General features: G+C 38.7%; 30 protein-coding genes and 2 pseudogenes. 13 read left to right on the forward strand and 19 right to left on the reverse strand.

Annotated elements, in window-relative coordinates; genetic code table 11:
* From ACFIJL_RS03175 to ACFIJL_RS03220, 10 genes are all read right to left on the reverse strand, one after another.
* Nucleotides 1-419, reverse strand: a 419-nt coding sequence (locus ACFIJL_RS03175; protein ID WP_375622479.1) for a type IV secretion system protein, incomplete at its 3' end; no start/stop codon positions are given.
* Between the two features lie 191 nt (nucleotides 420-610).
* On the reverse strand, nucleotides 611-1,378 hold the full coding sequence (locus ACFIJL_RS03180; protein ID WP_375622481.1) for a type IV secretion system protein: 768 nt from the start codon (nucleotides 1,376-1,378) through the stop codon (nucleotides 611-613).
* Nucleotides 1,375-3,846 (reverse strand): VirB4 family type IV secretion/conjugal transfer ATPase, encoded by a 2,472-nt coding sequence (locus ACFIJL_RS03185; RefSeq protein ID WP_375622483.1) that lies wholly within the window; start codon nucleotides 3,844-3,846, stop codon nucleotides 1,375-1,377. Before ACFIJL_RS03185 ends, ACFIJL_RS03180 begins: the two co-directional genes overlap by 4 nt.
* Nucleotides 3,847-3,848: 2 nt before the next feature.
* Nucleotides 3,849-4,157, reverse strand: a complete 309-nt coding sequence (locus ACFIJL_RS03190) for a type IV secretion system protein VirB3 (protein ID WP_175869113.1) — start codon at nucleotides 4,155-4,157, stop codon at nucleotides 3,849-3,851.
* Between the two features lie 12 nt (nucleotides 4,158-4,169).
* Complete coding sequence (locus tag ACFIJL_RS03195) at nucleotides 4,170-4,478, reverse strand: conjugal transfer protein (protein ID WP_375622485.1); 309 nt, start codon at nucleotides 4,476-4,478, stop codon at nucleotides 4,170-4,172.
* Nucleotides 4,479-4,714: 236 nt separating this feature from the next.
* Nucleotides 4,715-5,032 (reverse strand): VirB2 family type IV secretion system major pilin TrwL, encoded by a 318-nt coding sequence (trwL, locus tag ACFIJL_RS03200; protein WP_375622487.1) that lies wholly within the window; start codon nucleotides 5,030-5,032, stop codon nucleotides 4,715-4,717.
* A gap of 78 nt (nucleotides 5,033-5,110) precedes the next feature.
* Nucleotides 5,111-5,431 carry a VirB2 family type IV secretion system major pilin TrwL gene (gene trwL / locus ACFIJL_RS03205; RefSeq protein ID WP_375622489.1) on the reverse strand — a complete coding sequence of 107 codons (321 nt, stop codon included), beginning with the start codon at nucleotides 5,429-5,431 and terminating at the stop codon, nucleotides 5,111-5,113.
* Nucleotides 5,394-5,693 (reverse strand): KorA family transcriptional regulator, encoded by a 300-nt coding sequence (gene korA / locus ACFIJL_RS03210; RefSeq protein ID WP_015857010.1) that lies wholly within the window; start codon nucleotides 5,691-5,693, stop codon nucleotides 5,394-5,396. Before korA ends, trwL (ACFIJL_RS03205) begins: the two co-directional genes overlap by 38 nt.
* 124 nt (nucleotides 5,694-5,817) lie before the next feature.
* Nucleotides 5,818-6,441 (reverse strand): TrwN protein, encoded by a 624-nt coding sequence (locus tag ACFIJL_RS03215; protein WP_375622492.1) that lies wholly within the window; start codon nucleotides 6,439-6,441, stop codon nucleotides 5,818-5,820.
* Nucleotides 6,441-7,055 (reverse strand): hypothetical protein, encoded by a 615-nt coding sequence (locus tag ACFIJL_RS03220; RefSeq protein ID WP_375622494.1) that lies wholly within the window; start codon nucleotides 7,053-7,055, stop codon nucleotides 6,441-6,443. The genes ACFIJL_RS03215 and ACFIJL_RS03220 overlap by 1 nt, the downstream gene beginning before the upstream one ends.
* A gap of 128 nt (nucleotides 7,056-7,183) precedes the next feature.
* On the opposite strand from ACFIJL_RS03220, the gene ACFIJL_RS03225 reads away from it, so the two are divergent.
* The gene (locus tag ACFIJL_RS03225) at nucleotides 7,184-7,471 is read left to right on the forward strand and encodes an H-NS family nucleoid-associated regulatory protein (protein ID WP_015857007.1); all 288 of its coding nucleotides are present in this window, start codon (nucleotides 7,184-7,186) and stop codon (nucleotides 7,469-7,471) included.
* A gap of 1,565 nt (nucleotides 7,472-9,036) precedes the next feature.
* Here ACFIJL_RS03225 and ACFIJL_RS03230 read toward each other — a convergent pair.
* Nucleotides 9,037-10,314, reverse strand: coding sequence for a ubiquinone biosynthesis hydroxylase (locus ACFIJL_RS03230; protein ID WP_375622496.1), 1,278 nt, complete (start codon nucleotides 10,312-10,314; stop codon nucleotides 9,037-9,039).
* Between the two features lie 749 nt (nucleotides 10,315-11,063).
* On the opposite strand from ACFIJL_RS03230, the gene ACFIJL_RS03235 reads away from it, so the two are divergent.
* The 7 genes and pseudogenes from ACFIJL_RS03235 (at nucleotide 11,064) to ACFIJL_RS03265 (ending at nucleotide 20,819) form a co-directional block, all read left to right on the forward strand.
* Nucleotides 11,064-13,511: a DNA translocase FtsK 4TM domain-containing protein gene (locus ACFIJL_RS03235; RefSeq protein ID WP_375622498.1), complete on the forward strand. Its 2,448-nt coding sequence runs from the start codon at nucleotides 11,064-11,066 to the stop codon at nucleotides 13,509-13,511.
* A gap of 707 nt (nucleotides 13,512-14,218) precedes the next feature.
* Nucleotides 14,219-14,446, forward strand: a pseudogene (locus tag ACFIJL_RS03240) (DNA translocase FtsK); the annotation flags it as partial.
* Nucleotides 14,447-14,603: 157 nt separating this feature from the next.
* Entirely contained in the window at nucleotides 14,604-15,212 is a 609-nt protein-coding gene (locus tag ACFIJL_RS03245) for an outer membrane lipoprotein carrier protein LolA (RefSeq protein ID WP_375622500.1), read from the forward strand.
* A gap of 33 nt (nucleotides 15,213-15,245) precedes the next feature.
* On the forward strand, nucleotides 15,246-16,061 hold the full coding sequence (locus tag ACFIJL_RS03250; RefSeq protein WP_375622502.1) for an exodeoxyribonuclease III: 816 nt from the start codon (nucleotides 15,246-15,248) through the stop codon (nucleotides 16,059-16,061).
* A gap of 61 nt (nucleotides 16,062-16,122) precedes the next feature.
* Complete coding sequence (locus ACFIJL_RS03255) at nucleotides 16,123-17,604, forward strand: efflux transporter outer membrane subunit (protein WP_375622504.1); 1,482 nt, start codon at nucleotides 16,123-16,125, stop codon at nucleotides 17,602-17,604.
* Nucleotides 17,601-18,827 (forward strand): efflux RND transporter periplasmic adaptor subunit, encoded by a 1,227-nt coding sequence (locus ACFIJL_RS03260; RefSeq protein WP_375622506.1) that lies wholly within the window; start codon nucleotides 17,601-17,603, stop codon nucleotides 18,825-18,827. The genes ACFIJL_RS03255 and ACFIJL_RS03260 overlap by 4 nt, the downstream gene beginning before the upstream one ends.
* Before the next feature lie 3 nt (nucleotides 18,828-18,830).
* Nucleotides 18,831-20,819 carry a MacB family efflux pump subunit gene (locus ACFIJL_RS03265; protein WP_375622508.1) on the forward strand — a complete coding sequence of 663 codons (1,989 nt, stop codon included), beginning with the start codon at nucleotides 18,831-18,833 and terminating at the stop codon, nucleotides 20,817-20,819.
* Nucleotides 20,820-21,970: 1,151 nt separating this feature from the next.
* Here the strand turns inward: ACFIJL_RS03265 and ACFIJL_RS03270 are convergent.
* Nucleotides 21,971-22,181 (reverse strand): annotated as a pseudogene (locus tag ACFIJL_RS03270) (integrase); the annotation flags it as partial.
* Between the two features lie 732 nt (nucleotides 22,182-22,913).
* Between ACFIJL_RS03270 and ACFIJL_RS03275 the strand changes: the two are divergent.
* Entirely contained in the window at nucleotides 22,914-27,872 is a 4,959-nt protein-coding gene (locus ACFIJL_RS03275) for a DEAD/DEAH box helicase (RefSeq protein ID WP_375622510.1), read from the forward strand.
* A 1,197-nt stretch (nucleotides 27,873-29,069) separates the two neighbouring features.
* Nucleotides 29,070-29,195 (forward strand): hypothetical protein, encoded by a 126-nt coding sequence (locus ACFIJL_RS03280; RefSeq protein ID WP_375622512.1) that lies wholly within the window; start codon nucleotides 29,070-29,072, stop codon nucleotides 29,193-29,195.
* 19 nt (nucleotides 29,196-29,214) lie between these two features.
* On the opposite strand, the gene ACFIJL_RS03285 is transcribed toward ACFIJL_RS03280, so the two are convergent.
* The 6 genes from ACFIJL_RS03285 to ACFIJL_RS03310 form a co-directional block, all read right to left on the reverse strand.
* Nucleotides 29,215-29,880 (reverse strand): YdcF family protein, encoded by a 666-nt coding sequence (locus ACFIJL_RS03285; RefSeq protein WP_375622514.1) that lies wholly within the window; start codon nucleotides 29,878-29,880, stop codon nucleotides 29,215-29,217.
* Between the two features lie 4 nt (nucleotides 29,881-29,884).
* On the reverse strand, nucleotides 29,885-30,838 hold the full coding sequence (locus ACFIJL_RS03290; protein ID WP_375622516.1) for a cell division protein FtsX: 954 nt from the start codon (nucleotides 30,836-30,838) through the stop codon (nucleotides 29,885-29,887).
* Nucleotides 30,831-31,490, reverse strand: coding sequence for a cell division ATP-binding protein FtsE (gene ftsE / locus ACFIJL_RS03295; RefSeq protein WP_273723097.1), 660 nt, complete (start codon nucleotides 31,488-31,490; stop codon nucleotides 30,831-30,833). The genes ACFIJL_RS03290 and ftsE overlap by 8 nt, the downstream gene beginning before the upstream one ends.
* Nucleotides 31,491-32,024: 534 nt before the next feature.
* Nucleotides 32,025-33,968, reverse strand: a complete 1,944-nt coding sequence (gene acs / locus ACFIJL_RS03300) for an acetate--CoA ligase (protein ID WP_375622519.1) — start codon at nucleotides 33,966-33,968, stop codon at nucleotides 32,025-32,027.
* A 643-nt stretch (nucleotides 33,969-34,611) separates the two neighbouring features.
* Nucleotides 34,612-34,788, reverse strand: a complete 177-nt coding sequence (locus ACFIJL_RS03305) for a hypothetical protein (protein ID WP_375622521.1) — start codon at nucleotides 34,786-34,788, stop codon at nucleotides 34,612-34,614.
* A 1,171-nt stretch (nucleotides 34,789-35,959) separates the two neighbouring features.
* The gene (locus ACFIJL_RS03310) at nucleotides 35,960-36,649 is read right to left on the reverse strand and encodes a YggS family pyridoxal phosphate-dependent enzyme (RefSeq protein WP_375622523.1); all 690 of its coding nucleotides are present in this window, start codon (nucleotides 36,647-36,649) and stop codon (nucleotides 35,960-35,962) included.
* Nucleotides 36,650-36,815: 166 nt separating this feature from the next.
* Here ACFIJL_RS03310 and leuS point away from each other — a divergent pair, with 166 nt between their 5' ends.
* Both leuS and lptE read left to right on the forward strand, forming a co-directional pair.
* Nucleotides 36,816-39,458, forward strand: a complete 2,643-nt coding sequence (gene leuS, locus ACFIJL_RS03315; protein ID WP_375622680.1) for a leucine--tRNA ligase — start codon at nucleotides 36,816-36,818, stop codon at nucleotides 39,456-39,458.
* Nucleotides 39,445-40,053 carry an LPS assembly lipoprotein LptE gene (lptE, locus tag ACFIJL_RS03320; protein ID WP_375622525.1) on the forward strand — a complete coding sequence of 203 codons (609 nt, stop codon included), beginning with the start codon at nucleotides 39,445-39,447 and terminating at the stop codon, nucleotides 40,051-40,053. Before leuS ends, lptE begins: the two co-directional genes overlap by 14 nt.
* Here lptE and fsa read toward each other — a convergent pair.
* Nucleotides 40,050-40,703 carry a fructose-6-phosphate aldolase gene (fsa, locus tag ACFIJL_RS03325; protein ID WP_375622527.1) on the reverse strand — a complete coding sequence of 218 codons (654 nt, stop codon included), beginning with the start codon at nucleotides 40,701-40,703 and terminating at the stop codon, nucleotides 40,050-40,052. The two genes, lptE and fsa, sit on opposite strands and share 4 nt — an antisense overlap.
* A gap of 886 nt (nucleotides 40,704-41,589) precedes the next feature.
* Between fsa and ACFIJL_RS03330 the strand changes: the two genes are divergently transcribed.
* Nucleotides 41,590-43,797: a primosomal protein N' gene (locus tag ACFIJL_RS03330; protein ID WP_375622529.1), complete on the forward strand. Its 2,208-nt coding sequence runs from the start codon at nucleotides 41,590-41,592 to the stop codon at nucleotides 43,795-43,797.
* Nucleotides 43,798-44,825: the final 1,028 nt, after the last annotated feature.

Genomic DNA, 44,825 nt, shown 5'->3' on the forward strand with positions numbered 1-44,825 from the left:
TTGGCTTCGAAGAAGACGGTTTCTTCGAAAAGACGGCCTGCATATTGAAATCCTTTGGTTGCTGTTGTGTCCAGTAAGTCCATTAATTGTTTATCATCGAGTGGATTTGTTATGAGTGCTTTTGATAACTCATAGGGCATTTGTGTTATCAAAGTTGCAATGTCATTTTGATAAAGTCCTGTGGTAAGAGCTATTGAAGTAATAATACTTATCCTTAGGAAACGATTTACAAATCCGGAGAGAGGCATATCTATAGCGCCCCGAATGATGAGCCAACCATAGATGATGAAAGCGATTGTGAGACCGATTGAAACAAAGGGTGTAATTGTAGCTATTGTTTTTGAGGAAAGATCCGTGACATATGTTTTTGTTATCTGATCAATTTTAGTGAAAAGTTGCGTGAACACTGTAAAGTCCATGGCAATTCCTCTTTAACGAATTTTCAACTTTTTATATGATTTTTAAGCATTTTTCGTTGATTTTTTTAGGATGGAATTAAATTTCGTAGACCTTTTCAGTTTATGAGAGATAACTGAATATTATGCATTAACTTTTGCTTTTTACGAGCATACAAGAAAAATAATACAACGAAATATTGTTACAAAAAGCTTTATCTAATAAATCTTATGGTAGGCATTTTCGTGTTTTTACTATTTAAAATTTTTATGTTATGTTTGTCCTTCTGCTGTTTGATAAGTGCATGTTCAGCGTTGCGTAAATGTGCGACCATTTGTAGTTTTGCTGTTTCATTTTGTAGCTTAGCGAGCATTCCAATTATATATGCTTGTAACTCAGCAATACTTTTTAGATCTTTTGTTGTCTTGATTTCGTTTAATAGTTCTTCAATTTGCTGAAAACGATTGTTTGCTTCTTCGAAAGTCTTTAAACTTACGGCTTTATCAGTGACGGCTGCATATTGGCTACGCTTGTTGATAAAACTGCTAGATTCATGGACAGAGATAGGAATTTCTTCTTCTTTTAAAATATTTTCAAGTGATGTAGATAGAGCAGAAGTTTTATTTCTATTGTAGAGATTCTCTGGATTTTTGAGAAAAAAACTGCTGTGATCTGTTTGTGTACTTTTAAGGTTTTTAGTATCGAATTTTTGGCTTCCCGTTATAGATTCGCGTATCTTTTTTGTTTCCTCAAGTTGTTTTTTTAGTGTATCGAGAAATTGGGCATCAGATAGAGCTTTCTTTTGTTGTGGAGTTTTTTTAGTCTTTGATGTATTTGAAGATGAACCTCCAAAAAAATTGGGCCATGTCGTTGGAATTGATGCTCCCAAATCTGCCGCTCCAGCGCCCCAAACCCAAGCCATTGCTGGGTTTGGAATCCCTAAAGTTATTACAACTACTATTGAAATGACCTTTTTTTTCATGTTTCCCTCCTGTCATTTTTTGCGTGCTGTAAGAAAATTGGTAACCATATTGCTGGATCATCACCAACTTCCGCGATAATGCTTTCGGCTAACTCTGCATTATCAGGTGTACCTGATAACACCAAGAGCTCATCACTAAAGTCGTGTTCGATGGTCTTTCCATTACGTGTTAGATGAAATTTACCAAGATTTAGTTCTGCTAACGCAGATTGATCACCCTGCTTAATGAGGAATTGGCGACTAAACTCACCAAGTCCTTTAACGAGTTCAAATTCGGTATCTGTTAGTTTAAAGCCTTTTGTATAATCTTCATAGTTTGCTTTGGGGTTGGCTAGAAAAATGTAAGTCGCACACTGTTGAATGAGTGTTTTGGCAATATTACTTTCCAAGGCATCACTAGGCTCTTGTGTTGCATAAACAAAAATACCATTTTGTTTACGGATCGTCTTTTGTTTATTTTTCGCTAAATCTTCAAAGTACGGATCTTGCAAAGGTTTCCAAAACTCATCAAAGATATACATAAATCGCTGTCCGCTAATCATGCCTTCTGTGCGGTAAAGCAAATACATCATCACTGGAGTGCGAGTTTCAACATTATCTAAAAATTCCGTGATATCAAAGCCGTAAATTTGATGTGTTGAGAGATCAAGAGCATCATGGGGATTATCAAATAACCATCCATAATCACCACCTTCACACCATTTTAGTAAGCGAGCATGAACAGATGGATGAGCATTATAGTCACTTAAACGTGGATTTGGTAAAAATTGTATCAGAAAGGACAAACGACGAAGTGATTGGTCAATGTTACTGCTCATAACAGACATAACAGCTTTATTAATTTCTTCCTCGTCGTGATGCGTAACCTCACCACCAGCTTCTGCCAATTTTTTAACAAATTGTTTCAGAAAAATCAGATTTTCTTGTGTAGGTGGGAGTTGGAAAGGATTGAAACCACTTTTCCTGCCTGGCTTGAATGTTAAATATTTTCCACCCATCGCTCGAATGGCAATTTCCATGCCACGATCTTTATCAAAAACAACAGTTGTCGGCTTAAATTTTTGTGCTTGTGCTAACAAAAATCCGAGTAACACGGTTTTACCGGAACCAGATTGTCCGATAAGTGCGGTATTACCAAGTAAACGTTTATCTGTCGAGTCCTCTTCAAGTTTGGAGGCATGAAAATTGAAATAAAGTGGTGTTTTACTGGTTGTTTTAAGAATTGTGACAGCTGGTCCCCATGGGTTGCCAGTGGGTTTTCCTGACATGAAATTATGAAAAGATGAAAATGATAAAAAGTTCAATGATGTAATTGGAGCAGGACGTGGTCTCCATTTCCAATTGCCAGGAAGTTGTGCCCAATAGCCAGCCTCTATCGCCAAGTCTACAGGTTTGGGTAGTAACGCAACGTCTAATAATGCTGCACTCGCTTTGGCCATATGGTCGCGAACTTGTTGAATTGTATCACCATAGATAGTCAATGTGCAGTGATGTTCTCCCATGACAAAATGCCCACTGATAAGCTGGTTTAGTGCTTCGTCAATTTGTTCAATTTGGCTCGTTGCCACATCTCTTGCATCAATAAGATTACGCTGATGCCGTTGTAAATAGTCTTTAGCAGCATGTCGGGAGAGCACCGAAAAGCTCTGCGTCAATACGAACTCGAAGTCACTTTCCAACAAAACATTTAATTGTCCTGGTTTGGTTGTTGCATCATATTCTTTAACTTCCAGCATTCCAAATCGACGCATTCCACTGGTTGTTCGCAGTTCACCAAGAGCACCCCATTTTGAGAAAAAAGGTCGATTGATAGACATGTAGTCAGCAAAACGGTCATGGCAAATTGGCATGGGGTGATATTCACCATTGACAAGCATTCCAAGGAACTCAAGTGCAGAAGAATAAACATGCCCATTTTTTTCATAAGCACCAAGAAGTTCTGCACCGTAACGGTTTAAAGACTGGCCTAAAGTACGATTGATGTCATTGAGTTCTTTTATACATGTGTCTTGTCGCATCTTTTTTTGATCAAGCGTTTCACGTTCATGTTTAGAAAAGAACGACATAATTTTATCCGCTATCGGTTGAAAAATGACAGTCAGATATAAATCATTGACCATCAAATTATAACCAGTAAAACTTTGCCGATATTTTTCATCAAGTTGATAGCAAAACATTTGATCAAATGTTGAATCAGGATATTCATAAACACGGCGGCGCACAATATGCGTCCAAAATGATAAATTGGCCGACGCAAGACCCCGTAGAGTATTGTTAAGCTCTTTTATCCATTGAAAAATATCTTCTTCTGAAGCGCTTTGATGCGAACGCCCGTCAATTTTCCAAATTGACAAATATTCCGCATTTTTAGTAGAAATAATCGTATCTGTAATATGATGTGAATAAGGCAGAAACAGGCTTACAGGTGTCTCTGATGCAAGGCGTTTGCTGCTTTCAACAGCTGTCATGTTTATCTCCTTTTACTATAATCAGAGGGACTATAACTTGATGCGCCCCAAAAACCTTTGTTGCGATTGCGAAACTTAGTATCGATCCATAACCACCAGATACGAAACGCCTTGTCATCGTTTTTAGTAATTTGCACCATAATGAACCATAATGGAGGTGCCATAATCCACAAAAAGATACTTACTGTCATAGCAATAACAGCGACCCCCATAACCATAACGATAAATGGCATCATGGGGACACCCCATATCGTTGGAACACGTGTTGCTCCCTTGAATAGGGGGAATTCTTTTTTTTCTTGCGATTTCATGGAATGTTCTCATCACTGGAGGTGAAATAATATGTGGCTAATATAGAAAGCTGCACCAGCAATAATGATACTGAATGCCCATCGCATAAATGTAGCTCTTGCGATGATGCGAAATATATAAATAAGCAAAAGTAATAAAAGAAGGATAACAGCAACGATAGGAATAATTATACTTAATCCATATTGCATCCCTATGAAAACATCTAAACTCTTTGTTTCCGTCTGAGCGTATGCAGATTGAGTTATTAATAACATAACTGAAGTGATAACAATAGCACTAATTTTACATATTTTTACCTGAAGTGTGTTTAATTGCTTCATATCTTTTATCCCCTTTTAATTAAAATTGCTCTAAATAATATTCCTTTTTTCAGTATGACTACATTATTACTGGCACACACCTATAATCGATGGATGTTAAAAACATTACGTATTATACTGATTCATGAATTACCTTTCAATAGTATTGTAGTAAGTTTTGTTGTAGAGGGCACAACAATAATACTGACTATCTATCGTATAAACGTATTGTGTCGTATTATTTACAATTAATGCTATTATGGTTTAAATAACATTGAAACAAGTTGGGCTGCAGAACCTGCGATGACAACGCCGATTGCCCACCGTACAAATGTGTCTTTTCCGATATAGCGTCCTGCATAACCAATTGCTAAGCACAACAGTATAATAGCAGCAGCAATAGGTATAATTTTTTGAATATCGCTTTGTAAATCTCCTAAAGCGCTCTCTGCATTTGTTAAAATGCTCGCGCTGGCGGCATAAGCAGAACTATCCATGAATAACGCAGTTATAGCAGCAGAAATTGCGATGATTTTGTTGTTACTTTTCGATTTGAGATTAATTAATTTTTGCATATTTCACTCTTATTGAAATCTAGATAATATTTTCATATAAATAAACATATTGTATTTTATAATTTATAATTAACGCCATTATGCTTTAAATAACATTGAAACAAGTTGGGTTGCAGAACCTGCGATGACAACACCGATTGCCCACCTCACAAATGTATCTTTTCCGATGTAGCGTCCTGCATAACCAATTGCTAAGCACAACAGTATAACAGCAGCAGCGATAGGGATAATCACGTTTAAGTCTTTCTGTAAAGCTGTTAGAGCGTCTGATGCTTTTGTTAAAGTTGTTGCTTGGGCTTGTGCATGAGCAGAACTGGATATAAAAAATACGGTTAAAGCTGCAGAAAATGCAGCAGTTTTATTACGAGCTGTTGTGTGAAGAATATTTAATTGTTTCATGTTCTTTATCCTGATTAAGATTAAAACTCCCACAAATGACCCCTCGTTCATGAAGAAACTTAAAAAGATATTTTGGATCAGCCCAAGTTCTTAGTTTTCCTCTTTGTGTAAGTAACGTATATTTATTTGGCTTTCCGGTGATTGGATCGTCGGAAATAAACGTGAAATACCATTCCCTTTCTGAAAGCATCACGACTGTAATTTCACGTGCTGCTTTTTGACTAAATGCTATATCAACGCTGTTTTGTTCTATCATTTTCATTATCTTTGCCCTCAATTAGAAGAGATTTTGTTCAATCTTACTAATTAGAGCTTTAACATTTTCTTATCTACCTTTCATTATAATATCCTATCAAAATTCTGGGGTTTCGTGAAAATATCAGTCGTCACTCTAGCGATCTTCTCGATGAAGAAAAATCTTCAGCTGAAAAAGCATCGCGGGCGCTACTTTCTTTATGTGCAAATGCATCTTCCTCTCCTTTTGAAGAGAGAGGGAGAGAATCTACTTTAGTTGTCTGTTCTGGTTCTTCTTTTTTAAGCTTTACAGGCTCCTGCAAGTCTTCATTTCCTCGTACAGCAGCATTTACTCCAATATATGAAGTAACTTTTTGCATACGGGTGTGGTTTGAGTTTTCTGTATTGTAAAAATTCAGCACAGACTGCAAAGTCGCTTTTTCAAAGATGCACTTTGATGTTGTTTGTTCATAGCAGTAAGTTAAAGCACTTTGTACAGCTGTAAGATTTCTGCAAAAATCAAATGCATCAAAAAGAGAAAACAATTTCACATTTCCAACATCGATTTGCCCTAAAATTATGTTAAAATTATGTTCACTCTGTTCAGCTGTTGCAATTGTTTCCTTAAGCTGAGATGATTGATAGAAGAAGTTATCTTTATCATCTGTTACATAAACATTGTCCCGCGCTTCTTGTTCGGCAGTAACTGAAAATGTTATGGGGGGCGTATTGGATATGTATGCAGCAGCAAAAAATGTAAAATCTGGAACAATCATTAGCAATACACCTTATTATGAAGAATTTTATTGATACAAATGCTAATGCTTTGTGGTGCTTTTTCTCGTTGTCTTTTGATTTTATAAATTTGCAGAATGAGATTGTTTAGCTTAGAATATTCCTTGTGATTATTGCTTTGTTCTCTTTTAAGAATATTTCTAATATATGCGAATATCCAACCAACACGATAAAAGTGTGGAATAAAATAGAGCACATTACGCCAACCAATATTATTGGAATCACGAAAAAAGACGCTGCTTTTTAAAAATAATAATCTTTGATACTGTGTTGAAGCTGCTTGTTTTATATAATTCTCTCGTTGCAAAAATCTTTTCAAAAAAAATTTATACGAAGTAAAAAGCCGTTGTGTATGAGGGGAGATTTTATTGTCATAATGAACTACACTATCATTATACAGAGAGGGCTTGTTCTTTGTTGCGTATTGCCATAACTTATAGAGTGACGATTTATATTTACTTTTGACTACTGATTCATGAGAGTCAGAGAGGTGTGATGGTGTTTGAGCACTGCATTTAGTAGTTCCTGCAATTGAACTGAAAAAAGATGCAGTGGTGGTAATTGATATACCAATAAACAGTTCTTTGTGGCTCAAAGCACATCTCCGTCAAAGTGATATATGTATCGTAATTTTAATTTCGATAATAAATGGGCAAAAATTGTCTATAATTGTGTTTAAAATATGGCAAAAAGAAATTCTTTTTTGCAAGGGGAGTAATTAAGGTGAATGATCTCAAAAATATGAATTTTGATGAGCTACAAGAGATGCGTACACAAATCGATGTGGAATTAAAAAAACGGCAAGCAAAGGAAAAGCAAAATGCGCGACGAAAAATTCTTGAAATTGCTAATGCCCATGGAATTGATATCGCTGATCTTGTGAGCAAAGAGCGCCATTATAGAAATCCCAATAACCAATGGGAATTATGGAATGGGCGTGGACGTAGACCTAAGTGGATTAAAGAGTGGTTGGAGAATGGGTATACACTTGATGAACTCGAAGTAACGTAACACGTGTGCGATATTTACAAGATAAGGGAATACTAAGGAATGTAAATGCAAGAAGTATGCTCTTTTGGGTAATTTGATTGTATAAACATACTGAACAAATATATTAAAGTATTGAGTTACCAAATACAACAATAGGGAGCGTGAACAAATTTATTTAAATGCAAAAGGTCTTATTATTATAATCTGTAAGCATAATGATGATGCCAGATTGGAATATTGTAATTGCTTTTGGCATGTGAGAGAGGGGGGTATTTTACTTCTTTTTATCGTTTCATTAACGTTGCTCTTTTTAGTCTATGTAAATAAAGAGTTTTATTGATTATTTACAAAAATGGTCGAAATGAGAATAATTTATTGCATAGGGATTTTAACTCAATATGTAAAATGATAATTTTATCAATTAATATGTTAATAAATTAGCATACTTATATTTTTGAAATACTGTTCTGTAGAACAAGCCTGATGTTATAGATTTTATTTGGTCTTTTTTCTGTAAGATTATATATGAGGCATTTGCTTTATTTATCGTTCATTGGGATGAGTGAGTGTGTAGAAAAATGGAAAATTTCTATGGCTGTCATGGGTTTTAAATTTATGACATATTTCTGAGCGTTTGTGATTAAAATTCATTATATGAGCGTTTATGAATAATGAATAAAGAGTGTATTTGAAAATAAAAGGATTGGATCATTTCTATTGCGGTTTATCTTCTTTTATGGTGTGAAATAGGGGGGGTATGCAGGTTTACAATTGTGTGTGATGGTATAGAGTGCGGAACACTTTGTTATATATCGGAATATTTTTTCTAAAATTGTGTGGTATTCCACAATAAATTAAAGGGTTTGTCTGAGAAACAGAATGCCCCAAACGGAATGCATTTGTGTTTCCAATTTACGCGCTTTTTTAAAAGAAAAATTTTTCAATGCAACTAAGCTTATTTTATGGCGCTTCTCGTGAATAGTATAACGTAAAAGTCTCTATGAGCATATAAAGTCCATTGTACACCACCATTTTTGCTTCAATAAAAAGTGAGCCTGTGCCATTACACACTTTACTCGCCTCCAATATTGCTAAAGTCCTTAGTTCTCGAGAGGGGGAGACTTTTTATTGCTTTGTTTAATTGTTTTTATTTATACGACACTCTCACTTGTGATGTGCAAGCGAACGATTTTGATTACTTCAATATGAGAGAGATTTGAAATAAGGGTATTTTATGATCTTTGGATTTCTCACTCAGTATGAGAACAAGGAATTTATTATTTATAAAGAAAAGTGTTGTGTGCTAAAATGTCTTGTTTATTTTATTATGCTGTGAAATGGCTCCTTTAAAGGTGTGGTGATATAAGGCAACCTCTTTGAGACATTAAATGTTTTTTTCAGTGTATGGTGAGTATTCTTAAAATGTAGCTTGCTTGTCGAGTCTTATGTGGAGTGAAATGTGAGGGGAGGAAGGCAAGAGAAAATTACTCGACAGGAATCCGGTTTGCAAACAGATTAGATGAGATAGGAATTTTTTGTTCTTTGAAGGAGGGAGGCAAAGGTTATAAAATAGTATGAATTTTTGTTTAAAGTGGGAAGCCGTGTAGAAGACGTGGGGCATTTGGAGTGAGTCCGGCAGCTTCTTGAATGAAGTATTTTTTTATTTTTGGTGCTTGATTAATGATTCCAAGGCCGGTATCGCGGAGCATCCTTAAAAGAAGGTTATCATTAGAAAAGAGTTTATTAAGCCAATCATTGCTTAAAGCCATACGGACAATTTCAAAACGTCTCCAGCTTTGATAGCGCTCTAAAGCTATGAGGGAGCCAATATCAAGACCTAGTCGTGCTGTTTCAATAATCACTTCAGCCAGCGCAGCGCTATCGCGTAATCCTAAATTGAGTCCTTGTCCTGCAATGGGGTGGATGGTATGGGCGGCATCGCCAACAAGAGCAAAACGTGGTTTAATGCATTGACGTGTTAAAGAAAGGCTCAAAGGAAAAGCTTGACGTTCGCCATCCCAAGAGAGTTTACCTAATCGATGGCCAATGCGTCTTTCGAGTTCTGTTTCAAAAATAAGTGCATCAGCTTTGAGATAATATTGCGCAGTTCTATGATCTTCATTCCACACAATAGCGGATCGGTTGCCTTTGAGAGGGAGAAGAGCAAAAGGACCAGCAGGTAAAAAATGTTGAATTGCTTGACCATTATGGGGTTTTTCATGTTCAACTGTGCAGATGATTGCTGTTTGTTTATAGGGATGAGAAAAGTTTTTAAGACCTGCTTTTTGGCGTAATTTCGAATGGGCTCCGTCAGCTGCAATCAGCAATTTTGTTTGCCAAACCTCTTCATTATTTAAAGTGACGGTTGTATGTTGGTCTTCTTGATGAAAATCAATGACACGCGTGTTTGCAATAACAGGGATATTGAGATCTTTGACACGTTTTTTTAAAGTGTTGATGAGTTCTCTATGCTCTACCATAGCAGCAAAGGGTTCACCCGGGTTAATGTCGCCTTCAAAGGTTAAAAGAGTGGGTTTGACAGGATCACTTGTGTTTGTATCTGTGATGATCATTGAATGAATGGGTTGCGCATAGGGTTTTATAGGTTCCCAACATTGTAATTGTTTTAACATACGAATAGAAGCAGCAGCAAGGGCAATGGTTCGTATGTTAGAAGCAGGGGGATCTCCTTGTGGAGCAGCATCAACGATTTTTATTTTCAGATTAGGGGCTGTTTGCTTGAGTGCTATCGCTAAGGTTAAACCGACAGCTGCCCCTCCGGCAATGAGCAGATCACATTGTTTAGTTTTATGAGATTTAATTTTTTTATTGGGTTGTACGTCTTTATTGCGATTAGAACACACAATACTTCTTCCATTGTTTACAGTTTGCTTTCTTTTAAAAAGAATATCTTTTTACATTGCCTAAAATAACTTAACTTTTACTTTTCTCTCTCTCTTTTTATAAAAATGAGGTTCCTTTTTAGTGCCAATCTTATGGTAGATTAATTTTTCAGAGTTTTTCTGCTTAATCATTTATGTGATTCATTTTACAGATTTATCGGATAAGCTTTTTTTTGAATATCATCTTCAATTCTTTTTACACTTGGTTGATAAAAAAGAAAACTAAAAATAAACAAAGATGTCGTGTATTTTTTAAGTTGTGTGAGTTACTTCAGTATACCTGTCCTGAAGGGGGACATTTCGTTAGTATGGTAGATAAAAATAGATAAAAAATTGTGGTCATTCGTGATGGTTAAAACAGTATTCATATTTTGCTGTTATCATGATGTAGCATAAAAAAACATCATCTGTTTAGGAAGGTGCCTATAGGACCCATGTGACATTTTAATACATGAGGTATTTTTTGGTTGATCGTGTGATAAATATTCAGGGAGAGCTTTTTGTGCGCCTTATGAAGGATTTTTTCTTAGGGTGATGGTATATGAATGATATGAAGTGGTTAGAAGGTAGAACGCGCTAGATAAGAAGTCGGATTGTTTACAGGCTATTTGTTTACAAATCGGCACAGAGTTTAAGCCTTATCCTTTTTTAAGAGAGAGAGGGAGTTATAACTCTTTAAAATATGAAAGTTTTGTATTTGGAATTGATAGATGCACCGAAGTTCTTCTCCTTATGATTCATTAGAAGTGCGAAATTCTCAAGGTTCGCGTCTTATTGAGATGTTTTTACGTCAGATAGGGGTATTTATTGGGCTCGGGCTTTTGGGCTTTATTATTTTTTGTGTGTTTGCTTTGGCGACGTGGAATGTTGCGGACCCATCTTTAACCCATGCAAGTACAAATGAGGTTACAAACCTTATGGGGTGGATGGGGGCAGTTTTTTCAGATTTTATTATGCAGTTTTTTGGCTTGGCAAGTCTTTCTGTTTTGTTGCCACCGTTATTTTGGTCTTTTCTCTTGTTGGCGCAAAAGAATATCTACAATTTGACTTTGCGCTTTTTTTTATGGGTGCTATCAACGATTTGGTTTTTAATTGCTTTTGCCCTTATGTCTCCTGTTGCTTCTTTTACTTATTGGCCATTGCCAATGGGATTGGGAGGGGTTTTAGGAGATAAAGTTTTAAGTGTTGTTTCTTCAGTCTTTCCTCTTTTTCTTTCTCCTCCTTACACGGTGTTTTTCAGTGTTGTTTTTATTCTTTTAGGTTTTTTCACCGCTGCTTTTGCTGGCAATGTGATATGGCGGCGTCGAACAAAGAAAAGAAAAGAAAAAAGCATTCCAAAAGACGAAATCATTAATCCAGTCTTTGAGTTGGAAGAAGATACGGAATATGCCGCAGAGGAGGATCGTAAAAATCATGGTTTTTTTGCGACAACTTGTGGCGCTCTTTTGCATCTTTTTTATTTTTTACAAGCGCGTTTTTTTCGTTTATTCAGTTTCAAAAGGCGTTTTCAGAGTAAAGGGCAAGGAAAGCCATTTGATCGGATTGAGCCAACTTTTTTGGGTGAAAAAGTAAAGTATAAGGAAAATCAAAATCAAAATAAAACCTATGTTTCTCCTAGTAAAAATCGAAAGTCTTTAACAGCTTCTTCAAAGGGTGGTTTTGTTCTTCCTCTTGTAGATTATCTTTCGGTTCCACCACCGTCTGTTAGGGATGCAAAACTTTCTCCTGCTGTTTTAAGAGCAAATTCTCAGGAACTTGAAGGGGTTTTGTTAGATTTTGGGGTCAAAGGAAAAATTATAGATGCTTGTCCTGGACCGGTAGTAACTTTGTATGAATTTGAACCGGCTGCAGGCATTAAGTCTTCCCGTATCATTGGTTTGGCAGATGATATTGCACGCTCGATGCGTGCTATTTCAGCGCGTGTTGCGGTGGTTCCAGGACGTAATGTTATTGGAATAGAATTGCCTAATGCAAATCGTGAGATGGTTTATTTACGAGAAATGTTGCAGGCGCAAGAATTTATTGACAGCAAAGCCAAGCTAGGACTTGCTTTGGGTAAGACAATCGGGGGGGAAGCTGTTGTTGCAGATTTAGCAAAAATGCCCCATCTTTTGGTTGCTGGTACAACAGGATCGGGAAAGTCTGTTGCTATCAATACAATGATTTTATCATTGCTTTATCGTATGACACCTGAACAATGTCGTCTCATTATGGTGGACCCGAAAATGCTTGAGCTTTCGGTTTATGATGGCATTCCCCATTTACTAACACCCGTGGTGACAGATCCTAAAAAAGCCGTGATTGCTTTAAAGTGGGCTGTTCGTGAAATGGAAGAGCGCTATAGTAAAATGTCAAAACTAGGCGTTCGTAATATTGATGGGTTTAATGCACGTCTTAGGGAAGCTGCAAGTCAGGGAGAGACAATGGTGCGGACAATTCAAGTTGGATTTGATCATGAGACTGGTGAGCCTCTTTATGAAACGGAAACACTTGATTTTAGTCCTATGCCATATATTGTTGTTATTATTGATGAAATGGCTGATTTGATGATGGTTGCTGGTAAAGATATTGAAGGTGCGGTTCAACGTTTAGCACAAATGGCACGTGCTGCCGGTATCCATGTAATTATGGCGACACAGCGTCCTTCCGTCGATGTTATTACTGGGACGATTAAAGCCAATTTTCCTACACGTATTTCTTTTTCTGTGAGTTCAAAAATCGATAGTCGAACAATTTTAGGCGAACAGGGGGCCGAGCAATTATTGGGACAAGGAGATATGCTCTTTATGATGGGAGGAGGACGTATTCAGCGTGTGCATGGGCCTTTTGTTGCGGATGATGAAGTGGAGCAGGTTGTTGCGCATCTCAAAGCGCAAGCACGACCTGATTATTTAGAAACAATTACGCAAGAAGTTGAAGAGGATGGTGCTGATGTTTCTTTATCTTCTCCTTCAGAAGATGATCCCTATAGTCAAGCTGTTGCTATTGTGCTTCGTGATCGTAAGGCCTCGACCTCTTATATTCAACGCCGTTTAGGCATTGGTTATAACCGTGCTGCGACATTGATTGAGAGGATGGAAGAAGAAGGTATCATTAGTCCAGCAAATCACGCAGGGAAACGAGAAATTTTAGTGCCGGCTGAAGAAGAACGCTTTTGAAAATCTTGATAGTTGTTTTTTATAATACCTTGTAAAACAAGTGTTTATCCTATTGTATCGTAGAAAGTCTGCATTTTCATATACCAGCTCTCAATTTGCGATAGCTCTTTGGTACTTGAGACTTCTTGTAAGGGATTCTTTATCTTATATAACTTTTATCCATACACCAACCTTGCTTCTAACGTGCAAGCAAATGATTTGAATTGATTCAATATGAGAGAGTATGTGATGAGAGAATCTTATTGTATTTGGCGTTATGATTTAAGTTAAAAAGATAAATTATTATAAATCAATATCTTGGTATAAAATAATGTCATTGCGAGTGTAGAGGGGGGTAAAAGCATGTAAGGTTTTGTATTTAAGTGTCTTTTTAAGTGCGCTCTCAATATTTAGGGCAAGGCTGATCTGTCGATTCTTAATATAAATGAATTATATTGGGTGGGAAGTTAAGTGAAATTTGCTAAACTCCAAACTGTTTACAGAGCGGTTCTGGTGAAAATTTTTATTCTTTTGGGTGAGAAGGAAGTCAAAAAAGTATTTTTGATACTTAAAAGAGCTTTCAGGTTTGCGAGTAATATGTTTAGTCCTTAATCCATTATGTCTTGACTATAATTTATGTTGCTTCATAGATTAGGGGTGGAAAAGAATATATTATGCGTTTAGAAAAGCAGGAAATTTGGATGCTTTCGGAAACTTAAACGCAGACTGATTATTTGGAAACGATACCGCAAGAAATAAAGAGGGATGTTTCTTTAGCTTTTTCTTTAGCAGATGATCTCTATTGTCAAGCTGTTGCTATTGTGCTTCGTGATCGTAAGGCTTCAACTTCTTATATTCAATGTCGTTTAGGCATTGGTTATAACCGTGCCGCAACATTGATTGAAAGGATGGAAGAAGAAGGCATCATTAGTCCAGCAAATGATATGGGTAAGTGAAAAGTTTTGGAGACTGTCGAAGAAGAATACTCTTAAAAATCTTTTGATAGTTTTTTCAAACAATATCTTTATCTTATAAAGAAAGGTATTTATTCATCGTTGATTACTTAAGTTATGAATTATAAAGTCAATTAAGTATTGCTTGGGAGCATTTTTTATGAAAACGTCTTTTTTACTGCAAAGAAGAGTCTTTGGGTTGGTGGGAATTATTATCTTTTGGTGTTTTACTTTTCCTGTTTTTTCGCAAGCATCTAATAAAGTGATAAAGGCGCAAAATGTTGTGAATCACTTTGCGGCAATCAAAACAATGACAGGTGATTTTATTCAGTTTAGTCCAAAGGGAAAAATGTCTCAGGGGACATTTTATTTAGAGCGCCCAGGGAAAATTCGTTTCATTTACAAAAAAATACCTTTACAAATTATTGCAGATGGCCAATTTGTGGGTATTAACAATCGGGCTTTGAATACTTGGAACTTTTCACAACTTTCGCAAACGCCAATGAAGTTTTTGTTGGATGATAAAATTGATGTATCTTCTGGGCGCTTGTTGGCATTTCGTGAAGATCCAGGGGCTGTAACGATTGTTCTGCGTGATAAAACGATTGGGGCAGGGCAAATAAGGATGGTTTTTGATTCTAAAGGCTCTGCTTTGCGGCAGTGGACAATTGTTGACCAACAAAATTTGGAAACTACTGTGCAGGTTATGAATGTTCGGACAGACGTCCGGTTCGCTAATGGGATGTTCACGCTTCCTTCGAAAAAATGAAGAAAGAGTGTTACGTTATTTGGATTAAAACAAATGTTCTTTCGTATTGCGACTTGGAATATTAATTCTATTCGTTTGCGTCTTGCACAAGTTTTTCAGTATTTGGAACTCTTTTCCGCAGATATTTTGTGTCTACAGGAAACAAAATGTCCAGATGCTTTATTTCCAGTGGAGGCTTTTGAAGCAGCGGGTTATAAGCATATCGCATTGAGTGGACAAAAATCTTATAACGGGGTGGCTATTGTTTCTCGTTTGCCTTTTAAAAAGGTAGAAAAACGTTTTTTTTGTCAAAACCAAGATTGCCGTTATATCTCAGTTATTGTGGAAGCCCATGGGAGAAGTTTGCGGATTCATAATTTTTATGTTCCTGCTGGGGGAGATATCCCTGATGCTGATGTGAATGAAAAATTTCGTCATAAGCTTGATTTTTTAGAAGAAATGTCCTCCATTCGTGCGGATCAAGGCGATGGTCTTTCTTCTCTTTTGGTGGGAGATTTAAATATTGCTCCTTTGGCAGAGGATGTTTGGTCTCATCAGCAATTGTTGAAGGTTGTAAGCCATACTCCCATTGAAACCGAGCGTTTACAGGATTTGTGTTGTCAAGGTGGATGGGTTGATCTGATGCGGTTGCATATTCCTGTTCCTACCAAGCTTTACACATGGTGGAGTTATCGTGCTCGCGATTGGGCATTTACCGATTATGGGCGGCGGCTTGATCATGTTTGGTCTTCTCAAGATTTAGCCCCTTTTGTTGTAGATCTTTCTATTTTTCGTGATGCGCGCGGATGGGACCGTCCTTCAGATCATATTCCTGTGCAAACTGTATTTGATTTTTCACGTCAAGTTTGAAATAAGAGGTAAATAAAGTATTAATATTAAATAATGATTCTGAAAGAATGCGGAAGACTGGATGTATATCAGAAATCTTAAATGGGGCGCTTCTCGTGGATTATTTTCTAGTGTCTTGTTGTGTTTGCTTTTGTCAGGATGTATGGTTGGTCCTAATTACCAGAAAACATCTTTTCGTGTTCCAGCAGTTTGGGGAGAAAAATCTGCACAGACTGCAGGGCAGCCGGTTGCGCTTGCCGGTTGGTGGCGGCGTTTGAATGATCCTGTTCTAGATGCATTAATGGATTACGCGATTTCTGGAAATAATAATGTCGCTGTTGCCAAAGCTCGGGTACGTGAGGCGCGTGCGGGGTTAGGGCAGGTTGTGGGAACTCTTTTACCAAATGTATCCAATTCAATTTCAGGAACCCGTAGTCGTTCTGGACAGTCTGATGCATTGTTAAACCAGTATAGTAGTGGTTTTGATGCAAGCTGGGAGCTGGATTTTTTTGGTGGGCATAAACGTGCGGTTGAAGCAGCGCGTTATGGCCTTGATGCGGCTGTGGAAGATATGCGCGCTACCATGGTGACATTACTTGGAGATGTGGCAACAAATTATGTGCAAATGCGTGGTTGGCAACAAAAGTTGTTGATTGTGCGGCAAATTGCTGTATCACAACGTAAAACTTATGAACTGATGCGCACTAGATTAAAAGCTGGTGATGTTTCAGAGCTTGATGTTTCAAATGCGCAAGCACAAATGGCAAATACAGAAGCAGATATATCACAGATGGAAGCAAATTTAGCAATGAGCGTTCATCGCCTTTCTGTCTTAACTGGTCGTGTGCCTACGGCATTGAAAGATCTTTTACAAAAAAATGCTAAGCATGCAAAGATTCCACAACCACACTGGCCGATACCAGCAGGAATTCCAGCCGATATTTTGTTAACACGTCCGGATTTACGACGGGCAGAGCGTCAATATGCGCAAGCGACAGCACGGATTGGTCAACGTGAAGCAGATCGTTATCCATCACTTACTTTAACAGGTAATATTTCGACAGCAGCAACGGCAATTGATCAATTATGGAAAAATTCAACGATTGGCTGGTCTTTTGGACCTGGTCTTCGTTTTCCTCTTTTTAATGGAGGTCAGGTCGAGGCTTCTATTGCGGTAGCGCGCGCGCAGCGTGATCAAGCTTTTATTACTTATCGAGCTGCTGTGTTGGAGGCTTTAGAAGATGTAGAAAATGCGCTTGTAAGATTAACGAAGGAACATCAACGCTTAGAAAAGCTAATCGTTGCGAATAAAGCTTCTCTTCATTCCTTAAAACTTTCACGGAGTCTTTTTGAGAATGGAAATACTAGTTTTCTTGAATTGTTAAATGCTGATCGCTCTTATTATTCTGCACAAATGGCGCTTAAAGATAGCCGTGTTTCTTTGGTTACGCAATATATCACGTTGATGAAAGCATTGGGGGGAGGCTGGGATGGCGTTGTTGATGTATCGCGTCCAGAAGTTGTTGATAATGCACCTCGTTCGCGTGCAAAGGTAGGGAAATGAAAAAAAACTTACTCAAAAATTTCATTACAAAACACAAAAAACTTTCCTTCTTTTTAACTGTTATATTTCTCATTTTCTCGTTGTTATGGTTACGTTCTGTTTTTTTTGGAACATCTACTCCAACTTATATAACAGCGGTGGTGAAGCGTGGGGATATTGAGGAAAGTGTTTTAGCTTCAGGTCTTGTACGTCCTTACCGGTTGGTGGCTGTTGGTGCGCGTGCAACAGGGCGTGTGGTGTCAATGCGTGTTTCCCCTGGGAGTGTGGTGAAAGAAGGCGATCTCTTGGCAGAAATTGATCCTACAGATCAGGAAAATGATTTAAAAAGAAAAAAAGCAGCATTATCACATTATTATGCGAGTTTGGTAGAACAAGAAGCCTATTTTTCTCTTGCTCAGAAAAATTTAGAACGTCAGAAAAAAATGATCGAAACACGTGCGGTTTCACGGGCGAATTTCGATGAAGTTGCGACACAGGTGAAAATACGTGAGGCGCAAATTGAACAACTTCGTCAGCAGATTGTGCAAGCACAAATTGATGTGGAGAGTGCAGAGGTTAATTTAGGTTATACACGCATCACTGCCCCTTTAGCGGGAACAGTTTTGGCAACAGTTGTGGAAGAAGGGCAGAATGTGAATGCGGTTCAGTCGGCGCCAACAATTGTTATTTTGGGTGATTTATCAAAGATGACGATCAAGGCGCAAATCTCAGAAGCTGATGTTCTTAAAGTCCGAGCTGGACAACCACTTTATTTTACAGTTTTAGGTAATTCACAGCGTCGTTATGAAGGCGTTTTAGAAAAAGTAGAGCCGGCTCCTGAAGAAATTCGTGCTGATGTGAGTATTAATCCTGGTATGGTGGGTGGTTCTAGTGCTTTAATATCATCGGCTATCTATTACAATGGAATTTTACATGTTGATAATGCGGACAATTTTTTGCGAACCTATATGACTGCTCAAGTTCATATTATCTTAGGGCGCGCGCAGAATGTCTTGTTGGTTCCAAGTGATGCTTTACGCGATGAGACAAGAGAGCGTAAAGCATGGGTTTCTGTTTTGGTGGGGGAAAATAAAGTGGTTACTAAACAGGTGAGCGTTGGGTTGAATAATAAGGTTATGGCAGAGATTATTTCAGGACTTAACGAGGGTGATGTCGTCATCACCAATTCATCTGATGGAGTGATGCCAGAGTCTTCTAACATGCATAGCGAAGACGAGAGTTAAAGTATGAACACAAATCAAGAAGATGCTGTCTTCGTCTTGGAAAATATTGTGCGAAAATTTCCTGCGGGAGAAACGTTTGTTACCGTTTTGCACAACATTAATCTTACCATTAAACGTGGTGAAATGGTGGCAATTGTAGGTTCTTCCGGTTCAGGTAAATCTACTTTGATGAATATTTTAGGCTGTCTTGATCGTCCAACTTCTGGCCGTTATTGGATCTCTGGTAAAGAAACAGCTTCTCTTTCTGCGGATGAGTTGTCCGCTTTGCGACGTAATCATTTTGGCTTTATTTTTCAGCGCTACCATTTGTTGAATGAATTAACAGCTCTTGGTAATGTTGAAATTCCGGCTATTTATGCGGGATGTGCCGTGGAAGCAAGAAAAAAGCGTGCACAGGATCTTTTAACGCGTTTGGGCATGGGTGATCGGATAAATCATCGTCCAAATCAGCTTTCCGGTGGTCAGCAACAACGTGTTTCTATTGCTCGGGCGCTCATGAATAATGCGGAGGTCATTCTTGCAGATGAACCAACTGGTGCATTGGACAAAAAGAGTGGGCAAGAAGTATTGCATATTTTGGATGAACTTCATCAAGAAGGGCGTACTATTATCATTGTAACCCATGATATGCAGGTGGCTGAAAGAGCAGAGCGTATTATCGAAATCAGTGATGGGGAAATTATTGCCGATAAGCGGTCAAGGGTTGCAAAAACAAAAGTTGGTAAAAAATCTCTTCAGGAACAACAAAATCTAAAAGGCCAACAAAAACTGGGCTTTTTTCGTTCTTTTGTTGAGCGATTCCGTGAGGCGTTTGTGATGGCTCTGTTGGCAATGAATGCACATCGCATGCGGACTTTTCTAACAATGCTTGGAGTGATTATCGGTATTGGGGCGATTATTGCTATGGTAGCTTTAGGGAATGGTACACGAGAGAAAATTCTGGAAAATTTTAAAAGTTTGGGCTCTAATACCTTGACAATCTTTCCTGGGAAAAGTTTTTCTGATCCACAAGCAGAAAAAATAACCAGTTTGGTTGAAGCTGATGCAGAAGCCTTGTCTGGATTACCTTATGTTTCTGGTGTAACACCACAGATTTCAGCAAGCTCGAAAGTGCGTTTTGGTGCAGTTGAAGTCAATGCCGTCATTGCGGGGGTGGGAGAACAATTTTTTCAGACACAGGGGCTCAAAGTTTTCAAAGGACAGTTTTTTGATCAAAAAAGTGTACGTGATCGGGCGGTTGATCTCGTGATCGAGAAAGAAGCATTGTCTGTTCTTTTCCCCCATAGCCATGAAAGCCCCCTTGGAAAGGTGGTACATGTGGGGAATGTTCCTGCGCGTATTATTGGTGTTGTTGATTCGCAAAATAATGCAAGTGGAGATATATCAAATACCTTACAGCTTTATTTGCCCTATACAACAGTGCAGACACGTTTTCTTGGCACAACAGAAGTTCGTGCAATTATTGTTAGGATTGCTGATGATATTGATTCACATTTAGCGGAGACCATGGTAAAACGTTTCCTCATTATGCGGCATGGCGGGGAGGATTTTTTTATTAGAAATTCTGAATTTTTCCGTGAACGTGTTATGGAGAGTACAAATATTTTAACACTTTTAATTTCTTCAATTGCAGCTATTTCCCTGATTGTGGGGGGGATTGGGGTGATGAATATTATGTTGGTCACTGTTTCTGAGCGGATCAATGAAATCGGCGTGCGTATGGCAGTGGGTGCACGGCAAAGTGATATTTTACAGCAATTTCTTATTGAAGCGATTTTGGTTTGTGTGATTGGTGGTGGTTTGGGGATCTTGCTTGGGCTTTCTATCGGTGGCTTATTTCTTCTGTTTAAGGCACCTATCCATTTGGTTTATACACTTGAATCGATCATTATGTCTCTTACTTTTTCAACCCTCATTGGGATATGTTTTGGCTTTTCTCCAGCTCGGCAAGCTTCACGGCTTGACCCTGTTGTCGCTCTTTCACGCGATTAGACGTTATCAATTGGGTCATGTTTGTTCGTGATGCTTTCCACTTGGATGAAGCGTTTATAAGCGAAACATGGATGAGAAAAGTTTAGCATTATTGGCTGCTCTATTTTAGAAAACGTTTTGTTTGTTAAGTGGAGCGTACCACTAGAGGTGAGCGTTTTATAGCGCACCACATCATGTGAGATATGGTAGGCATATAAGCCTTCTTGAGGCATTAAATGTTTTGAGAATGCATGATGAATATTTTAAATCTTTCTGTTCGAGTCTTGTGGAAGTAAATCCTATTAAGGAGAAATTAAATAGAACCTGTTAAAATGAGATTGCTTGCAGACTGAATTTTGTTAAAAATTCTCGTCTTTTGAGATGTGAAGAGGAGGACAAATGAAATATACTGCGCGACGATTTTTAAGATTTAACCTAAAAGAGGCGGGGGAAGTGAATAGTATATCTGCTAATAAACAAAAGAACAAAAAAGAAGGTTGATGCCAAAAACAGCTTAAACCTCCATTCTTCCAAAAAAAATGAACTGGTATCGAGATAGCTGAGCAGTTTAAGAGGTTTCGTTTAGTCTTTTTAAGATTTTTGGAAAAGAGGTTATGAGGATTTCTCACTTTTAGTTTTGCAGAGGGTGGTGCAAATTATAGGTGTTTAGGTTTATGCAAATAAATAATGATCATGCTCAGGTTTTAAAATGTGACCTAAGATACAGCCGTTTTCTGTTCCTTTATGCGAGTAACTTAGCTTTCTTTAGAATATTTTGTTTAAGGCATTGCTTTTTTCTGCCTTATTTCATGATTTTGGAGCTGAAGGATAAACAAGCCATTTGAGTTTCTAGGGTAAGGATGCCGTCAGATACTCGGTAGGGGGGGCGCGATCTTAAGAATTAATTCCGTGAGATGCGGGTTTGATTTCATGAGTTTGGTGAGGACAACAAAAAGTTTGAGAGGCGGATAGCTTCTTATTTTGAATGATGTATGAATGAAGAGGGCTTTCATTTATTGAAAAAGAATAAGCTCATATTCAGCAGGTGTGAGATGAAGTAAGAGCATCGTAATACCAAGCTGCAGTTATGCTGCTAAAGAACATAATGGCGCTAGTGATGAGCAATGGTATGTCTAGTTGGTATGGTGTTCTCCCTTCTGCTACAAGTTCGATACAGAGCGCCATTGTGTTGCACATTGACACTCTTGTTTTAAAGAAACCTTTCTCAAGGTATCCAAGCCTATTTTGCGACGCTGTTCATGGTAAATCTATTGAGCACCTCCATCTTTACGCTTATGAAGTAATAAGCCGGCACCATCATTATATTTGCTAGCTCGTGGGTGTTGCGATAGACCTTGCATTAAGACGGTCCATAAGAGCCATTTTTAGTCATTTCTTGTACAGTTTTTCTCCACACACTCATCCCGCTTGTGATGTGCAAGCGGGTGGTTTTGATTGATTCAAGATAAACAGATTTGAAATGAGAGAATCTTACGTTATTCAGAGTTCTAATTCAATATGAATAACGCTATATTATCATTATAAATCAATATATTGTACATATAAAAAAGAATTCTAAAACCACCCGCTATAAAGTATAAGAAGCGAATAATTAGTCTACGGAAGAACAAAAGACAAAGAAATATTTCAAAAATCAAAAATTTGAATATCACGACTAATATTTTGCGTATTATAGTAAAATTATATGCATTATCGCTTGTAAAATGCGCTGTTTTGTGTGTGAAGTTTCTTCCTTGGTGTCTTGTGTGTTCGCAGGTGTCGTATCCATTTTCCCCCTCTCATTCTTAAGCTAAATCTTAAAATTATTGCGCACTTTATTTTGTATTCTTAACAAAAGGCAAAAAATATTTTCAAAATCATCTCGCCTTACCGTTTATTTCCATAGGGATATAGACATCAATAAATGCATCATATGATTTGGGGGATACTCAAAAGGATCAACAGATTCTCTCTTGTTGATTTAATTAAGCATAGAAGAAATGTCTTAAAATCAAGCAATTTTAAGCTTTTTTTAAGTTTTTTGGGTAGAACAAGAGGCATTAATGAATAGGTCTAGATTCGATAATTGAAGATGTTTTTAATAGGGAGAAAAGCATGACGACGCTACAATCGCTTTTACAGACCTATCGTGATAAAGCGCGTACTGAACGAGACAAAGGTACGTATTTTGAGCGTTTTGCTCTTGCTTATCTGACACATGATCCTCTTCAGTTTGATCAGTATGAAAGGGTTCAAACCTTTAAAGATTGGGCTCGTGAAAATGCTTGGGATGGTCGGGATACTGGTATTGATCTTGTGGCAAAGCTTCGTGATGAAGAGGGATTTGCAGCAATCCAATGTAAATTTTATGATGCAGCCTATCGGATTAGAAAAGCAGATATTGATAGTTTTATTTCGGCATCAGGGAAAGCTCCGTTCAAGCGGCGTGTGATTATAGATAGTACTGAAAGTGCTTGGAGTGATAACGCTGAAACAATGATACGGGGGCAGGATATTCCTGTTATACGGATTAATCTTTCCGATATACAACAAAGTCCGATCCGTTGGGAAACTTTTGCAGCTAAAGGCAAAGTTGTTTTGGAGGATAAAAAGAAGCTGCGTCCACATCAATTGGAAGCATTGCGTGATGTGCGTGCTGGGCTTGCTCAAGCAGATCGGGGGAAGCTTATTATGGCTTGTGGTACTGGTAAGACATTTACCAGTCTTAAAATTGCTGAGGATTTGGCGGGTGAAGGCAAGTTTGTTTTGTTTCTTGTTCCTTCCTTGGCACTGATGTCACAGACGGTTCGTGAATGGACAACGGATGCAGGAATCGGATTGAGATCTTTTGCTGTTTGTTCCGATACACAAGTGGGAAAGCGTCGTAAAAATAGTGATGATGTTGCTGAAATTGATGTGTTTGATCTTGCTTTTCCGGCGACAACTAATGCTGCTAAACTTGCAGAACAGGTGGCGAAGAGTGTTGCAGATAAGATGACCGTAGTGTTTGCAACCTATCAATCCATTCAGGTGGTTGCGGAAGCTCAGAAAAACTATGGTTTGCCAACATTTGATCTTATTATTTGTGATGAAGCGCACCGTACAACAGGAGCAACGCTAGTTGGAGAGGATGAATCCAATTTTGTTAAGGTGCATTCTAATGATGTTATTCGTGCCAAGAAGCGCCTTTATATGACAGCGACACCACGTATTTTTGGTGATAACGCAAAAAGTCGCGCGAATGAAGCCAATGCCGTTCTTGCTTCGATGGATGATGAAAAGCTTTTTGGTAAAACACTTTTTTATCGGGGGTTTTCATGGGCAGTACAAAATGATCTTTTAACAGATTATAAGGTTATTGTCTTAGCAATGGACGAAAAATTGGTCAGTTCCGCTGTTCAGAAGCGCCTTAGTGATAGCGATTCTGAGCTTGTTCTTGATGATGCAACGAAGATTATTGGCTGTTATAAGGCGTTGACAAAACAAAATATGAAGGCTGATGTTGGTACGGATTTATATCCTATGCATCGTGCTTTAGCGTTTTGTAAAACTATTCAAAGTTCTAAATTGGTGTGTAATGAATTTTCTGCGGTTGTTAGAGAATATCTTGATTATACGAAAGAGGATACAGAAAATGAGCATTTTCTGAAGTGTGAAATTGAGCATGTTGATGGCACTTTCAATGCGAAGGATCGTGGTGCATTACTTGACTGGCTGAAAGCTGATAGTGGTGAGGATGTTTGTCGTATTTTGACCAATGCTCGGTGTTTGTCTGAGGGGGTGGATGTTCCGGCTCTTGATGCGATCATGTTTTTAAATCCACGCAAAAGCCAGATTGATGTTGTGCAAGCGGTTGGGCGGGTGATGCGTCGCTCTGAGGGCAAAAAGATGGGATATGTCATTTTGCCAATTGGTATTCCCTCTGGGATTCCAGTGGAACAGGCTTTGAACAATAATGATAAATATCGGGTTATCTGGCAAATTTTAAATGCTTTGCGTGCGCATGATGATCGTTTCGATGCGACGATTAATAAGGCATCTCTCGGGCAAGATATTAGCAATGTGATTGAGATTATTGGTGTCACACAGAGCACTGAGTTAAAGGCTGTTACTGCTGTTGTAGACAATTTTCCGGTTCGCTCACAACCCGCACGATTGGGCATTGGAAGTCTGGAGCATGATTGCTTTCTTACAGAGCAGGTAAACGAGGAGCTTTCTTTCCCAGTGGATGAACTTTCTCGTGCGATTTTGGCAAAGATCGTCAAGAAATGTGGGACACGTGATTATTGGGAAGATTGGGCGCGCAATATTGCTGAGATTGCTAAGAATCATATCATGCGCTTAACAGGTATTCTGGCAGAGCCAGATACTGAGGCACGTCAAGCCTTTGACAGGTTTGTGGCAGAACTGCGTGATGATTTAAATGATGCGATTACAGAGGCTGATGCGATTGAGATGTTGGCACAGCATATTATCACGCGTCCTGTCTTTCAGGTGTTGTTTGAAGGCTATCAGTTCACACGTGAGAACCCTGTCTCGCGTGCTATGCAGCGTATGCTTGATGTACTTGATGAGGCAAATCTTGATAAGGAATCCAAAGATCTCGAGAAATTTTATGCAAGTGTAAAATTACGAGCCAGTGGCATTACGGATCCAAAAGCAAAACAGAGGTTGATTGTAGAGCTTTATGATAAGTTTTTTCGTTATGCTTTTCCACGCACTGTAGAAAAACTAGGCATTGTTTATACCCCCGTCGAGGTTGTGGATTTTATTTTGCACTCTGTCAATGATGTCTTAGAGCAAGAATTTGGGCAAACGCTTGGTTCATCTGGTGTGCACATCATGGATCCCTTTACAGGAACGGGGACTTTTATCACACGGCTTTTACAATCGGGTTTGATAAAGCCAGAAGAAGTGAAGCACAAATTTTCTCGTGAAATTCATGCCAATGAAATTATGCTTTTAGCCTATTATATTGCAGCCATTAATATTGAGATGACCTATCATGGTCTGATGGGGGGCGATTATGTTCCGTTCGAGGGAATTTGTTTAACCGATACATTTCAGCTTTATGAGCAAGAAAAAGACCTGATCAGTGATTTGCTGGTGGATAACAGCACTCGTCGTTCACGCCAAAAGGAATTGGATATTCGTGTTATTGTTGGTAATCCCCCTTATTCTTCTGGGCAAAAAAGTGAAAACGACAATGCACAAAATATTGCCTATCCTAAATTGGATTGTCGCATTCGTGAAACCTATGCCGCTCAATCTAAAGCAAGCAATGTTAATGGACTTTATGACAGTTATATTCGTGCCATTCGCTGGGCAAGTGATCGCATCAAAGACTGTGGTGTTATTGGCTTTGTAACAAATGCAGGTTTTATCAATGGATGTTCTATGAGTGGTTTACGAAAAGAGTTGTGTGAGGAATTTTCCAGCATTTATATTTTCAATTTACGGGGAGATATTCGCAAAAATATGATGAGCAGAGGAGCTGCTCAAGAAGGACAAAATGTTTTCGGCAGTGGAAGCATGACAGGAATCGCTGTGACACTATTTGTTAAAAATCCAAATGTTACGGAACATTGTAAAATTCACTATTACGATATTGGTGATAATCTCACGACAAAAGAGAAACTATGTGCACTTCAGCGGTTGGGTAGTGTTGGCGGCATTAAGCGTGAACATGGCTGGCAGATAATTACACCAGATGAGCATGGTGATTGGCTGGATCAGCGCAACAATGATTTTGAAAAATTTCTAGCCTTAGGTGATAAGAAGGGCAGTGATAAAAGGCTTTTTGAAAATTTTTCTCGTGGTATACAAACTGGTCGTGATGCTTGGACATATAATTTCAGTTGTGAAGCTCTAGCCAATAATATGAATAATATGATTACTTTTTATAACAGTGAAGTAGAGCGTTTTAATAATGCCTACACTCACGCTGATCGCAAGGCGCGTGCGAATGCTGTGAACGGTTTTGTTAACACGGATGCCAAAAAGATTAGTTGGAGCCGTGCACTTAAACAACAATTAGCTAAAGGAAAGGTTTTTGAACTTAAAGAGACGTGCCTTATTCAGAGTTCATACCGTCCTTTTGCACGACAGTGGCTCTATTATAATCGTGCTTTTAATGAAATGATTTACCAAATGTCGCGTATCTTTCCTTTAGAAAAAACATTTGAAAACAAGGTGATGCAAATTACAGGGATAGGAGTAAGTGATTTTTCTATCCTAATGACTAAAGACATACCTGATCTTAATGTAATGACTGCTAGTCAATGTTTTCCAAGGTATGTTTATGAAGATATTGTATCCTTGAAAAATAAGGAGGGGGATCAGGTTCATTTGTTTGCAAATTTTGCAGAGGAAAGCAAAGAAACTGGTTTAGAGCGGCGTGATGCACTCACGGATGAAGGGTTGGCTTATTTTAAGGCAGCTTATCCTGGCGAAATGATAACAAAGGATGATTTGTTTTATTATGTTTATGGGATTTTGCATTCTGAAGATTATCGTGCGCGTTATGCGCATAATCTGTCTAAAGAATTGCCACGTATCCCAACAGTTAAAAAGGTAGAGGATTTTTGGGCTTTTGTTACAGCGGGGCGAAAGCTTGGTGATTTGCATATGAATTATGAAGAGGTTGAACCCTATCCCGTTACCTATAAACAGGGTGATCCAAGAACTTGGGTGATTTCTGATGAGAAGAGTTTTTATCGTGTTGAAGCAATGAAATTTGCTGGTAAGCGTGGTGCTATTGACAAAAGCACCGTGGTTTATAATGCGCATATCACGATGCAGAATATTCCTCTTGAGGCTTATGAGTATGTGGTGAGTGGCAGGTCTGCTCTTGAATGGGTTATGGAACGGCAGGTTGTCAAAACGGATAAAGCGAGCGGACTTGTTAATGATGCCAATCGCTATGCTGTTGAAACGGTGGGTAATCCAGCTTATCCATTGGAATTGTTTCAGCGGGTTATTACTGTAAGCTTGGAAACAATGAAAATTGTGCGCAACCTGCCAAAATTGGAAGTGAGAGAAACTGAAAAGGTTAAGTTATCCATTGTGCGGTAAAAAAGTGTTGAGTCGTCACAAATTGGCACTATCACACACCTTGCCAGCTCGTGGGTATTGTGACAGCCCTTGGCACTTGAAACGGTTCATAAGAGGCATGTCTTTCTTGTACAGTTTTACGCTGCGCAGGCTCTCTTCCTTTGTGATGTGCAAGTCCTATGTGATGTGCAAGAAAATGGTTTTGATTGATTCAATAGAGAACAGATTTAAAATGAGAGAATCTGATGATATTGAGAGCTCTCATTCAAGTTGTAGCGTAATAAAATTTCATTATAAATCAATATGTTGTATGTGATAAAGCACCTTAGGCAGTGAGGTCGCTAAAATTATGACGCATGAGCTTTAGCGGCAGTGATGAATATTCTCAGGCAGGGGTTTTCTTGTCGAGCTTTATGTGAGTAAACCATATAAATGGGGAAGCTGAGAGGAACCTGTCCAGAGAAAGTGAACTGTTTACAAATCGTTGCTGATAGGAATCATCGTCCTTTGAGATGTTGAGAGGAAATGACAATTCTCATGAAATCTGTCTTTTGAGGTGTTCTGATATTGAAGTGAGCAGGGAGAACGCGTTAGACAAGAAGCTGAGTTATTATTGTTTACAGATCAATAGAGTTTAAAAATTTTCGTTCTTTTTTGGGGAGGAAACCAGACAAAAAGTGATCTTAGAGAGCAAAATGATTTCAAAAAAGATTGCGATAAAAAACGTGGGGTATTTGTAGCGGTGTGCGTTTTGAGCTTATTCCTGTCTGTGATCTAAAATGCTCTTATGAAGATGCTTTTTAGAATAAGAGATTGTTACTAATATATTGACTTATAATGATAGTTTAATCTTCTCTCTGTTGAATGAGAAATCTAAGTATTATAAATTTTCTTATTTTAAATCTATTAAAATTATTTTTTTGCATGTCATACGAGGTTGGTATGTTCGTGTTTAAGAAAGGCGTAATGCATGCCTCTTACCAATCATCCCAAGAGGTTTAAGAGCTATCGTAATACTTGGGGGGTGGCAAAATATAGGGTGAGGCGGTTTGCATTTTTTATGAAGGGTAAAGAGGGTGGTATCAATAAATTTTTATGACAAGTCTGGAGATCTTATGGCTGTCTGGGCACTCTATTTACAAGAGCTTATATATTGGGATGGTATGTACAGATCCGCGCTGTGAGATATGTTTGGGATGTAAGAGATGTCTTGGGTGAATGTGCAATACAGTGACACGTGCATTGGGATGTTCTGCGTTGTATGAGGGTAAGCTCTGTCGAGATTTTATAGAGGCAACTCGTGTGGAAGGGTATGAAGCGGTTCGTGGGTGGCAAGGTTTTTAAAAAGTCAGAAGGATAAAGATTAGAATGCGGTTCTGATATAGACTTGGAGCGTTTTAATATATTGGAATATAAGAATGCGGATTTGATTGATCTGTTGTATTGCGCTTTCAGCATTGTTCTTTTTAACAGGATAGGCAATGAAATGGATATCAGGCATTAAATATTTAAGTTCTCGCATCGAGCGCCACACATGGTAATCATGGGTGACGATATAAAGGGTTTTATAATGGTGTTTTTTGATCCAATCGGCGCTTTCTTTAGCATTTCCTCTGGTGTTAGTCGCTTGATGCCCGATGTCAATACAACAGGAGATAAGCCGTGGGGTAATATGCATGTTATGCATAAAGCCCTTCAGATTGGTTGTGGTGTTTACACCACTGATGAGGAGACGTGAACCAAGCCCCTTTTGTAAGAGATAAAGTCCTGCCTCTATTCGGTTTTCTCCGCCTGTAAGCACAATGATTGCATCGGCTTTGGGAAGAGGGGTTGGGGGATAGAGACGTTCGGTTTTTTCAGAAAAAACAATGAAACCACCCCAGAAAATGAAAACAGTGATTGCAAGAGTAAGGGTTGTCGGTGGAAAATAACGAAATAAGAAGTGCATAGACCAACGATAGTGTGCCCGTTTTGGAAGAGGGCGTTCTAAATTGTTTTGCGTCAATGAGTTGAAAGTGTTGTGAGTCATAAAATTAAAATAAACCGTTTTCACATTGATCAATTTTTTTCAGTTGCGCTAAAATAGTCATGCGGTTGGTAAGGGTGGTGAGAAAAGAAACGAAAATAATAAGGAGAATGATTTTTCCATAAGGGATAGAACTGATGGAAAGATGTCCAAACAAAGCTGTTACTTGGCTAGCTTCCACTCTTCCCAAGTTATAATTCGTCCAGAAGCAAAAGGCTGAAAACAGAAATATGCTTGTAAGACCACCATATAAAGCACCACGCAGCGCAGTTTTAAAAAAATGCCAGTCAAATTGGCGCGCAATGAAAAGAGTTTCAGTACCAAGGAAATATAAGACATTGATAATATGTGCATTTTCTGCCAATGCATTGCGGGTGGCAAAAATGATGGTAAGAATAAGAGAGCCTAGAACCAATGCTAAAATTGAAAAACCAATGAAAACAGTGGTGTGTGCCATGGTTGCAAAACGATGAACCCAAACACGATGATCATCAAATTGACCTCCTGGAATTTGGGTTTTAATGGCGTGATTAATAGCTGCAAAATTGATTTCTGTATCCTCTTTTAGAGTGACAATGATAAGGCGGGGAAGAGGTAGTTCATTGATATTAAAACCTGTTCCAAGCCATGGTTCCAGTAACTTTTCTGTGGCTTTTTGGTCAACAATTTTTGCATCTTGTACACCAGAAAATGTTTTAACCAATTGTACGGCATCACGGAGTGCTTTGTTGATATCAACATTGTCAATGGGGCGTATTTGTATTGTTGCTTCATAGCTAATTTGACTGCTCCAATTTTTGGCCGCACGGTGGACTAAATCAACACCGATTAAGGTGAGACTTGAGAGAAATGTCATAATAGCAATCACGGCAACGAGTGCTTTTCCAGAAATATTACCACTGGGAATAATCGCTGTTGTGTTTTTTTTATTGCTTATAAAAATGGGGAAAGATTTATTCATGAATCGTCATCCGTCCGTTATGGAGAAGCATACGCCGTGCTGCAACTTGTTCCATTAAGGCTATATCATGGGTGGCAATGATAACAGCTGTTCCAAAACGATTTAATTCAATAAACAAACGGAGGAGGCGTTTTGCCAAGGGCGGATCGACATTCCCTGTTGGTTCATCCGCAAGGAGGATTTCGGGTTGATCAATGAGTGCGCGTGCTATGGCTACCCTTTGTTTTTCTCCACCGGAAAGAACCGGTGGTAAAACATGAATATGATCTCCAAGACCTACCCAACAGAGAAGATCTTCCACTTCACTGCGATAGGTTGCTTCTTCTTGTCCTTTAATGCGTAAAGGTAAGGAGACATTTTCATAAGTGGTCATGTGGTCGAGTAAACGAAAATCTTGAAAAACCACACCGATACGTTGTCGCAGCGCAGGGAGCTCTTGTCGTTTGAGCAATGCTGTGTCTGTTCCAAAGAGATCAATATGACCGCGGGTGGGTTTGAGTGCCAAAAACATAAGACGCATCAGCGACGTTTTCCCTGCTCCAGAGGCACCTGTGAGAAATTGAAATGATCCAGGAGGAATATGAAAGCTAATATCACGAAGGACTTCAGGGCCCATTCCATAGCGTAGGCCGACATTTTCAAAATGAATCACTTTTTATTATTACTCCTGATTTTATATGGCATCATTTATTCTAAAAACTCTTACTTTCATTGCTTTAGATTTTTGTTGTAAGCTTGTTTATTTTAGATTTCATGGTTTTCAATATTTTTTATACACCCTCGTTATAGATAAATATTTTTGCTCAAGAATATTATCACTTATACTTTCTTTTTTTAGCCTTATTTATGATTTTAGCAGGAATTTCAAAGGGATTCTAGCATAAACATCAGAACTATTTTTCCTTATTACTCAGAGGCTTTTTTTGCATTGAGTGGACATTGGGTGATTTTAAAAAGCTATGTTGCTCTTTTTATCTTACTTTCTTATTCTTGTTCGCATCCCAATCCTGAGGTTTTTGCTTAAATTATTTCTTACCTGTCATGAAGAAAAGCGTTTGTTGTTAGAATGATTGAGCTTTTCATGAATTGTTTTGTTTTTTATTCTCCTCGGTGGTTTTCGTAATAATGCTGAGATAATTTTAGCAGAAAAACAAAAACCACCGTATGTTGTATTTCGTCCTGTTTTTTAGTTTTGTCGGTTGGCAATCAGATCTTCAACAACTTGTGGTTCAGCAAGGGTTGAAATATCTCCGAGAGTATCAAAATCGTTTTCAGCGATTTTTCGTAAAATACGTCTCATAATTTTCCCTGATCGCGTTTTGGGAAGCTGCGGAGCAAACTGAATTTTATCCAATATGGCAATAGAGCCTATTTCTTGTCTCACATGTTTGATAAGGTCTTTTTTTAATTCTTCACTTGGCTCTGTTCCTTCCATAAGGGTGACAAAACTATAAATTCCTTGTCCTTTAATGGGATGCGGGTAACCCACAATAGCTGCTTCTGATACAGCGGGATGAGAAACAAGAGCTGATTCAATTTCAGCGGTTCCTAACCTGTGTCCCGAGACATTGAGAATGTCATCAACTCGTCCTGTGATCCAATAATAACCGTCACTATCGCGCCTACAGCTATCGCCTGAAAAATATTTTCCTTTATAGGAGGAAAAATAAGTTTGAATAAAGCGTTCATGATCCTTATAAAGTGTGCGCATTTGTCCGGGCCATGAATCACTGATACAAAGATTGCCTTCTGCTTCACCTTCTAAAACATTGCCTTGGGCATCAACAATTTGGGGTTGAACACCAAAAAAAGGACGTGTGGCCGATCCTGCTTTGAGGGGTGTTGCACCGGGCAAGGGCGTGATCATATGCCCTCCTGTTTCCGTTTGCCACCATGTATCGAGAATCGGACAACGGCCATTTCCAACTGTATGATAAAACCATTCCCATGCTTCTGGATTAATCGGTTCTCCTACCGTGCCTAAGAGACGCAACGATGTTCTGTTTGAGTGTTCAACAAACGCATTTCCTGCTCCCATTAAGGCGCGGATAGCTGTTGGTGCTGTATAGAGCGTATTGACTTGGTGTTTGTCGACAATTTCCCAAAATCTGCCTTTGTCAGGAAAGGTTGGTGTGCCTTCAAACATTAAAGTGGTCGCACCATTGCATAAAGGTCCATAAACCAAGTAAGAATGACCGGTAATCCACCCAATATCAGCTGTGCACCAGTAAACTTCATCGGGGTGGTAATCAAAAACATATTGGTGAGTCATCGAGGCAAAAACAAGATAGCCTGCTGTGGTATGCAAAACACCTTTAGGTTTGCCGGTGGAGCCTGAAGTATAAAGAATAAAAAGTGGATCTTCAGCATTCATTGGTTCTGGTGGACAAGCTGTTTTGGCATGAGCTATCTCTTCGTGGTACCAAAAATCACGCCCTTCTACCCATTGAATGGGTCCACAAGTTCGCTGTATAACCATGACTTGGTCCACATGCACGTTTTGGCGCGCGGCTATCTCAATGGCATGATCAACATTGTCTTTTAAGTTAATCCGTTTGCCGCCACGCAAGCCGTGATCAGCAGTAATCATAAAGGTTGATTCACAGTCAACAAGGCGTCCTGCTATTGCTTCAGGAGAAAAGCCTGCAAAAATAACCGAATGAATGGCTCCAATGCGAGCACAAGCAAGCATGGCATAGGCTGCTTCGGGAATCATGGGGAGATAAATGGTTACTTTATCGCCTTTCTTAATGCCGTGGCTTTTTAAAAGATTGGCAAAACGACAAACATGTTCATAAAGCTCGTTATAGGTTATTTTTTTATCATGATAAGGATTATCTCCTTCCCAAATGAGCGCGATTTTGTCTCCATGGGTTTTCAGATGGCGATCAATGCAATTATAGGTAACATTTGTTATCCCATCTTCGTACCATTGAATCGATACATCTCCGTTAAAAGAAGTGTTTTTTACTTTTGTAAAAGGTTTAAACCATTCAATGCGTTGACCGTGTTTTGCCCAGAAGCTTTCTGGATCATCGATGCTTTCTCGATACCATTGTTGATAAGTTTCCTCATCGAGTAAAGTATTTTTTTTGATCTCTTCTGATATTGGATAAATTTTTTCAGTCATGTTTCCCTCTTTTTATTGTTTGAAAAAATCTGCCTCTGTATTTTTGTATGGTTATATTTGTGGCAGAGTTTTCCCAAAAGCTTTTCATTGTGAGGTTAGACTAAATGACAAAGATTAGAATAGTCAATTTTTAAATCTGATACGTTTGTATTCAAAGAGAGTATTTTATGCTTTTAGGATATTTAAATGTGGCAAAGTCTATTGCGGTATAGAGCCTTTTATAAACGCACAAAGGCATTAAAAAATACCATATAAAAAAGGGAGAGGGAATGAGAATGCTTTTTAAAAGAATAAATTTACTAAAATTAATATAAACCAAAATATCTACACAAACTATCAAAAATAATGAACAGAATTACTGTATATAATGTTGATTTTATAGCTACTTTCCAACTGTAATCACCAATTTTTTTAAAACCAATAGCATATATAGGGATGAATACAAAGAGAATGCAAAACAGCCTTATTATTTCATAACGAATATTCATTATAAAAAATCCTAAATTATAATATGTTATAAATAATAGATATCCCTGAAAAATATTTTATCCAAAGATGTAGATATTTAACTTTGGTATATTCTTTCAAATATATTTACAAAACTACTAATTTCAGAGATATCTTTGTAGCTATTCTCTATAAATTAGAACCAACAATTCCAAGCTGATTGTCCAAAGCCATAAAGAGCACCTCCAATGAGTCCCCCTCCAAAACCTACAGCTCCACCTGTAAGAGCACCTTGTAGTCCTCCAAACAGATACCCTCCTGCTGCACCTGTTAGTCCTCTCTCAGTTGCTAGTTGAGTGGAGTGTGAAAACATGTTATTAGCAAAACCACTAACGCTACATGCATTTCATGAGTAGGTCTTGAATTGTGCGAATGACCAAAAGAAGGACTTGTCGCTATATGACCTATTAATTCTCCTTAATTATCTATATTAAAAGTAGTATCATAATGATACATTTCAAATGACTATCATGTATTTTAGATCAGCGTAAAAGATAAATTTCAAAAAATAATAATAAAAATACTGTATAAATCATATATATGATATGTATGTATGAAATTTTATTCTTAAAAAGATAATAATATTATTTGCAATATTTTAAAATATAAGAAATATCTCCTGTTTTTTCTTAATTAAAGTTTAAATTTAGAAAAATTGCGTATATGAAAAGTTGAAGTTTTTCTCTTTGTTTAAGAGAACGACAAAGGAATATCGTTATTGAAATCTGCTTTGTTGCTATTGTTTTGTGTGTATGTGTTATGCCTACATGCACGGGGTTCGTTCTTTTATTTTTCAAGCAGATATTGACCGTATTTTACGCTTTGTAGAGCATAGAAAGCCTCTATGCTATCGTTGACCTTATAGATTGCTATCATGTTGTTTAGCGCGGTTCTTGGTGCTCTATTGGGTATTTGAGATGTTTATTTTGCTCAAGTGACTTACATGAAAGAGTTTTGTTACTGTATTATGCAACCATAAGCCTCTTTTTGTCTGCTTTATGCCATTGGCATGTGGGGAAATTGTTTACGCGTGTTGGAGAAGTTAAGAGAATTCATGATTTTCAATGGAAATCATTGCGATGATCTTATTCAATATTCTTTTGTAATTATTTATTTCGCGACAGTTTTTTCATTCATGCGTAACGCTCCTCTTATCATTTTGCCTTTATATAAGGATTTATTTTTTATGTTGCTTTTGCTGGAGAGGCGGTCAGAGGGGAGTAAAGTAGAGCCAATGTGCGAGAATATGAGAGCCAAATTGCAATGCTAATTTGAAGTTATTGTATGTGTTGTGGATGTGCCGGTGAGAAATTTGAGAAACCAGCTTTTTTGCTAATTTTGCTAACAGGATGAAAGAGGGGCTAGAATCTTTTTTGCTAGAATTGCTCTTTTATTGATATTGAAGGAAATATTTTTTCTCATTTCTGCTGTTTTGGGCTTGTTCGTAGAATCTTCAATGGGAATTTATATGAGGGGAAATTGCTTTACACAGGGCGTTTTCCAAATAAAGCAGAGCCAATGCGAAGGACGTTAGAGCCAAACTGTAGAGCGGTTTTGAAGTCATTGGACATGCCCATGGAAAGCTTTGGAAGACCGGCTTGTTTTGCCAGCTTTTCTAACAGTGCGAAATAGGGACCGGGGTTTTCGTCGACAGGGGGGATGCCCATAAGACCGATAATATCAAGTCCATAATTGTTTTTGCATAGAGAAACAAAAGGGATCACTTCTTGGGGTGCAACACCACTTTTTTGCGGTTCTAACCCAATGTTGACTTGAACATAGCAGGGAAGATGCCTTTTTTGCTTTTGCATTTCTTCCATCAAAACTTTGGCTATTTTTTCACGATCAACCGTTTGAATGACATCAAAAATCTTTACAGCTTCAGCGGCTTTATTTGATTGTAGGGGACCGATGAGATGGAGTTTAATATTTTCAAATTGTTGACGTAAAGCAGGCCATTTTTGTGCTGCTTCTTGTACGCGGTTTTCTGCAAAAAGACGTTGTCCTGCTTGTAAAATGGGGCGTATATCAACAGCAGAAACAGTTTTTGAAACAGCGATAAGTTCAATTTCTTCTATAGGGCGTTGTAGCTCTTGACATGTTTCAGCAATGTCTTGTTGAAGGTTTTGCCATGCTTCAATGGAAGGGGTATCAAAGGGTGTTTGTGTATTCATGTTTTTGTGCTTTACCGTTTTTGTTCAAGAGTTGGTCGTTTTTTTAAAAGTTTTATAAAATACTTAGGGAAATATTTCACGAAAATGTTGACGATGAGGTTAATCCATGGTCAAGCATAATAAAACAAGTTTTTTGGTTCAGTTTTATTAAAAGAGTATAATGGGAATGACGATTGAGCATTATAAGATAGGCGAACGCTATAATCCACGGGCGAGAGAAAAAAAATGGCAAGAAATTTGGGATGAAAAGAAAATTTTTCAGACTGTCCAAGAAGATGCTCGTGAAAAATATTATGTTTTAGAGATGTTTCCTTATCCTTCTGGGCGCATTCACATGGGGCATGTGCGCAATTATGCCATGGGGGATGTGGTTGCACGCTATAAACGCGCCAAGGGGTTTAATGTGCTTCATCCCATGGGGTGGGACGCTTTTGGGATGCCGGCTGAAAATGCTGCTATGCAAAATAAAGTGCACCCTAAAACTTGGACTTATCAAAATATTGCAGTGATGCGGGGGCAATTAAAACAATTAGGGCTCTCGATAGATTGGACTCGGGAATTTGCGACTTGTGATGTGGAATATTACCACCGCCAGCAAATGCTGTTTCTTGATTTTTATCAAAAGGGGTTGGTTGCGCGTAAAGTGGCTAAGGTGAATTGGGACCCCGTTGATCATACTGTTTTGGCCAATGAACAGGTGGTTGATGGACGGGGATGGCGTTCTGGTGCGTTGGTTGAACAGCGGGAATTAACCCAGTGGTTTTTCAAAATTAGCGACTTTAGTGAAGATCTCTTGACTGGGCTTGAAGAGCTTGAACAGTGGCCTGAAAAAGTTCGCACCATGCAAAAAAATTGGATTGGAAAATCACAAGGTTTGCTGATTCGTTGGGCTTTAAAGTCGACAGGTGATACTGATGATGTTTGTGAGAAATTTGATGAGGTTGTTTGTTATTCAACGCGCCCTGATACACTTTTTGGTGCCTCCTTTTTGGCTCTGTCTGTTGATCATCCTATTGCACAAGCTTTGGCAAAAAAAGACAAAGCGTTGAGTGCTTTTATCGAAAATTGTCGGTGTGGTGGAACGACAACAGCAGCACTTGAAACGGCTGAAAAACAAGGGTTTCTCACTCCTCTTTTAGCGGTGCATCCTTTTGATTCAACGATGCATATTCCCGTTTATATCGCTAATTTTGTGCTTATGGACTATGGAACAGGGGTTGTGTTTGGTTGTCCGGCCCATGATCAGAGAGATTTTGATTTTGCACGTAAATATGACCTTCCAATAAAACCAGTGGTTTTGCCTTTAGGAGTTGAGAAAGAAGATTTTGTCACACCTGAAACCCCTTATGTTGGTGATGGGGTGATGATTAATTCTAGATTTTTGGATGGTTTAACACCCCAACAAGCCTTTGAAGAGGCAGCGAAAAGGCTTGAAAAACAAATGCTCAATGGGCAACCGCAAGGGAAAAAAACAGTGCAATTTCGTTTGCGTGATTGGGGGATTTCGCGGCAACGTTATTGGGGGTGCCCCATTCCCATGATCCATTGTACAACTTGTGGGGTTGTCCCTGTTCCACGTGCTGATTTGCCGGTTGTATTACCTGAGGATATTACTTTTGATCAACCGGGCAACCCTCTTGCACGGCATGAAACATGGCAGAATGTTGCTTGCCCGATCTGTGGTCAACCTGCCAAACGTGAAACCGATACCATGGATACATTTGTTGACTCTTCTTGGTATTATGCACGCTTTACGGCTCCTTTTGCGCAGGAACCGGTTGACAAACAAGCAACAGCTGAATGGTTGCCGGTGCAACAATATATTGGTGGAATTGAGCATGCCATTTTGCATCTTCTTTATGCGCGCTTTTTTATGCGTGCCATGAAATTGCTAGGTTATGTGACGGTCGATGAGCCTTTTAAGGGGCTTTTTACCCAAGGGATGGTGGTGCATGAAACCTATCGGGATGAACAGGGTTGGGTTTCTCCAGCAGAAATTTCGATTGTTGAAAAAGATGGAAAGCGTCAAGCTTATAAATTAACCGATCAAAGTGAAGTGACGATTGGTTTGATTGAAAAAATGTCTAAATCAAAAAAGAATGTCGTTGATCCTGATGATATTATTGCATCTTATGGTGCTGATACTGTGCGCTGGTTTGTGTTGTCAGATTCTCCTCCTGAGAGGGATGTTATCTGGACAGAATCTGGTGTTGAAGGGGCTCATCGCTTTGTCCAGCGTGTTTGGCGCCATGTGGCTTTGAGTGCTTCTGTTTTAAAGGATATATCCCCTTGTGCAGGGCATCAGGGAGCGGCTTTGGAACTCTCAAAAGCAGCTCATCGTACGCTCCACGCTGTAGAAGATGATTTGGAAAAATTTGCTTTTAATCGGGCTATTGCACGGCTTTATGAATTCTTGAATATTATGGCACCGTTGTTAAACAGGATAGCAAGTGTTGACGATGAAATGAAAGCTTCTTTACGTCAAGCCATGGATTTTTTTCTTGCCATGATTGCACCAATGATGCCTCATTTAGCAGAAGAATGTCATGCTGTTTTAGGGGAAGAAACTTTAATGTCTACGCTTGCTTGGCCTGTTTATGATCCCGCATTAATTGTTGAAGAATGTTACACTTTGCCGGTGCAAATTAATGGTAAAAAACGTGGTGAAGTGACTGTTGCAGCAACAGCGAGTGAGACGATGATTAAAGAAGCGGTTTTGGCTTTAGACTTTGTAAAGGCGCAGCTGATTGAAAAGCCTATGAAAAAAATCATTGTTGTTCCAAAAAGGATTGTGAATGTCGTTCTTTAAAAGTTTTATTCTTTTCGTTTTAGCTGGTGTATTCACACTGTTGTGTGGATGCAAAGTTGAGCCGCTTTACCGTCAAGAATTGCAGAGTTCAATGGCGATGGATGCTGCTTCTTATGGGAATTCTTCTTCTGCATATCCTTCTGGACAAGCTTCTTTGGGGCTTGCGCAAAAGCTTGCCTCTATTGTTGTGGAAGAACCTTCGGATCGTTTTGGTCAAATGGTGCGCAATCATTTACTGTTTCTTTTGTATGGGAATGGGGGTAAATCTTCTCTACCGGCTTATCGATTGGCATTGCAGACGTCCGTATTTACAAGAGAATCGATGCAGATAGAGGTTGATTATGATAAAAAGAGAGAGGGACGATCTTCTGTTGGAACTATTATGAGCAGAGCTTCTTATACTTTGCAGGATATGAAAAATACTCTTATTGTAAAAGGAACTGCAACACTGAACGCCTCTTTTGAACGCCTTCGTCAAGAATATGCAACGATGCAAGCAGAAGAAGATGCAAAAAAACGTGTTGCGGAAGAGTTGGCGGAACAGATTTTTTTGTTACTTTCAAAAGATCTTTCCAATACAACGTCTAGATATTAAACAATATTTTGTCCTGTTTTTTTCCAGTCGTCGAGAAATATTTGCAACCCTTTATCAGTAAGAGGATGTTTGACTAGGGCTTTTAAGACTGTTGGTGGAACTGTTGCAACGTCAGCACCGCTTAGTGCTGCTTCTTTGACATGATTAACGGTACGGATTGAAGCAGCTAAGATTTGTGTTTCAAAGTTATAGTTATCATAAATTGTGCGTATTTCATGAAGCAGTTCACTGCCATTATTTCCGCAATCATCAAGTCTTCCGATAAAAGGTGAAACGAATGTCGCACCTGCTTTAGCTGCTAATAAGGCTTGATTGGCAGAAAAACAAAGGGTGAGATTTGTTTTTAATCCTTCTTTTGTGAGGGCTTTACAGGCTTTTAATCCATCAAGTGTTAAAGGAAGCTTGATGCAAATATTGTCGGCAACCTTTGCTAAAACAGCCGCTTCTTTCATCATGTCTTCAAATTGAGTTGCGGCAACTTCAGCAGAAACAGGTCCGCGAACAAGGGCGCAAATTTCTTTTGTAACATCAAGAATATTGCGTCCTGATTTTAGGATAAGAGAGGGATTGGTGGTAACACCATCAACAAGACTTAAATTCTGTAACTCTTGGATTTCTTCAATATTGGCGCTATCCACAAAAAACTTCATCTCTAACCTCTTCTTTTTAGCTTTTACCCTATTTTTTGTTATGCGCTATTGTTGACGGCAAAAGCAAGAGCAAGAATTAATATAAAGAACAAAAATGCCAGGGTATTAATTATGTATCTACTTTTTGTAAAGAAAGCTCTCTTATTGTTTTCACGTCCATTTCATGGTGTTGCTCGTAATAAGGCGTAGGATTCATTTCGCACTACCATCTTTGTATCTTAGCATCTTTGCTTGATGATATCTTTATGCTTATGGCAATAAGCCAGTATTATCATACACTGTGCTCATTTCCCATTGGTGATTGCTCTTGATATTTGAGAATTTTTATAAGACGTTTCCTTTTTTCACGAGGTTTACATTTAGTTTTTCTTGTTGCGTGTCAGTGAATGGATTTTTGTGTCGCAAAACACCGTTGATGAAAATATGCGTTTTATGCATGAAGTTTTTCTGTGCTCAAAGAATTTGTTTATAACGAAAAAAATTCTCGTATTGAAGGTTTTTGTTACAATATGTAAAATGATGATTATATCTTTATAAATCAGTTTGTTGAAGATAAATTGAGATATGAGGCAGTAAAAAAAATAAAAGTGTGCATTGGGAAGAAGTCACACTATGGGATCGCTTTGTTGAAGGACGCACTTACGATATCATGTTGAATGCGTGATGAGCTTTATTTGCACAGAAGGATGGCGCTGTTTTTTTGCTATAGAAGAAGAGATTGATTCTTTATATTGGCACTTTGGTGATGGAATGCGTGTTAAAAAGAATTTTTGTTAGAAAAGTGTTGTGATCGGGGGGATTGAATCCTGCAATGAATTTTATAAGAGTGTTTAAAGATAAGCTGTAGATCTGTTGGTGCTCAATAGGTCGTAGATTGGTTAAAAAGATGAATTCAAACATGATAGAGGAAAAGATTGTATCCGTATTGGTTCCTCTTCCTGTTGCTCACCCTTATAGTTATAAAGTTCCGTCTTCTATGGAAGTGAATATTGGTTCTTTTGTTCGAGTTCCGGTGATGGGGCGTGAACTTTGCGGTTTTGTTGTGGATGTTGGAGAAAAAATAGCGGATGGGAAAGGGGCTGCTCCTGTGGCACGTGAAAAATTACGCTTTCTTCTTCATGTTTTTGATTGTCCCCCATTAAAGTCAGAAATGATCACATTTTTGCGTTTTGTTAGTCGCTATACAATGGCACCTTTTGGTCTTGTTGCACGATTGGTTTTGTCTGTACCGGCTGCTTTAGAGCCGGAAGCGCAGATGCTGGGTTTGCGATATTGTGGTGGCAATGTAGAACGTCTCACACCAGCACGATCACGGATTTTGGAATTGGTACGTGATGAGAAAATATGGACACGTTCTGGTCTGGCACATGCGGCTGGAACTTCGGTTTCTGTTGTTGAAGGTTTAAAAGCTCTAGGGGTTTTCGAAGATGTTATGGTTCCTGCTCCTGATCTTGTGGAAATGCCTGATCCTGATTTTTGTCCTCCTCAGTTGCAGGGAGCACAAAATGAAGCAGCAACAGTATTGCGGGAAGGTGTTTTATCTTCTCAGTTTCAAGTTTTTTTGCTTGATGGTGTGACTGGGTCTGGAAAGACAGAAGTTTATTTTGAAGCGGTTGCTCAAGCCTTCAAAGGGGACAAGCAGGTTTTAATTTTGTTGCCGGAAATTGCTTTAACTCAGCAGTTTTTAGATCGTTTTTATGCACGCTTTGGCGCTGCGGCAGCAGAATGGCATTCCGATTTAACACCGCGTCGTAGAGAACGCGTCTGGCGGCAAGTCGCAGAAGGGCGGGTGCGTGTCGTTGCGGGGGCTCGTTCGGCACTTTTTCTTCCCTTTCCTAAGCTTGGCTTGATTGTTGTCGATGAAGAACATGATAGCGCTTATAAACAAGAAGAGCGCATTTTTTATCATGCTCGTGATATGGCTGTTGCACGGGGCTCTTTTGAGCATTTTCCTGTTATTTTATCTTCAGCAACACCGTCGATTGAAAGCCAAGCCAATGTTTTAAAAGGGCGTTATCAAAAGGTGCATTTACCTTCCCGTTTTAAAGAAGTTGCACTTCCACAGTTGCGGGTGGTTGATATGCGCCAAGGAGGAGTGCAAAAGGGGCGCTTTATTTCCTTTTCTCTTGAAAGGGCTTTAAAACAAACGCTTGATAAGGGCGAACAAGCTCTTCTTTTTCTTAATCGTCGTGGTTATGCACCTTTGACTTTATGCCGAATTTGCGGACATCGTTTTCATTGTACCGATTGTTCAAGTTGGCTGGTAGAACATCGTGCGCAAGGGCAACTGAAATGTCATCATTGTGGATATCATGAACCACTTCCTCAAGCCTGTCCTGAATGCGGGACATTAGATCATCTTGTGGCTTGCGGACCGGGTGTGGAAAGAATTGCCGAAGAAACACAAATGCTTTTTCCTCAGGCGCGATCATTGATCCTTTCAACAGATCTCAAAGGAGGGATTGGACAGTTGCGCAGCGAATTGCAAGCCATTGCCAATGGCGATGTGGACATTATTATTGGAACACAGTTGGTCGCTAAAGGACATCATTTTCCCAAGCTCTCTCTGGTTGGCGTTATTGATGCTGATCTTGGTCTTGCCAATGGCGATTTACGCGCAAGTGAACGTACCTTCCAGCTGCTTTCTCAAGTTACCGGAAGAGCAGGGCGTGTGGGATTGAAGAGTTTAGGATTATTGCAAACCTATCAACCAGATCATCCGGTCATCAAAGCCTTACTTTCATGTCAACCAGAAGATTTTTACACACGTGAGATTGCGGCACGGCAGCATTATCATTTGCCTCCCTATGGGCGGCTTGCCTCTTTGATCGTATCTGCACAACAGCGTCAAGAAGCAGAATATTATGCGCGCGCATTGCGTCAAGCAGCGCCACGGGAAAAAAATATCTCGGTTATGGGACCAGCAGAAGCACCTTTGGCTTTAGTTCGGGGGCGTTATCGTTTTCGGCTTTTGCTGCAAGGACAGCGCTCTTTTGATATACAAGGGTTTATACGTGCCATGCTTAGCGGGACACCCAAAATGCCCAGTTCCGTTCGGGTTCAAATTGATATTGATCCGCAAAGCTTTTTCTAAAACCCGTGCAATATTACAATGAAGGGGTGTGGGTTTAATGAAGGTCGTGGTTTTGATGTTGTTTGACGTTCAAACCTCATACAGCAGCATGTAATAGAAAATAAAATGTTTTTGTGCTGTATGAGTCGTTTTGATGTTATGCCAAATTAGAGTGAACATATTATATCTGTTTTGTTTATCTTTGATGAGAACATAGATTCATTTTGGAGCGTAAAGGTAAAAACAAGTGTTTACCGTTATCATCTTTTTTATTTGATTTTTTTGTTTTTAAAAGCGTTCATAGCAATATTTTTTAATTATGGAGCTGCCCTAGCTCTTCAAGCTTTTGTTACTCTTGTTCTTTAATGGGGCTGCGTTTTTCATGCAAAGCAGAGCAGCCAAAACAGAATATCATTGTATTGTTACATTATATATGCTTGTTTAAGTGAATATTTCTCAGCACGCTCGAATTCATTTTATGATGTTACCCGTGTGAATAATATCATTGAGTAATATAATGTACAAGGTTTTATGAATACAGAAGCCGTTAGGGAGTACCATCTTTATTTTATAAAGATACCGGTTGGCACCATTATATTATTTTCGCTCTGAGTGTTACGAAAGCTCTTGGTCCTTGAGAGCGTTTATAAGAGATGTTTTGTCTTTAATCATTTTATCCCTCTTCCTTACTTGTAATGGAGCAAAGGAATGATTTTGATCAAAGAACTTGAAATGAGAGAATGATGTTGGGAGGACTTCAGTATGAAGAAAGATATGTTATCATTATAAATCAATGTGTTGTATATTTAAGTTGTATATTTTAAAAGTGTTTTTAAAAGGAAAAATATTTGGTGAAATGTTTTCAAAAGCGTGGGTATTTGAAGAAAAAAGATCAAATTTTTCTTAATATTAAGGGGGATATCCGTTATTTTTTCTTGCTTATGAGTTTGAAATAATACATTTTTTCAGTCGCAGTCGCAGTCGCAGTCGCAGTCGCAGTCGCAGTCGCAGTCGCAGTCGCAGTCGCAGTCGCAGTCGCAGTCGCAGTC

Origin of the sequence: Bartonella sp. TT119HLJHH (assembly GCF_042193385.1) — a bacterium.
Classification (GTDB): domain Bacteria; phylum Pseudomonadota; class Alphaproteobacteria; order Rhizobiales; family Rhizobiaceae; genus Bartonella.

Excerpts from the sequence above, each read along its gene's own strand:
- ACFIJL_RS03190 (WP_175869113.1), bottom strand. The coding sequence starts at position 4,157 with ATGAAATCGCAAGAAAAAAAAGAATTCCCCCTATTCAAGGGAGCAACA.
- ACFIJL_RS03235 (WP_375622498.1), top strand. The coding sequence starts at position 11,064 with ATGCACCGAAGTTCTTCTCCTTATGATTCATTAGAAGTGCGAAATTCT.
- acs (WP_375622519.1), bottom strand. The coding sequence starts at position 33,968 with ATGACTGAAAAAATTTATCCAATATCAGAAGAGATCAAAAAAAATACT.
- leuS (WP_375622680.1), top strand. The coding sequence starts at position 36,816 with ATGACGATTGAGCATTATAAGATAGGCGAACGCTATAATCCACGGGCG.
- ACFIJL_RS03250 (WP_375622502.1), top strand. The coding sequence starts at position 15,246 with ATGTTCTTTCGTATTGCGACTTGGAATATTAATTCTATTCGTTTGCGT.
- ACFIJL_RS03265 (WP_375622508.1), top strand. The coding sequence starts at position 18,831 with ATGAACACAAATCAAGAAGATGCTGTCTTCGTCTTGGAAAATATTGTG.
- ACFIJL_RS03285 (WP_375622514.1), bottom strand. The coding sequence starts at position 29,880 with ATGACTCACAACACTTTCAACTCATTGACGCAAAACAATTTAGAACGC.
- ACFIJL_RS03310 (WP_375622523.1), bottom strand. The coding sequence starts at position 36,649 with ATGAATACACAAACACCCTTTGATACCCCTTCCATTGAAGCATGGCAA.
- ACFIJL_RS03280 (WP_375622512.1), top strand. The coding sequence starts at position 29,070 with ATGTGCAATACAGTGACACGTGCATTGGGATGTTCTGCGTTGTATGAG.
- ACFIJL_RS03245 (WP_375622500.1), top strand. The coding sequence starts at position 14,604 with ATGAAAACGTCTTTTTTACTGCAAAGAAGAGTCTTTGGGTTGGTGGGA.
- ACFIJL_RS03275 (WP_375622510.1), top strand. The coding sequence starts at position 22,914 with ATGACGACGCTACAATCGCTTTTACAGACCTATCGTGATAAAGCGCGT.
- ACFIJL_RS03215 (WP_375622492.1), bottom strand. The coding sequence starts at position 6,441 with ATGATTGTTCCAGATTTTACATTTTTTGCTGCTGCATACATATCCAAT.
- ACFIJL_RS03185 (WP_375622483.1), bottom strand. The coding sequence starts at position 3,846 with ATGACAGCTGTTGAAAGCAGCAAACGCCTTGCATCAGAGACACCTGTA.
- ACFIJL_RS03330 (WP_375622529.1), top strand. The coding sequence starts at position 41,590 with ATGAATTCAAACATGATAGAGGAAAAGATTGTATCCGTATTGGTTCCT.
- ACFIJL_RS03195 (WP_375622485.1), bottom strand. The coding sequence starts at position 4,478 with ATGAAGCAATTAAACACACTTCAGGTAAAAATATGTAAAATTAGTGCT.
- trwL (WP_375622487.1), bottom strand. The coding sequence starts at position 5,032 with ATGCAAAAATTAATTAATCTCAAATCGAAAAGTAACAACAAAATCATC.
- ACFIJL_RS03305 (WP_375622521.1), bottom strand. The coding sequence starts at position 34,788 with ATGTTTTCACACTCCACTCAACTAGCAACTGAGAGAGGACTAACAGGT.
- ACFIJL_RS03255 (WP_375622504.1), top strand. The coding sequence starts at position 16,123 with ATGTATATCAGAAATCTTAAATGGGGCGCTTCTCGTGGATTATTTTCT.
- korA (WP_015857010.1), bottom strand. The coding sequence starts at position 5,693 with ATGAAAATGATAGAACAAAACAGCGTTGATATAGCATTTAGTCAAAAA.
- trwL (WP_375622489.1), bottom strand. The coding sequence starts at position 5,431 with ATGAAACAATTAAATATTCTTCACACAACAGCTCGTAATAAAACTGCT.
- ACFIJL_RS03290 (WP_375622516.1), bottom strand. The coding sequence starts at position 30,838 with ATGAATAAATCTTTCCCCATTTTTATAAGCAATAAAAAAAACACAACA.
- lptE (WP_375622525.1), top strand. The coding sequence starts at position 39,445 with ATGTCGTTCTTTAAAAGTTTTATTCTTTTCGTTTTAGCTGGTGTATTC.
- ACFIJL_RS03180 (WP_375622481.1), bottom strand. The coding sequence starts at position 1,378 with ATGAAAAAAAAGGTCATTTCAATAGTAGTTGTAATAACTTTAGGGATT.
- fsa (WP_375622527.1), bottom strand. The coding sequence starts at position 40,703 with ATGAAGTTTTTTGTGGATAGCGCCAATATTGAAGAAATCCAAGAGTTA.
- ACFIJL_RS03260 (WP_375622506.1), top strand. The coding sequence starts at position 17,601 with ATGAAAAAAAACTTACTCAAAAATTTCATTACAAAACACAAAAAACTT.